The 56168-nt window shown below is 56.4% G+C and carries 56 protein-coding genes and 3 pseudogenes (1 of these 59 running past the window's edge); 14 read left to right on the top strand and 45 right to left on the bottom strand.

The genetic code is table 11. The annotated features are described in order from the left end of the window. On the top strand, window positions 1–646 hold the 3' portion of the coding sequence (locus AC6CHM_RS24385; RefSeq protein ID WP_498175802.1) for an amidohydrolase family protein. The gene continues 269 nt to the left of window position 1, outside the view; only the last 646 of its 915 coding nucleotides appear in the window; its start codon lies beyond the left edge, outside the window; the stop codon is at window positions 644–646. Here AC6CHM_RS24385 and AC6CHM_RS24380 read toward each other — a convergent pair. Further along, window positions 635–889 (bottom strand): hypothetical protein, encoded by a 255-nt coding sequence (locus AC6CHM_RS24380; RefSeq protein WP_498175800.1) that lies wholly within the window; start codon window positions 887–889, stop codon window positions 635–637. The genes AC6CHM_RS24385 and AC6CHM_RS24380 overlap by 12 nt on opposite strands. Between AC6CHM_RS24380 and AC6CHM_RS24375 the strand changes: the two genes are divergently transcribed. Then, complete coding sequence (locus tag AC6CHM_RS24375; RefSeq protein WP_498175798.1) at window positions 888–2309, top strand: aldehyde dehydrogenase family protein; 1422 nt, start codon at window positions 888–890, stop codon at window positions 2307–2309. The two genes, AC6CHM_RS24380 and AC6CHM_RS24375, sit on opposite strands and share 2 nt — an antisense overlap. A gap of 535 nt (window positions 2310–2844) precedes the next feature. Here the strand turns inward: AC6CHM_RS24375 and AC6CHM_RS24370 are convergent. The 13 genes from AC6CHM_RS24370 to AC6CHM_RS24310 all read right to left on the bottom strand — a co-directional run bounded on the left by AC6CHM_RS24370 (window position 2845) and on the right by AC6CHM_RS24310 (window position 15719). Beyond that, window positions 2845–3444 carry a biotin transporter BioY gene (locus tag AC6CHM_RS24370; protein WP_498175796.1) on the bottom strand — a complete coding sequence of 200 codons (600 nt, stop codon included), beginning with the start codon at window positions 3442–3444 and terminating at the stop codon, window positions 2845–2847. Between the two features lie 61 nt (window positions 3445–3505). Continuing rightward, a complete protein-coding gene (locus tag AC6CHM_RS24365; RefSeq protein ID WP_498175794.1) occupies window positions 3506–5860 on the bottom strand; it encodes a xanthine dehydrogenase family protein molybdopterin-binding subunit in 2355 nt (784 codons plus the stop codon). After that, entirely contained in the window at window positions 5857–6327 is a 471-nt protein-coding gene (locus tag AC6CHM_RS24360) for a (2Fe-2S)-binding protein (protein WP_498175792.1), read from the bottom strand. The genes AC6CHM_RS24365 and AC6CHM_RS24360 overlap by 4 nt, the downstream gene beginning before the upstream one ends. 16 nt (window positions 6328–6343) lie before the next feature. Then, entirely contained in the window at window positions 6344–7195 is an 852-nt protein-coding gene (locus AC6CHM_RS24355) for an FAD binding domain-containing protein (RefSeq protein ID WP_498175790.1), read from the bottom strand. Continuing rightward, a complete protein-coding gene (locus AC6CHM_RS24350; RefSeq protein WP_498175788.1) occupies window positions 7192–7707 on the bottom strand; it encodes an XdhC family protein in 516 nt (171 codons plus the stop codon). Before AC6CHM_RS24350 ends, AC6CHM_RS24355 begins: the two co-directional genes overlap by 4 nt. 24 nt (window positions 7708–7731) lie before the next feature. Further along, window positions 7732–8766 (bottom strand): ABC transporter permease, encoded by a 1035-nt coding sequence (locus AC6CHM_RS24345; RefSeq protein WP_498175786.1) that lies wholly within the window; start codon window positions 8764–8766, stop codon window positions 7732–7734. Further along, window positions 8750–10276, bottom strand: coding sequence for a sugar ABC transporter ATP-binding protein (locus AC6CHM_RS24340; protein WP_498175784.1), 1527 nt, complete (start codon window positions 10274–10276; stop codon window positions 8750–8752). The genes AC6CHM_RS24345 and AC6CHM_RS24340 overlap by 17 nt, the downstream gene beginning before the upstream one ends. Window positions 10277–10338: 62 nt before the next feature. Continuing rightward, window positions 10339–11412 (bottom strand): TMAO reductase system periplasmic protein TorT, encoded by a 1074-nt coding sequence (torT, locus tag AC6CHM_RS24335; RefSeq protein ID WP_498175782.1) that lies wholly within the window; start codon window positions 11410–11412, stop codon window positions 10339–10341. Between the two features lie 30 nt (window positions 11413–11442). Next, the gene (locus tag AC6CHM_RS24330) at window positions 11443–12414 is read right to left on the bottom strand and encodes a 5-oxoprolinase subunit C family protein (RefSeq protein ID WP_498175780.1); all 972 of its coding nucleotides are present in this window, start codon (window positions 12412–12414) and stop codon (window positions 11443–11445) included. Then, a complete protein-coding gene (locus AC6CHM_RS24325) occupies window positions 12404–13279 on the bottom strand; it encodes a 5-oxoprolinase subunit B family protein (protein ID WP_498175778.1) in 876 nt (291 codons plus the stop codon). Before AC6CHM_RS24325 ends, AC6CHM_RS24330 begins: the two co-directional genes overlap by 11 nt. After that, window positions 13279–14664, bottom strand: coding sequence for an acetyl-CoA carboxylase biotin carboxylase subunit (locus AC6CHM_RS24320; protein WP_498175776.1), 1386 nt, complete (start codon window positions 14662–14664; stop codon window positions 13279–13281). Before AC6CHM_RS24320 ends, AC6CHM_RS24325 begins: the two co-directional genes overlap by 1 nt. Continuing rightward, a complete protein-coding gene (locus AC6CHM_RS24315; protein WP_498175774.1) occupies window positions 14661–14903 on the bottom strand; it encodes an acetyl-CoA carboxylase in 243 nt (80 codons plus the stop codon). The genes AC6CHM_RS24320 and AC6CHM_RS24315 overlap by 4 nt, the downstream gene beginning before the upstream one ends. A 12-nt stretch (window positions 14904–14915) precedes the next feature. Then, window positions 14916–15719, bottom strand: coding sequence for a 5-oxoprolinase subunit PxpA (locus AC6CHM_RS24310; RefSeq protein ID WP_498175772.1), 804 nt, complete (start codon window positions 15717–15719; stop codon window positions 14916–14918). Window positions 15720–15985: 266 nt separating this feature from the next. Here AC6CHM_RS24310 and AC6CHM_RS24305 point away from each other — a divergent pair, with 266 nt between their 5' ends. Beyond that, window positions 15986–16900, top strand: coding sequence for a LysR family transcriptional regulator (locus AC6CHM_RS24305; protein WP_498175770.1), 915 nt, complete (start codon window positions 15986–15988; stop codon window positions 16898–16900). A gap of 698 nt (window positions 16901–17598) precedes the next feature. Then, a complete protein-coding gene (locus AC6CHM_RS24300; RefSeq protein ID WP_498175768.1) occupies window positions 17599–17811 on the top strand; it encodes a hypothetical protein in 213 nt (70 codons plus the stop codon). A 122-nt stretch (window positions 17812–17933) separates the two neighbouring features. Here the strand turns inward: AC6CHM_RS24300 and AC6CHM_RS24295 are convergent, their stop codons facing one another. Beyond that, window positions 17934–18338 carry a RidA family protein gene (locus AC6CHM_RS24295; RefSeq protein ID WP_498175766.1) on the bottom strand — a complete coding sequence of 135 codons (405 nt, stop codon included), beginning with the start codon at window positions 18336–18338 and terminating at the stop codon, window positions 17934–17936. A gap of 8 nt (window positions 18339–18346) precedes the next feature. Next, window positions 18347–19513, bottom strand: a complete 1167-nt coding sequence (locus AC6CHM_RS24290; protein ID WP_498175764.1) for an LLM class flavin-dependent oxidoreductase — start codon at window positions 19511–19513, stop codon at window positions 18347–18349. 339 nt (window positions 19514–19852) lie between these two features. On the opposite strand from AC6CHM_RS24290, the gene AC6CHM_RS24285 reads away from it, so the two are divergent. Continuing rightward, window positions 19853–20635 carry a TetR/AcrR family transcriptional regulator gene (locus AC6CHM_RS24285; protein WP_498175762.1) on the top strand — a complete coding sequence of 261 codons (783 nt, stop codon included), beginning with the start codon at window positions 19853–19855 and terminating at the stop codon, window positions 20633–20635. 19 nt (window positions 20636–20654) lie between these two features. Here the strand turns inward: AC6CHM_RS24285 and AC6CHM_RS24280 are convergent, their stop codons facing one another. Beyond that, the gene (locus AC6CHM_RS24280) at window positions 20655–22385 is read right to left on the bottom strand and encodes an FAD-dependent oxidoreductase (RefSeq protein ID WP_498175760.1); all 1731 of its coding nucleotides are present in this window, start codon (window positions 22383–22385) and stop codon (window positions 20655–20657) included. 216 nt (window positions 22386–22601) lie between these two features. Here AC6CHM_RS24280 and ribB point away from each other — a divergent pair, with 216 nt between their 5' ends. After that, entirely contained in the window at window positions 22602–23696 is a 1095-nt protein-coding gene (gene ribB, locus AC6CHM_RS24275) for a 3,4-dihydroxy-2-butanone-4-phosphate synthase (protein ID WP_498175758.1), read from the top strand. Window positions 23697–23915: 219 nt separating this feature from the next. Further along, the gene (locus tag AC6CHM_RS24270; RefSeq protein ID WP_498175756.1) at window positions 23916–25199 is read left to right on the top strand and encodes an NAD(P)/FAD-dependent oxidoreductase; all 1284 of its coding nucleotides are present in this window, start codon (window positions 23916–23918) and stop codon (window positions 25197–25199) included. Window positions 25200–25767: 568 nt separating this feature from the next. Here AC6CHM_RS24270 and AC6CHM_RS24265 read toward each other — a convergent pair. Beyond that, window positions 25768–25989 (bottom strand): annotated as a pseudogene (locus tag AC6CHM_RS24265) (PIN domain-containing protein); the annotation flags it as partial. 61 nt (window positions 25990–26050) lie between these two features. Next, window positions 26051–26280, bottom strand: a pseudogene (locus tag AC6CHM_RS24260) (AbrB/MazE/SpoVT family DNA-binding domain-containing protein). Window positions 26281–26881: 601 nt separating this feature from the next. Here AC6CHM_RS24260 and AC6CHM_RS24255 point away from each other — a divergent pair. Beyond that, complete coding sequence (locus AC6CHM_RS24255) at window positions 26882–27064, top strand: hypothetical protein (RefSeq protein ID WP_498175754.1); 183 nt, start codon at window positions 26882–26884, stop codon at window positions 27062–27064. Window positions 27065–27109: 45 nt separating this feature from the next. Here the strand turns inward: AC6CHM_RS24255 and AC6CHM_RS24250 are convergent, their stop codons facing one another. From AC6CHM_RS24250 to AC6CHM_RS24240, 3 genes are all read right to left on the bottom strand, one after another. Continuing rightward, on the bottom strand, window positions 27110–27244 hold the full coding sequence (locus tag AC6CHM_RS24250; RefSeq protein ID WP_498175752.1) for a hypothetical protein: 135 nt from the start codon (window positions 27242–27244) through the stop codon (window positions 27110–27112). 184 nt (window positions 27245–27428) lie between these two features. Continuing rightward, the gene (locus AC6CHM_RS24245; protein ID WP_498175750.1) at window positions 27429–27848 is read right to left on the bottom strand and encodes a hypothetical protein; all 420 of its coding nucleotides are present in this window, start codon (window positions 27846–27848) and stop codon (window positions 27429–27431) included. Window positions 27849–27930: 82 nt separating this feature from the next. Further along, on the bottom strand, window positions 27931–28548 hold the full coding sequence (locus tag AC6CHM_RS24240) for a TetR family transcriptional regulator (protein WP_498175748.1): 618 nt from the start codon (window positions 28546–28548) through the stop codon (window positions 27931–27933). 105 nt (window positions 28549–28653) lie between these two features. Between AC6CHM_RS24240 and AC6CHM_RS24235 the strand changes: the two genes are divergently transcribed. Further along, a complete protein-coding gene (locus AC6CHM_RS24235) occupies window positions 28654–30162 on the top strand; it encodes an MFS transporter (RefSeq protein WP_498175746.1) in 1509 nt (502 codons plus the stop codon). Window positions 30163–30239: 77 nt separating this feature from the next. Further along, the gene (locus AC6CHM_RS24230; protein WP_498175744.1) at window positions 30240–32042 is read left to right on the top strand and encodes an ABC transporter ATP-binding protein; all 1803 of its coding nucleotides are present in this window, start codon (window positions 30240–30242) and stop codon (window positions 32040–32042) included. 387 nt (window positions 32043–32429) lie between these two features. On the opposite strand, the gene AC6CHM_RS24225 is transcribed toward AC6CHM_RS24230, so the two are convergent. The 10 genes and pseudogenes from AC6CHM_RS24225 to AC6CHM_RS24180 all read right to left on the bottom strand — a co-directional run bounded on the left by AC6CHM_RS24225 (window position 32430) and on the right by AC6CHM_RS24180 (window position 41442). Continuing rightward, window positions 32430–32702, bottom strand: coding sequence for a recombinase family protein (locus AC6CHM_RS24225; protein ID WP_498175742.1), 273 nt, complete (start codon window positions 32700–32702; stop codon window positions 32430–32432). Between the two features lie 260 nt (window positions 32703–32962). Further along, on the bottom strand, window positions 32963–34246 hold the full coding sequence (locus AC6CHM_RS24220) for a TRAP transporter large permease (RefSeq protein ID WP_498175740.1): 1284 nt from the start codon (window positions 34244–34246) through the stop codon (window positions 32963–32965). Window position 34247: 1 nt separating this feature from the next. Continuing rightward, the gene (locus AC6CHM_RS24215; protein ID WP_498175738.1) at window positions 34248–34829 is read right to left on the bottom strand and encodes a TRAP transporter small permease; all 582 of its coding nucleotides are present in this window, start codon (window positions 34827–34829) and stop codon (window positions 34248–34250) included. A 77-nt stretch (window positions 34830–34906) separates the two neighbouring features. After that, window positions 34907–35965: a TRAP transporter substrate-binding protein gene (locus AC6CHM_RS24210; RefSeq protein ID WP_498175736.1), complete on the bottom strand. Its 1059-nt coding sequence runs from the start codon at window positions 35963–35965 to the stop codon at window positions 34907–34909. 62 nt (window positions 35966–36027) lie between these two features. Next, complete coding sequence (locus AC6CHM_RS24205; protein ID WP_498175734.1) at window positions 36028–36507, bottom strand: RidA family protein; 480 nt, start codon at window positions 36505–36507, stop codon at window positions 36028–36030. Beyond that, a complete protein-coding gene (locus tag AC6CHM_RS24200; protein WP_498175732.1) occupies window positions 36504–37571 on the bottom strand; it encodes a DUF4392 domain-containing protein in 1068 nt (355 codons plus the stop codon). Before AC6CHM_RS24200 ends, AC6CHM_RS24205 begins: the two co-directional genes overlap by 4 nt. A gap of 12 nt (window positions 37572–37583) precedes the next feature. After that, a complete protein-coding gene (locus tag AC6CHM_RS24195; protein ID WP_498175730.1) occupies window positions 37584–38573 on the bottom strand; it encodes a threonine ammonia-lyase in 990 nt (329 codons plus the stop codon). A 112-nt stretch (window positions 38574–38685) separates the two neighbouring features. Beyond that, the gene (locus tag AC6CHM_RS24190; RefSeq protein WP_498175728.1) at window positions 38686–39567 is read right to left on the bottom strand and encodes a LysR family transcriptional regulator; all 882 of its coding nucleotides are present in this window, start codon (window positions 39565–39567) and stop codon (window positions 38686–38688) included. Between the two features lie 185 nt (window positions 39568–39752). Beyond that, a pseudogene (locus tag AC6CHM_RS24185) lies at window positions 39753–39998 on the bottom strand (Tn3 family transposase); the annotation flags it as partial. 91 nt (window positions 39999–40089) lie between these two features. Then, window positions 40090–41442 (bottom strand): EAL domain-containing protein, encoded by a 1353-nt coding sequence (locus AC6CHM_RS24180; RefSeq protein ID WP_498175726.1) that lies wholly within the window; start codon window positions 41440–41442, stop codon window positions 40090–40092. Window positions 41443–41758: 316 nt separating this feature from the next. On the opposite strand from AC6CHM_RS24180, the gene AC6CHM_RS24175 reads away from it, so the two are divergent. The 3 genes from AC6CHM_RS24175 (at window position 41759) to AC6CHM_RS24165 (ending at window position 44656) form a co-directional block, all read left to right on the top strand. Beyond that, window positions 41759–42016 (top strand): hypothetical protein, encoded by a 258-nt coding sequence (locus AC6CHM_RS24175; RefSeq protein WP_498175724.1) that lies wholly within the window; start codon window positions 41759–41761, stop codon window positions 42014–42016. A 668-nt stretch (window positions 42017–42684) separates the two neighbouring features. Then, window positions 42685–43173: a hypothetical protein gene (locus tag AC6CHM_RS24170; RefSeq protein ID WP_498175722.1), complete on the top strand. Its 489-nt coding sequence runs from the start codon at window positions 42685–42687 to the stop codon at window positions 43171–43173. 619 nt (window positions 43174–43792) lie between these two features. Further along, the gene (locus tag AC6CHM_RS24165) at window positions 43793–44656 is read left to right on the top strand and encodes a hypothetical protein (RefSeq protein WP_498175720.1); all 864 of its coding nucleotides are present in this window, start codon (window positions 43793–43795) and stop codon (window positions 44654–44656) included. A 432-nt stretch (window positions 44657–45088) separates the two neighbouring features. On the opposite strand, the gene virB11 is transcribed toward AC6CHM_RS24165, so the two are convergent. Genes virB11 through AC6CHM_RS24100 form a run of 13 tightly spaced genes read right to left on the bottom strand, consistent with a single transcriptional unit; the run spans window position 45089 to window position 55240 of the window. After that, complete coding sequence (virB11, locus tag AC6CHM_RS24160) at window positions 45089–46108, bottom strand: P-type DNA transfer ATPase VirB11 (protein ID WP_498175718.1); 1020 nt, start codon at window positions 46106–46108, stop codon at window positions 45089–45091. Between the two features lie 7 nt (window positions 46109–46115). Next, window positions 46116–47288 carry a type IV secretion system protein VirB10 gene (virB10, locus tag AC6CHM_RS24155; RefSeq protein ID WP_498175716.1) on the bottom strand — a complete coding sequence of 391 codons (1173 nt, stop codon included), beginning with the start codon at window positions 47286–47288 and terminating at the stop codon, window positions 46116–46118. Between the two features lie 11 nt (window positions 47289–47299). Then, on the bottom strand, window positions 47300–48157 hold the full coding sequence (gene virB9 / locus AC6CHM_RS24150) for a P-type conjugative transfer protein VirB9 (RefSeq protein WP_498175714.1): 858 nt from the start codon (window positions 48155–48157) through the stop codon (window positions 47300–47302). Beyond that, window positions 48154–48825 (bottom strand): VirB8 family type IV secretion system protein, encoded by a 672-nt coding sequence (locus AC6CHM_RS24145; RefSeq protein WP_498175712.1) that lies wholly within the window; start codon window positions 48823–48825, stop codon window positions 48154–48156. Before AC6CHM_RS24145 ends, virB9 begins: the two co-directional genes overlap by 4 nt. 7 nt (window positions 48826–48832) lie before the next feature. Beyond that, complete coding sequence (locus AC6CHM_RS24140) at window positions 48833–49117, bottom strand: type IV secretion system protein VirB7 (protein ID WP_498175710.1); 285 nt, start codon at window positions 49115–49117, stop codon at window positions 48833–48835. Between the two features lie 38 nt (window positions 49118–49155). After that, window positions 49156–50076, bottom strand: a complete 921-nt coding sequence (locus AC6CHM_RS24135; RefSeq protein ID WP_498175708.1) for a TrbL/VirB6 family protein — start codon at window positions 50074–50076, stop codon at window positions 49156–49158. Window positions 50077–50079: 3 nt separating this feature from the next. Further along, entirely contained in the window at window positions 50080–50313 is a 234-nt protein-coding gene (locus tag AC6CHM_RS24130) for an EexN family lipoprotein (RefSeq protein WP_498175706.1), read from the bottom strand. Continuing rightward, on the bottom strand, window positions 50310–51005 hold the full coding sequence (gene virB5 / locus AC6CHM_RS24125) for a P-type DNA transfer protein VirB5 (protein WP_498175704.1): 696 nt from the start codon (window positions 51003–51005) through the stop codon (window positions 50310–50312). Before virB5 ends, AC6CHM_RS24130 begins: the two co-directional genes overlap by 4 nt. Continuing rightward, window positions 51005–53386, bottom strand: coding sequence for a VirB4 family type IV secretion/conjugal transfer ATPase (locus AC6CHM_RS24120; protein WP_498175702.1), 2382 nt, complete (start codon window positions 53384–53386; stop codon window positions 51005–51007). Before AC6CHM_RS24120 ends, virB5 begins: the two co-directional genes overlap by 1 nt. Next, a complete protein-coding gene (locus AC6CHM_RS24115; protein WP_498175847.1) occupies window positions 53379–53717 on the bottom strand; it encodes a VirB3 family type IV secretion system protein in 339 nt (112 codons plus the stop codon). Before AC6CHM_RS24115 ends, AC6CHM_RS24120 begins: the two co-directional genes overlap by 8 nt. A gap of 5 nt (window positions 53718–53722) precedes the next feature. Then, the gene (locus AC6CHM_RS24110) at window positions 53723–54019 is read right to left on the bottom strand and encodes a TrbC/VirB2 family protein (protein ID WP_498175700.1); all 297 of its coding nucleotides are present in this window, start codon (window positions 54017–54019) and stop codon (window positions 53723–53725) included. Window positions 54020–54026: 7 nt separating this feature from the next. After that, entirely contained in the window at window positions 54027–54701 is a 675-nt protein-coding gene (locus tag AC6CHM_RS24105; RefSeq protein WP_498175698.1) for a lytic transglycosylase domain-containing protein, read from the bottom strand. Window positions 54702–54703: 2 nt separating this feature from the next. Next, window positions 54704–55240, bottom strand: a complete 537-nt coding sequence (locus tag AC6CHM_RS24100) for a hypothetical protein (protein WP_498175696.1) — start codon at window positions 55238–55240, stop codon at window positions 54704–54706. A gap of 89 nt (window positions 55241–55329) precedes the next feature. Here AC6CHM_RS24100 and AC6CHM_RS24095 point away from each other — a divergent pair, with 89 nt between their 5' ends. Beyond that, window positions 55330–55683 carry a MarR family transcriptional regulator gene (locus AC6CHM_RS24095; RefSeq protein WP_498175694.1) on the top strand — a complete coding sequence of 118 codons (354 nt, stop codon included), beginning with the start codon at window positions 55330–55332 and terminating at the stop codon, window positions 55681–55683. Window positions 55684–56168: the final 485 nt, after the last annotated feature.

The following is a 56168-nucleotide window of genomic DNA, read 5'->3' as shown; positions in this document are numbered from 1 at the left end:
CGACCCTGGCAGGCGGATCGGCGTGGCCTCCATCGATCCGAACGACCCTGACGCACTGCGCAAGGCCGACGAAGCTGCTGTGATGGGCTTGAAGGGCATCAAGCTCTCGCCTCCCTATCAGGATTTTCATCCACATGCGCCTGAAGCCTGGGATTTATACCGGCGCGCTGACGAACTGGGACTGTTTCTCGTCTTCCATCAAGGCTGGGTCTTCGATCCGAGATGTCTGATCGAGAACGCGAATCCCATATTGCTTGATCGAGTAGCAGCCGCCTTCCCGAAGATGAAGATCATAATTGCCCACCTTGGACAGCCCTGGCTATGGGAAACGATCAGTGTGATGGCCCGCCGCAAGAACGTGTTTACCGATCTTTCGGCCAGACTCGGGAAACCTTGGCAAGTCTACAATTTCCTGATGTCTGCTGCCGAATACAATGTGGCCGACCGAATCTTGTTTGGGAGTGATTTCCCGATTCTTACGCCGCAAGAGTGCCTGACCAAGCTGTTTTCGATTAATGAGACGCTTTCCGGCGTCCACCCTGTTTCGATGGATCTTCTGCGTTCGATCGCTATGGAGCGCCCGCTGTCCCTTGTTCTTGGCGAAAGGCCAATGCCGCGCCCTGCTGATCAAAGATCAACCCGATGAGACAGTGTAATCCGTGTCAATCAATTCGTGGCGATTGCCCAAGTTACCCATCGCCAGCCACGGCAAGAAGGTCAACGGCCCGAGCGTGCTTTCATCGCAACCGCAGCTTTCGCCGGGTTGCGCGCGTTCTAAGCCCTGATGCAGCGCGGCAATGGCGCTGGCAGTGCCGCAAACAGCGACCGGCGGCGAGACCGATCTCTCACCATTCACCTGAACTGGAAGGGTATACTGGAGTATCAACATGAAAAACTGCACATCCTTTTACATCAACGGCAGATGGGTCAAGCCAACGCTGGCGAGGCATCTTGACGTAGTCAATCCTTCAACAGAAGAACCCTGTGGCACTGTCGCGCTTGGAAATGACGTTGATGTTGACCACGCTGTACGTGCGGCGCAAACTGCGTTTCAAGAATGGTCGACCACGTCTGTGAAAACGCGGATCAATGCTCTGAACGCCATTGTTGACGGGTTCGACCGCAGGCATAATGACTTTGTGGAGGCCGTGTCAGAGGAAATGGGCGCGCCGCTTTCGCTTGCACATAGCGCCCAGGTTCCGAACGCGCGCAAGCAATTTGCAATTGCCAGTTCGGCGCTGGCTGAGTACCAATTCGAGAGTCGCCTCGGTACGACCCGGGTGCTGCGCGAGCCCATTGGTGTTTGTGGTTTTATCACGCCGTGGAACTGGCCTTTAAACCAGATTGCCTGCAAGGTCGCACCAGCGCTGGCTACCGGCTGTACCATGGTTCTGAAGCCGTCTGAGATGGCACCTTTCTCCGCACAAGTCTTTGCCGAGGTCATTCACTCGGCTGACATTCCTGCTGGCGTATTCAATCTTGTCCATGGCGACGGTCAAGGCGTCGGTGTTGCGCTGGCGAAACATTCAGGGATCGATATGATCTCATTCACGGGTTCTACACGCGCGGGCATAGATGTGGCGAGAAACGCTGCGGAGAGCGTAAAGCGCGTCCATCAGGAACTCGGCGGCAAAAGTCCGAACATTATTTTGGACGATGAACTATTTGCAAAACATGTGACGATGGGAATTTCCCGAATCATGGTGAACAGCGGGCAGTCGTGCAATGCTCCTGCAAGAATGCTTGTTCCCTTGTCGCGGATGGACGAGGCAATAGAAATAGCACGAATTGCCGTCAGCGAAATCTCCGTTGGCAGTCCTCGATCGGACATCAGCATGGGACCCGTTGCATCGAAGTCGCAGTGGGAGAAAGTCCAAGCCTATATCGACAAGGGCATCGCTGAAGGCGCAACCCTTGTCGCCGGCGGCTCTGGCCGTCCACTTGATCTTGAGCATGGCTACTTTGTCAGACCGACCATTTTCGCTCACGTTAACAACGACATGACGATCGCTCGAGAGGAAATCTTTGGGCCTGTCCTGTCAATCATAGGTTATGACACTGTTGATGACGCCGTCCGAATTGGAAACGACACAGAATTTGGCCTTGCGGCCTATGTGAATGGCGCAGATCTGGATGCGGTCCGCGCTGTCGCAAGACGGCTTCGCGCTGGACACATCACGCTTAATGGTATGACAGACCTTGCCGCGCCCTTCGGCGGCTACAAGAGAAGCGGAAACGGGCGGGAACGTGGTGCCTACGCCTTCGACGACTTTTTGGAAATCAAAGCTGTTCTCGGTTATGATCAATAAGCGGCGTGGACGGAATCCGGATCATCAATTCTGCGACTACAGTTCACGATGACCTACGGTTTGGCGGAGAGACCGGTAACTTTAAATTCTTCATGCTCCGATGCAAGGAACTGTTGAGCAGTTCCGGCATCGCAAATGCCGCATCCAGTGGTACTCTTGATTGATTATGATGACGGAGCTAAGGAGGTTTTCGAAAAATGGCCGGGGAAATATGAGTGCCTAACCTATCACATACCGCGACAGATCCATTCTATCGGATTCACGCGAATCTCTACCTTGGTCAAGATCCAGAGACGGGAAAAGTAAAAGGACAAACCTGCATTGAGGTCTTTTCCGTCGCCCCGACGAAACGCCCGGCGCCCTCAGATTCCAATCTGATCGATCTCCCGCTGATCTGAGGATCACCACCACTTGCTATCACGGTAATTTGAAGCGCCTCCAACTAAAACGCCTACCCAAGACCAACACCGCACAATTTGTCCCGAAGATTTATTCTATGTCAGAGGCTGCCGATACTGAGTTACCCTGACCATTTTTAGTTCTTTGGTTTTCTCACTTGGCGGTGACAGCAAGCGACGATGGTCAGAACTACCTTGGCGGTTAGACAAGCCAAAACGACCTTCAACAGATCCGCCATTACGAAGGGGTAAAGTCCGTAGCTGAGGGCCTTTGAAAACCCATAAAGACTGCTCAGGTATGCCACGCCGAAAGCAAAAATGATTATGTTCCCAAGGTAGGCGACCAGTAGTCGGCCAAGCAAAGATTTTCCAGCCCCACGGTCGATCAGCAGTCCCATGACGCCCGAGGCTGCGAAGAAGCCGAACAGATAACCACCTGTTCCGCTGATGAACACTGCCGGACCGCCTGTGAAGCCAGCGAACACTGGCCAGCCCAGCGCACCTTCGATGAGATAAAGACCCACAGTCATTGTTGCCAGCCGAAAACCGAATGTCAGGCCGACGAGCATGACCCCAAGCGATTGAAGGGTCATGGGGACGGGAAAGAATGGAACTGTAATTTGCGCCAATACTGCTAGAAAGAGGCTCCCGGCAAACGCCGAAAACACGATGCGAATTGCGTTCGGGCCAACAATATCCCGTATACTGTTGGCGGTACCTTCGAAAGTAACTGTCATGAATGATATCTCCTTTATTGAACTCTATCTATCACTAACATCCACAGCGGTTGGTCGCACTTTAAGGTATCGTGTTGTCAGGCCAGTTGGTGCTGATATGTGGGTGATCAAGGTGTTGCGGATTGTTCACAATCAAGCCGAGAACCCGTGGAGGCGTGAGCGGTAACTCGTTGGCGGGCTTGCCTATTGCGCGCGAAACCGCGCAGGCAATAGTTGCTCCGACATTCAGGATCGGCACTTCTCCGGCTCCTTTCACTCCAAGTGGGCCGATCGATGGCGCGCCCTCATGAAGCTCAATCTCGACTGGAACGGCATCCAGTGCCAACGGCAATCGATAGGTTTCGAAGTTGCTCTGCAATATTCGCCCGGCGGGCCCCACGGACATTTCCTCATGCAGTGCGTAACCCAGCCCCTGGACCACACCGCCCTGAATCTGGCCATAAATCGCTCTTGGGTTAATCGCGCGCCCGACGTCTTGCACAACGCGGTAATGCAGGACGTCTACATGTCCCGTGTCCGGATCGACGGCGACCTCGCATTCGTGAACCGTGAAAATCGGAATATCAATGGCATCAATGAAGTGACCCATGGCGCACCCGGCCATCGCCTGGACGCCTGGCGCCGTAAAAGCGCCGGTGCCCGATACCGGTCCGATAGTGTTCTGGATATGCGACGCTACCGAGGCGATCGTCATGCCCGAGCCTTTCACGCCGCGGATTGAAACGCGCCCGCAGCCTAGCTCAAGGTTTTCCGCTGGCGTCTGCAAAAGCTCGCTTGCGGCGGCCAACAATTTTTTGCGCACCTCTTCCGAGGCGGCCGTGCTGGCGGCGCCAAGAGAAACAGTCGCACGTCCACCGCCGACGCCGAGGTCAAAGCCGGCGGCATCAGTATCAGCCCCTTTGACGATCACATCTTTCGGCGCAATGCCGAGTTTGGCTGCGACGAGCTGTGGCAGGGAATGCATCATCGTTCCCGACCCGATTTCAACTCCGGAGGTAATCAAGGTCGCACTGCCATCGATATTGAGATTGACGGTCGCAGCCGATGGTCCAACGAAAACGAACCATGTGCCAACGGTCGTTGCGCGTCCGAAGAGACGCCTGTCGCCATCGTGCTTGTGTGCCGGCGCCTTTGCCCTTAGCGCGTCCATCTTCTCCAGCATTGGACGCAGCACTTCGCCTTCGAATACCTGCCCCGTGGAGCCAATGTCGCCGTCACCCAGTACGTTTCGACGTCGAAACTCCATCGGATGCATGCTGATCGCCTCGCAGATTTCGTCGGTATGCCGTTCGAGCGCAAAGGTGTTGTATACTCCGTTGCAGGCGCGAAACGCTCCGTTCGGCGCTGTATTGGTATAGACAGCCCGGCTTGAAAGGCGAACAGAGCCCAGCCTGTAGTTGCCACCGAGCGTATGCGCCGTCATAGTCGTCAAGAAGATTTGCTCACCGCCATAAGCCCCGCAGTCCATCAGCACAGTGGCCTCTCTTCCGACGATTTCGCCTTCTTTCGTCACAGCCGAGCGGATTCGAATCTCGGCGTTCTCTCTGCAGAGGCAGGTCAGCATTTCCTCGTTACGCGAGTTGACGAGACCAACGGGACGACCAGTTTTGCGGGCAAGGATCGCGGCGAATGGTTCCAGCGAGCAATCGAATTTAAGGCCAAACGCGCCGCCGACCGGTGGAACCGTCACGCGGATCTGCGATGCCGGAACGCCAAGCGCCCGTGCCGTCACATTGCGCACTGTCCAGGGAACCTGGGTAGATGTCTTGATATGGAATCGCTCGTCCTCAAAGGTCGCGACGACAGCCCTGGGCTCAAACGGCACATGATTCTGCCGTCCAACCGTAAAGCAGCTATCGATGATCGTGACGTCGGGACGGGCGAAGGCCGCTGCGGTGTCACCCCGCGCGACCTTCGCCTCCCATGCAACGTTGCCGCCGCGTGCCGCACCTTCGAGCAAAACTTCGTAGGATTTCCAATCCTTGTGGATGAGCGGCGCGCCTTCTGCCAGCGCCTCGGCCATTGTCAGCAACACCGCCAAGGGTTCCAGCTCCAGCTCGATTGCCGCAACCGCCGCCTTCGCCTGTTCCAGCGTCTCGGCCGCGACAGCAGCGATCGGTTCGCCGTCATAGCGGATGATCTCCCTGGCGAAGAGCGGATGATCGGCGATGCCGATGCCGAAGAAGCCGGGCGCGTCTTCCGCTGTCGCGATAGCGCGCACGCCCGGCATCTTCTTCGCCTTCGACAGGTCCATACGCACGATGCGGGCAGAAGCAACTTCGGATCGCAGCAGAACCGCATGCAGTGTGCCAGGTTTAACGTGATCGATCGTGTATTGCGTGCGCCCCCGCAGTTTGTCGCGCGCATCGCGGCGCGCAAAGTTCATTACAGCGGGTTCTTTTACCTCAACCGTCATTGATCGATCTCCACGGCGGTCTGCATGGACTGGACAGCATCGATGATACGTTCGTATCCAGTGCAGCGACAGATATTCCCGACAAGCGCCTGCTTGATGTCGTCGCGCGTCGGATTTGGGTTGGCCTGCAGAAAGGGCGTGAGCGTCATAACCATGCCCGGGAAGCACATGCCGCATTGCACGACGTCATGATCCTCGAACACCTGCTGCAGCGGCGTGAGATCGCCCTCGATGCCGAGGCCCTCGATTGAGGTGATCTCGTAGTAGGCGGCAAGGCCGGCCGGTTTCAGACAGGACGGGGTCGGGACGCCATCTATATGGACCATGCAGGCGCCACAGAAGCCTTCGCGGCACACGGCCTTTGCGCCAGTGAGCAGCATTGCGTCGCGAAGAACATCGACCAGCGGCGTCATGGGGTCGCCATAGAATGCCCGCTCCTCGCCGTTGATCATCAGGTTCACCGTCATCGAGACCTCCAGTTGTTTAAGCGAGCAAATCGTTGAAGGCGCGCCGCACCAGCTCCGGCACGACCTTAACCCGATACCAGCCAGGCGCTTCCACGCCATCGCGGCCATGCAACTCGCCGCTGCGTTCTGCGGCAATCGCGGCAATACCCTCGGGATTTATCTGCGCCCCCCGTATCGCTTCTTCCAGGCTTTTCCAACGCCGGGCGACAGGTTCGACAGAGCCAATTGCAATTACAGCCCCCGCGATTCTGCCGGCGGCATCGAGACTTGCGGAAACACTGACGATCGCGACGGGATAGTCACCGGCTTTTTTCAGGGGTAACCGGATATGCGTCGAAGGATGCGACGACCGTGGAACAATCACACGCGATAGAATGCCTGTCTGTCCGATATCCCTGATGGCAAGGAAATCCTCGAGTGGCAATGTCCTGTTTCCGGCCTTTGTCACGATTTCGACGGAAGCCGACAGGCACAACAGCGCCGGCACGAGGTCTGCCGCGGCAAAGCGTGAACTGCAAATATTGCCGCCCACCGTCGCCATGGCGCGGATCGCCGGATTGGCTGATTTGGCGGCCGCATGCGCCAACGCGGCAAGACCCGGCGAGCCGGCAAGCGCCTCTGCGAGTTGCCGATGCGTTACGCCCGCGCCAATCCGGATCCGGTCATCCGCCATCTCGATTTTCGTCATGCCCTCCAGGCCGGCGATCGAAATGTAGTGTCTCTCGTCGGATTCGTCGCGATGATCGGCCCGCATGATCCAGGTGCCCCCTGCGAAGAATTCCGCAGCCGTCCCGAAACGCTCAAATATCTCCAGCGCGTCGGCTAGAGAGCTTGGAATATGGAGCTGGCGTTTGGCGGGAGGCTTCATGGCATGGCTCTCTGGGGTATTGATGGGATCAGGGTCGCATCAGACACGCCGGGCAAGCCAGACGATATCTGGTTCAGTCTGTGGTCATGGGCATGGGGATGGAGATCAAGCTGTACGACCTGCGTCAGGATCGACAGGGCGATGTCTGCGGCACTCTTCGAGCCACCGAAGATCCCGGCCGGGCCATGGATGCGATCGATATCCGCGCTCTTGAAGACTGCCGGCAACAGTTCCTCTTCCCAATCGTGATCATGAAACAGGAAGACGATGGCCGTTCTCGCATCAATGGCGATTTCGGGCGCGCGCCATTGATTAAACAGGCGAACGATTTCAGCACCGGCCTCCTCGCCGTCCTCGTCCACCGCCATCTGGGCTCCGAGCGTCCGGGGCGAAGCGCCATCGATCAAAACGAGCGTGACGAGAGCAAGGCGCTTGCCCGACTTTGGCGCTTCGAGGGTGTAGTCGACAATGTTATCATCGAATTTGTCCCAGGAACCGTCAGGCTTCTTCATGGCAAGCGTCTCGCTTTCATATGCTCAGCGCCGCAGCATCATCTTGTAGCGCAACTGGTCGATGATAACGGCAAGAATGAGTAGGCTGCCAAGCAGGACCATCTGCATGTAGGATCCGATCTGCATAACGTTCATGCCGTTCTGGACCAACACGATGAAGAAAGCGCCGAGGACAACATTTTCAACCCGTCCGATACCGCCACGCAGTGAAACGCCGGCAATGACACAGGCCGCGATCGACTCGAGAGCCACGGTGCCGCCAAGATTCGTTTCGCCGCTCTCGACTCGCGCCGTCAGGAGAATGCCGGCGAACGAAGCAAGCAGTGAACAGACGACATAGGCGATGAATAGCGTGAACTTCGTGTTGATACCAGACAGATGGGCCGCCTTGAGATTGCCGCCCACGGCATAGAGTTGTGTACCAATTCGCAAGCGGTTCATGACGAGCCACATAACGACGATGGTCACGAGCGCGATGAGGACGGGCACCGGAATACCGGCGATGCGGCCGAAGCCGAAGAAATCGCTGAACTCGTAGGGTAAGTTGCCGATCGGTACGCCACCTGTAAGAAACAGAGCCGTGCCTGCGCCGACGGACTGGACGCCGAGCGTCATGATGAACGGCGAAACTCCGAACACCGAAATGCCGACGCCATTGAGCAGGCCTATGACGAGCGCAGCGGCGAAACCGGCGAGCAGGCCGAGCGAAATGACCAGCCATACGGAGTCAGGAAACATCGTCGCGACTGCCACCATGGTCGAGGCGGAGACGACAGATGTCAGGGCGATCACCGTTCCGACGGAAAGGTCGAAGCCGCCGGTGATCAGCACCAGCATCTGCCCCAGTGAGACCAGAACGAGATAGACCGACTGACGGGCGACGTTCGTAAGGTTCTGCACCGTCAGAAACTGCGCCGAAGCGAAGGCGAAAACGATCACCGCGATCACCAGGAAGAAGGGCAGGACGCCTGCACGCAGGAAAAGTTGCCTGACGAAACGGAGCGGAGAAAATATCGAGCGGGCCTCGGGTTCCGAAATGGTTTCAGTTCTGCCGGTCATGCGGCTTCCCTTCTTTCTTGAAGAATGCTTTGAGCACGTTATTTTCATCGATGTCCGCGCCCGACAGTTCGGCCGTGATCCTGCCGCCGGCAAAGACGATCAGCCGATGAGCAAGATTCATGGCCTCGGGCAAGTCGGAGGAGATCACCACGACGGCCTTGCCGGCCTCGGCCAGTTCCTGAATTAGCCGGTAGAGTGCCGCCCGGGTACCCATATCGACGCCAACAGTCGGTTCGTCGAAGATATAGACCTGATAATCCCGCCCGAATCCCTTGCCGAACAGGGCCTTTTGCTGGTTTCCGCCCGAAAGATTTGCGATCGGCCGTGCCATATAGGCATCGCTCAGATCGACCTTGCGGCCGATGCCTGTCGACAACACATTCTGGCGGCGGTTCGAAATGCCCGTCGGCGTGGCGATGTCGTCACGGAACAGCAGGCCGAGATTGATGTTGCTGCGAGCCGTGGCACTCAGCATCAGGCCTTCGTTTTTGCGATCCGGCGGCAGGTAGAATACCCCCTTGCGAAGGAACCGGCGCGTCGGTGCGCCTGTCATTTCATACCCGTCGAGATGCACCTTACCGGCATGGATCGGAGCCAGCCCAAGGGCTGCACGGAACGCACGGGACTTGCCGCTTCCCACGAGACCGGCAACGCCAAGCACCTCGCCTGCCCTGACATCAATATCGACGCCGTCGACGCCGGTTGCCCGAAGCGACCGGATGGCCATCCGTGGCGTCGGTTCGGCCGCACGCGCGATCGTCGGATAGATCTGGCCGATGGCGCGACCGGTCATCATCTCGACGAGGTTCTCGGAGGTCGTATCACCGATATTGACCGTCCCGATCAGCCTGCCGTCGCGCAGGACGGTTATGCGATCGGCGATGATAGAAAACTCCTGGATGCGGTGGGAAATGTAGACGATCCCGACCCCCCTCGCCGTCGCCTCTTTGACGATGCGGAACAGTGTTTCCGTCTCGCGTTCCGTCAGCGATGCCGTCGGTTCGTCCAGGATGAGGACGCGGGCATTTGACTGGATCGCCTTGGCGATCTCGGTCATCTGCTGCTCCGCCCGTGATAGCGAGACGACGGAGGCGCGCACGTCTATGTCGAAGCCGAGATCATCGAAGAGAGCGCGCGCTTCCCGCTCCATTCTGGCGCGGTCGATGAAGGGTCCGATCATGGGCTCGGCGCCGAGGAAAATGTTCTTGGCGACGCTCAGCGTCGGTACCAGCGAGAACTCCTGAAAAACCGCAGAAATGCCCTTTCGCTTGGCATTCGCCACAGATGCAAAGGCAACCTCCTCGCCATCGAGCTTCACGCTTCCCGACGTCTGCGGATAGACGCCGGACAGAATGGAGATCAAGGTCGACTTCCCGGCTCCGTTTTCTCCAAAGAGCACATGCACTTCGCCCGGCATGAGCTGGAAATTGACCCCATCAAGCGCCATCACGCCAGGAAAGGTGCGGCCCACATGGGTCATCTCGACGAGCGGCGTTGTCGCGCTCTGCATGACAAACTCTCCTTTTCAAGCTCCGGCAGGATTTGTCGGAGCGCCCTCTGGGAATGGCAACCTCAGTTCACGGAGAACGCGGGCTTAAAACCATCGGGTGGGAGGATGCTATCCTTGTTGACCGACCCGACATTTTCGGAGTCGAGAACGAAGATCTTCGGTCCGACATGCTTGATAAGGTTCTTCTTCTCCAGAGCGCGAACCGCCTGATCGACGGCGACACGGCCCTGGATGACCATCGAGTCAGCCGGTGATGCGGCAATGAACCCGCGCTTGATGCCTTCATAAACGCCGGGCGTCATGTAGAAGGAGAGAAGTTCTACCTCACCCTTCAACCCGCGCTCGCGGATCAGACCCTGGGCGGCTTCCGCAGTGACCGCCGTTCCGGCGATGTACTTGATGTCCGGTTCCGCCTGCAGCACGTCCTCGACCAGCTTGAGCTGCGCTTCCTTGCCCGTATCGCCGAATTTTGGATCGAGGATCTGCAGCGACGATCCCTTGACCGCTTCGAGGAAGCCCTTGTTGGCGGCTTCGACCCAGCCGGCGCCGGCCGGACCTGGGAACCAGCCTACCTTCGCCGGCTCGCCACCGGCCGGATGCTTCTTGGCAAGATATGTCCCCGTCTCGAACCCCATCGTATAGAAGGAGACGAGCGACTTGGCCGTGACGTTCGGCGACGAGATGCCGTTGATGACGTCGATGACCGGAATGCCCCTGGCGGTGATTTCCTTGACGAGATTGTTGAGACCGTCGAAGGAAATCGCGCCGATGATCACAGCTTGCGCGCCGCTCGACACGCAGTCCTCTATTTGTGAGATCTGCTTGGCAAGCTCGGTATAGCCGCCGGCCTCGACGACGTTCAACTTGACGCCCAGGTCCTTGGCCTGCTGGACGACGCCGTAATCGACGCCGAGCCAGTAGGCATCCTTCATGTGCGGGAAGGAGACGCAGACTTTCCAGGGCTTCTCGGCCTTTTCCAGCGGGGTGTAGTCGACATCGACGGACTTGCCGTCGGCCGCAAACGGCGGCTCGATCTTCTGGGCGGGAAAGGGATACCAGTTGTCTGCATGTGCATTGGCCGACAGGCCCGTCATGATGGCGGTACAGGCGGCAAGATAAAGTCCCAGTTTACGCATTATTCATTCCCCTTTTTTCTTGGCGTTGGTTTAGTTAAGGCTTGATCGAAGTCTCTCGATGAGAGCGCTCCTTTCCTTTCGAGCTGCCAGTGCCTCATCCATTGTCACTTCGACGAAGCGTGTCGGCGTATGCGGCTGCAGCTGTGCGATGAGGTCCATGTCCGCGGAGATGACCGTTCCGACCATGAAGTAACCACCGCCGGAGACGGCGTCCCGATGCAGGATGATCGGCTCGGTCCCGCTCGGGACCTGGATCGATCCGTAGGGGTAGCAACTATCGACGATGTTCGAGGGATCCGATCCCGCGCCGAAGGATTGCTTGCGCTCGATGAATTCGATTTTCCGGCCGCCGCGGAAGCGATACCCCATGCGATCTGCTTCGGGCGCAACCTTCCATGTGTCGGCAAAAAAGTTCTCTTTGGCTGCATCTGTGAGCCTGTCCCAGTAAAGGCCTGGAAGGACGCGCAGCTCTGCCGGCATGCCTGGCATGCGACGCAGACTTTCCGCAACCGTCCGCCCCTCGGTCGCCAGGGATCCCTGCCCGACGGGCAGTTCATCGCCGGGCGCAAGCGCCCGTCCATTGTAACCGCCGAGTGCGCCGATCGGATAGGTCGAGCGACTCCCGAGTGCCAAGGGAACATCAATGCCGCCGGATACGGCGATACAGATGCGTGCTCCCCCCTTGAGAAAGTCGAAAGAGAGAACCTGGCCAGCCCTAACCTTGAAGGCCGTCCAGCCCGGCACTGGCTCGCCGTCGATTTTGGCTGGCATATCCGCGCCGGTGACCGCGACGAGCGCATCCGCCGCGAACTCCAGCTTCGGCCCCATGAAGACTGCTTCGAGGCCCGCCGCGCCTTCGTCGTTACCGACGACCAGATTGGCGGCGCGCATCGCATAGCGGTCCATCGCCCCGCCCATGGGGATGCCCAGATGAAAATAACCTGGCCGGCCAAGATCCTGAACGCTCGTGGCCACGCCGTGATGAAGAACCTTAATGGCCATAGAGAGTGTCCTCCAGCGTCTTGTTATAGCCGTCGATATCTTTCTGGAACTCGCGCAGATCGAAATCAACCGCGCGGATCAGCGGCGCGAACCGCCCCTTGTCGACATCCTCGACCGCCTGATCGTAAGCTTCGCGATCGATCGGCTTGAACTTCACGATGTCGCCAGGCCGAAAGAAGACCATGAAATCGCGAAGGTAGCTCGTCGTCTGTGTCGCGTCGAAGATCGGCATCGGCGTTATGCCGAACATCTGGTAGCCGCCGGCACCGCGCACCGAATAGATGCAGCCAAAGCAACCGCCATGGCCGACCGTCAGTCGCGGCGTGTCGGTGCGCGGCCGCAGGTACTTCGGCACCTCGATCTGTCGCTGGCGTTCGACCATCTGGTACATAAACGGCAGACCGGCGACGAAGCCTACCATCGACACGAACCAGGGCGAACCGTGATGGGCTTTGATAAAGCTCTCGACGTTCTGATAGCCGTTGATCTTGGCTCCGTAATCCATATCTGTGCCGCCAGGCTCTTGATGGCGCTCGCGAAAGCGCATTAGCGTCTCATGCGTCCACGGGTCGTTGTAGAAGACCGGGATTTCCACGATCCGGGTGTTGATGACCGGCTCGGCTTTATCCGCCGCTCCCTCGATCAGTTGGACCTCCTTGAGAAGGTCGTCCGGCTTGATGATGTCGGGATTGAACTTGACCTGCAGCGAGGCATTGGCCGGGCAGATCTCCGTCACGCCCTTGATCTCGCTCTCGCGCACGCCCGTCGCCATCGAAAGGCTTTTGAAGAAGGCTTCGAGCGACATCTCGTCGCTGCATTCGACGAACAGGTGTTCGTCACCGCCGAATGTATAGCGTGCGGGCATCAGGCAACCTCCGGCTTTGCATTGTCCTGGGGAGAAAAATACGTTTCGAGCCAGCCTTCGAGAAAGCGCGTGTGGAAAGCGCCGGATCTCACAGCGGGTGCTGCAGCCAGCGCCTGATGCAGCGGGATAGTTGTGGCAACGCCCTCGATCTTGAGCTCGCCCAACGTCTTGCGCAGACGCTCCAGGCACTCCGTGCGGGTCTCACCCCAAACGACGAGCTTGCCGAGAAGCGAATCATAGAATGGTGGGATCGTGTAACCTTCATAAAGCATGGTGTCGAAGCGGACATTCTCACCAGTGGGCACCGAAAAGCGCTCGATCCGGCCCGGCGCGGGCGCAAATCCCTTGAAAGGGTCTTCGGCGTTAATGCGGCATTCAATGGCATGGCCGCGGGGCTGGATGTCGTCCTGGGCGACCGACAGCGCCGCGCCGCCCGCGACCTTCAGCATCTCCTGCACCAGATCAAAACCGGTGATCATCTCGGTAACCGGGTGCTCGACCTGGATGCGGGTGTTCACTTCTATGAAGTAGAATTCGCAGGCGTCTTCGTCGTAGAGATATTCGACAGTGCCTGCACCCTTGTAGCCGACTTCGCGGGCGAGTGCGACGGCGCTTTCGCACAGATTCTGGCGCACGACCTGCGGCAGGAGGAAAGCCGGGGCCTCTTCCCAGACCTTCTGCCGCCGACGCTGCAGCGAGCATTCGCGCTCGTAAAAATGGACGAAGTTTTCTCCGTCACCGAATATCTGCACCTCCACATGGCGCGCTTTGGTGATGACCTTCTCGATATAAAGCCCGCCGTCTCCGAAGGCGGCCGCCGCCTCGGCCGAGGCCAGCGGAAACTGTTTTTCGAGTTCGGTGATGGTATCGACGATGCGAATGCCACGACCACCGCCGCCGGCAGCAGCCTTGATCATCAGCGGAAAGCCGGTGCGCTCGGCGATGCCGCGCGCCGCAGCGATATCGGTCACGCGGCCCCCGCTGCCCGGAACGGTCGGCACACCGGCGCGCGCCGCTACCTCGCGTGCGGCGACCTTATCGCCAAGCAAGCGGATCGCATCGCCGCTCGGGCCGACGAAGATCATGCCGGCCGCCGCCACTGCGTCGGCGAAATCGCCGTTCTCGGACAGAAAGCCGTAGCCGGGATGCACAGCATCCACCTTTGCAGCTTTCGCAGCCGCAATCAGGGCCTCGATGTTAAGATAGGATCTCTTCGGCGCCGGCGGTCCGATATCGATCGCCTCATCTGCGAGCTTGACGGCCAGCATGTCGGCGTCGGCAGCGCTGTGGACCTGTACGGTGCGGATGCCGAGCGCCTTGGCCGCTTTGATGATGCGAACCGCGATTTCGCCGCGGTTCGCGATCAGGACGGACCGGATCGTCATTGTTCCACCTGCGCGATGACTTGGCCGGCCATGATCGGCTCCTCGTTCTCGGTGAGGAACTCGATGTTTTTTCCAGAAACACCGGCGGGAATTTCGTGAAACGACTTCATGACCTCTATTACGCCAATAATGTCACTCTCTCTGACAGTTGCACCGTCTGCCTGGAATGGCGGGACATCAGGTGACGAAGCGCGATAGAATGTACCGGGCAGTGGCGATCGGATTTCTAATTTGGTCATTTCTTGCCTTCCTTATTGACGTTCCAGCACACCGGCAGCCTGCTGCTCGAGAACCTGTGAGACTGGCGCAATCCGGATGCCTTCGGAATGCAGTGCGCTGCGCATCTCGCCAACGATTTCCAGTGCTCCAAGAGTATCTGAATGAAAGCAGATCGATTCAAACTCGATCAAAATATCGCTGCCACTAACGGTACGAACTTTACTTTCCAAACAAGCGCGGACGACTTTCTTGGCGATTTTCTTTGGGTCAGGCCTTCCGGCATCACGCGTGAAGACGATGGATCCTGTGTCGTCATAGTCGCGATCAGCATAAAGCTCCCGAATAACCGGATGCCCAAGCAGTTTTGCTGCGCGAAAAGTTTCAGATACATGCATGCAAAATATCGGAACGTTAGGCGCTGCCGTACGCATATAACTTACGAACGCATGCGAGAGCTCTGCATTGCTCGCCAATTCCATGTACAAGGCACCATGGGGTTTCACATGCTGGATGGTTGTGCCGTAACGTCTGCAAAACTCGCGTAACGCGCCAACTTGATAAATTATGTCGTTGACGATCTCGCGGTTGCTCCCCGAAATCTTTCTGCGACCGAACCCCTGCAAGTCATTAAATCCGGGATGCGCCCCAACCGACACGCCGTGCTCGGTCGATAGCCTGACGGTATCGTCGATGAGATTTGGGTCACCGGCATGAAACCCAGCTGCTATGTTTGCTGAACTGACATGCGGGAGAAGATGTTCGTCTTTTGTATCACCGATACGCCACCGGCCAAAGGCCTCCCCCATGTCACAGTTTATGTCGACAACTTCTTTCAACTAATCATCCTTTTGATAGATCGAAAACCTCAAGGCCATTGCTACTCACGACGTTACTGCGAAAATTTTGACTTGAAAAATAGGTTATTTTGACAGGCATTATCTGATAAACTAATAATACCAGCTTTAGCGAGTGCCGATAAAAGTGTATTAGAACAGCTATTTACAATTACTGACCAATTTTTGACCGGAAGTTTGATGAAAGTTGATCAGCGATATCGGTTGTTGCAGTGCCGAATTCAGTTTTTCAGGGAAATGGAAAAAACATGTCACTTAGTATTCGCCAACTTCGCTATTTCGTTGCAACCGCAGAATACGGGCAAGTTTCGCAAGCTGCGGTGAACCAAAACATCTCGCAATCGGCCATTACTGCTGCAATCAAAGATTTAGAGCAAATAGTCGGGGTGCAACTCTTTAGTCGGACATCCCAAGGCATGGAGCTGACGAATTCGGGGCGCCTGTTTTTGTCTCATGCCTATGACATCCTTTCGAAAATTGATGAGGCCATGCAACTGAATGTCGTCAACAGCGACGTTGAGGGGGAATTGGTGGTCGCAGCGACCTATACAGTTATTGGTTATTTCTTGCCAATGCACATCGAGAAGATGCGCCGTTTGTTTCCAAGATTGAAAGTGCAGCTTTACGAAGTTAACCGAGAGTCAATTGAAGAGGGGTTGTTGAGGAACCGCTATGACATTTCCGTCCTTCTGACCTCGAATATTGTGAATCCAATGCTGACAACAGAAACACTGTTAAGTTCGGTGCGGCGCCTTTGGGTTTCCGCTCAGCATCCACTTCTAAAAACGGATGGTGTCGGCCTAAGGCACGTGGCTCAGGAGCCATACATTATGCTCACAGTAGACGAGGCAGCACAGTCATCCTTGAAGTATTGGAGCAAGTCCCAGCACCAACCAAATGTGACATTGAGGACCTCCTCAGTGGAAGCCGTGCGTTCTATGGTTGCAAACAATCAGGGGGTGGCAATTCTGTCCGATATGGTCCACCGGCCTTGGTCGCTCGAAGGCCGACGGATAGACACGATCAATATTCAAGATCCGGTCCCCCCAATGGATGTGGGGCTCGCATGGCGAAATGGAACAACCTTGACCCCCGCGATGGTGGCCTTCCGCACATACTTCCAGCAAGCCTTTGGACTGCCGGGGTTAACAACAGACGCATAAGATGTACTGCATCATTGAGCAAATTCAATCCCAATGAGCGCGGTGATCTGGCTGCAATATTGAAGTTCCCTTGAGCAATTAATGGGCCGGGTCGACGCAAATGGTGCCCCGAAAACGCAACCATCTCAACTTGCGCAACAATCTCGAGTTTCTCACGTTACTCGCATCTATGGCCCGGCGTTGAACTGCGGGCTGTTTCGCGCAGCAGCATTGACCCACGCCGTCGCTGATGCCCCCACTCAATTATATCCTGAACAATAAGCCATTGATCTTTCAAAAAGAATGTTCTCGCGAACTGCTGCACCGTCAAGCGCGTCATCAGAAACAGCGTTCCTGGAAACATTGGGTTTGGCAGATGTCGGAAAAACACCTTCCGCCATTTATCGCCAAGTCCGGCCAGGAAGCCCGCGCGAACCGTGCCCAAATCGGAACAGCTGGTTGCTGTGAACGATCAACCCATCGCGAACGTTGGCTTGCAGTGCCGCGTTTGCATCGTTGGCGGAGAGATCGGTGGGCAGCAGTTGGAGCGCGTAAAGTGTCGCGAGGGATAGCCTTTTTCCAGTTCTCCGATACCTCACGATCGTCTATTCCATATCCCGGTGCCCGCGCCACCATGCGAGGCCGGTGTGGATGAAGTCATTACTTCTATAGAATCGCTGCCCTAATCCACCCATGTGTCTGAAGGACCCGTCTGGCCCGTGTCGTTGGTACATGATATTGGCTTTCTTTCCCGAGAAACGCCTGGCCTCCTGCAAGGTTCCGTCGAACCAGCGGCCTGCGACAAGCATCCGGGCTCAACACGGGAAAATTTTCGTGAGCGCGGCCGGACAACAGTCATGGCAATGACGCTTCCGGCGTCGCGCAAATGGTGCGCATCCACCTTTTCAGGCCAGCGCATGCAAGCAGGCTGACAAGCATAAATACGGGCTTTTGACCGAGCTTGCGCTGCCACAGGCTACGTCGTGCGGCGGCACAATTTGGCTTCCCAGACATCCAGCGCCGCGATTGCTATGCGCCGATACGCTCGTTCTGTTTATGCCATTGTTGTACGGGGCTTTACGGCGATAGCGTCCAGTTCGACGCGGCAGTCAAGCGCCAGACCGACAACCAGTGTCAGGCGGACCGGATGGTTGCCTTCCTCCCAATACGAATTGTAAACCTCACGAAACTCGGCATTGTGCGTCTTGTCAGAAAGATAGCAGGTCATCTTGACAACATCTTGGAGCGTGCAACCGGCCACCTTCAGGCGAGCCTCAAGACGCTCCATGGCGATTCGGGTTTCCTCTGCAACCGTGCCGGCCGCCGGATCTTTGCGACGGGGCAAGTCGAACGACAAAGCCATACTGGCAGCAAAGACATAATCATCTGTCTCAACCGCATGGGAAAGCCCTGCCTTTCTCAAATCGGGAAGGGTATCAAGGTGAATGATCTTACGCATTTTGGATCCTATGTGCTAGCTCGTGGAGAATTAGGTTGCATTTCTGGAATGATCTTTTCACCGTACAGCGATATTGCCGCCAGAAGGTCGCGGTGGGAGACGCCGTAGGGATTCAGCCAGCAAATGAAATGTTGGATGCCGTGCCGCTCTTCGTAGTGCTTCATTTGCGCCATGACGTCGTCGGGGGTTCCCGAAAAGAACTGATTTTTCTCTCTGAAAAAGTCGTAGGCATCGCCACCGTCAGGCAGAACCTCCTGTTCGCCAGCGTCACAGAACGCTGCCAGGCCCCGGCCGCCACCAACGTCACTGCCCATTGAGCCAGCCATATTGACTGCAGACACGCCGAGGACGCGTCTTACCTCGTCAACAGTTTTCGCCACATAGCCAGGCCGCATGAGAGCGACCTTCTCGCCTCTTTTCAGTTCGACACCACGGCTTTTGCGCGCCGATGCCTGGTAGGCATCAAGCAGTTTGTCGAGCTTGCTGCCATTTGGAAACCAGGTGATCGCGCTCATATCGCGCTGTGCCGCAAATTCAAAACCGGCGACGGATTCAGAGACATTGAAGAGTGAAGGCGTTTCCTGCAATGGGCGCGGAAGGACGTGCAATGCCTGTACTTCCCGGTTAGGTCCGATCCGGCGAGGATCATCATCGTACCAAGGCGTTGGCCGCAGCTTCAGATTAGGACGGGGAAACTGATAGTGCTTCCCATCGAATTTAAAACAGTCGTCACGCCAGGCACCGATAAAAACATCTACGCTCTCTTGGAAAATTTCGAAGGATTGCTCGGCATTTGCTCTGTCCGCAGCCGGATTGAGATTGACGATATCAATCGGTGAGATACCTCGGCTGAAGCCCATATCAAGGCGGCCATTTGAAATGTTGTCCACAATTGCAGCGTCCTCGGCAGCTCGAATTGGGTGCCACAGCGGAATACTGACAGCTCCAACCCCCAGTCGAATGCGAGAGGTATTGCCCGCAAGGTGCGCTGCGATCATAAGAGGATTGGGAGAAATATCGAAACCGGCGGACTGGAAATGATGCTCGCTGAGCCAGAGGCCTTTGAATCCAGCCTGCTCAGCAAGCTGGGCAGCTTCGACTGCATCTTTCATGAGGTCACGGTAAGGCCGCCGGCTGCCCGGGTCCCAGATCATCATAGCCATATCAATACGCATTTCGAAAGCTTTCATAGTCCAAAGGTATTTGAATTCCTTTGGACTATATACAAGTTCTCGCGAAGGACAATAGGGCGATTGCCGCTACGATTGCATTCTGCGTGAAACTCGATGAAAAATTAGCTTCAAATGAGCTTCGCAGGCTGATCCCGGTTCCGAACTCGAGCGATATTTCGCGATAATGCCCGATGATTCCTTGAAACGGCGGCGAGCAGACACATTTCTGCACACCGAGCTTTTTCGTTACATCTGGCGTATTCCGGTGTATACCGGGCATTCGATATGCGGTAACTGAATTGGAATCGATGCCGGCACAGGATGAATATTTTGGAGGGAAGATTGCCACCAGTTCAGAACAAACGGAAGAAAGCAGAATCAGTTACTGTTGATAAGGATCAGCGCATCTCTGCAGACGTCATCCCTGCCAATCCGAAAACGTCCGGCAAGAGCAAAGAACCCAAAAACGTCAATGCACAGCTCGTATATGAGGTCGAGACCAATGGATTTAAGCCCCGGCGCCGCTTGAGCCGGACAGAACGACAGGCCGAAACGCGCCGCTTGATCCTTCAGAGCGCGATTGTTGTTTTCCAGTCGCGCGGTTTTCATCCTGCCACGCTTGAAGAGATCGCTGAATCGGCAGGATATAGCAAAGGCGCCGTTTATTCGAATTTTTCAAGTAAGGATGACCTCTTCCTCGCACTTCTTGATGAAGTTACCAACGCCCGCATCGAAGCCCTGACAAAGGTTTTTTCGGATGTGTCTGATTTGGATGCCAACCTCAAGCGATTGTCTGCGCGCTGGCAGAAAATCCTGGATGCCGAGCGGCCCTGGAGCCATGTAGAATATGAATTCGTGCTGCACGCTTTGCGGTTTCCCGAACTTGCTGACAGGCTGAGGACAATTCACAACCGCTTTCGCGAAGGCATTGCCGGGATGTTCCGGCCACACGTTGAAGCAGGAATGGCCAAAGATGTTGGCGACCTCCAGCAAATCACTTCGGCGGCCATGGCCATTATCCGCGGAGTAACCATGACAAATCTGCAGGATCCAAAACTCTATCGCCCGTCGTTGCATACCCTCCTGATCAACAGGCTCTTTTTACGAGACAAGGTGCATCGATAATCATCCGGCTGCTTGGTCATCATGCCCTGGTCCGGCCTGGCCTCCTGCGAGCTTTCCGGGTGTTTTCCACATCGCATTCACCCAGTCGCTTTCCTACCAGATAGCCGAAGGTCATTGCCGGACCCAGCGTGATGCCACCGCCCGGTGAATGGCCACCGAAAATGTTCGCCATATCTGCACCGACAGCGAAAAGTCCCGGAATAGATTTTCCGCTGCTGTCCAGAACACATGCTTGCGCGTCTGTCTTCAATCCGACAAATGTGCCGACATCTGCAGGCAGGACCTGCACTCCATAGAAAGGCCCCGTTTCAAGCGGACCCAGGTTGGGATGGGGCCGATGAAGGGAATCGCCCATGGCGCGCTGGTAGGCATTATGCCCCTTGTTGAAATCAGGATCGACCCCGCGTCTCGCGTTCGTATTGAAATTGGCGACAGTCGTCTTCAGGACGTTCGGATCGATGCCGAGCTTTCTGGCCAGGCCGGCCAGGCTGTCGTCCCGAATGAGATAACCGGATCTGATATAGGGAAAGAGCGGAAACGGAAAAGGTTTGGCGTAGCCCAGGCCGTACTTTCTGAGAGCCCGATGGTCGCAGATGATAAAAGCAGTGTTGTCATTGCCCGGTTTGAACATGGCCCTGACGAAATCATGGTAAACCTCAGCCTCGCTGACAAAGCGCTTCCCGGATTTGTTCACAACGATAAAGCCGGGCTTTCCGCGGTCTGTGCCACTGTGGGGAAAGAGGCCAACCGTACCGTCAGCACGTGGAATGTTCGATACGGGCATCCAGTAAGCTGGCTCTGCACAATAGCCGGCGACGCTGCCACCGGCCGCTTCTCCCATATTTATCCCGTCACCGGTATTGGATTTTGGTGAAAGTGACAAGTACGCCTGGCCATCACGCACGTAACGAAATTCCAGTGCCTGCCGCTTGGGGTCATGGGCGAACCCACCGCACGCAAGCACCACGCCTTTTAGTGCGGAAAGCCTGACGGTCTGGCCGTTTTTGACCACGGCAGCGCCGCGAGCGCCTTCACGAGATATAATAAGACTTTCGGCCTTGGTTGAAGGCCAGAGGATTACACCCGCATCGACAGCTGACCTGACCATCCTTCCGACCAGGGCAGCGCCGTTGAACAGGCGAACCGACTCACCATAGCGCACGAGATCGCCGGCATGCCGCATCAGATGGCCGGCCACAATTTTTGCCGATGCGAGCGAGCGTCCCGCGGTTTGGAAATACTTTAACTGCATCAGGGGAATCGGCATGCCCCAGAGACATTGCTCATCACAAACCCTCACGATCTTGCCGCGCAAGTCCCCGAGTTCACGGGCATCATATGGCCTTGCCATCAACGAACGCCCTTGAGACCTGCCCCCTGGCACCTGGGAATGATGGTCCGGTGTAAGCGAGACGTCAAATTTGATGTTCGTGTTGGCCTCGAAGTATGCGATCGCAGCCGGTCCCTCCTTCAGATAAACGTCGATCAAGTCGGAGTGGGGGGAATTGCCTGCCTGCGAGCGCACATAAGTCATCACGTCGTCGAGGCTGTCTTCCATACCAGAGGCTATCGCATGATCGTTCAAGGGCAGCCAAAGGCCGCCGCCCGAAATCCCTGAAGTGCCTCCAAAACAGTCTTCTTTCTCGATCAAGAGCACGCGGCAACCATGTTTACGGGCGCTTATGGCGGCGGCCAATCCGCCGGCACCGGAACCAATGACAAGCACATCGCATTCAATCTCGAACGTCACGTTGAAACCCCGCAGAAAATGGCATATTCCACAGATACTGGCAGTATTGCAATACCAAAAGTTAAAACCAGCCGTTCTATGGTTGCGGCTTGGCTGGGCAGCAATCCGGCCGCTTCGCTGAAAACAGAATACTGCTGGTATTGACATTCCATTCGTATCATACTTTCAATGCGCCACACGGGCGCTGTTTGCCGCATAACATTGAAGTGAGCTCGCATGGCATACGAACACAAGTACATCGTCGACCTGCTGCAGGCGTTTGAGCGTGGAGAGATGATAGTTGTCACCGACGATGGTTCCCGCGAGAACGAGGGCGATCTAGTCATTGCGGCTGTCCATTGTACTCCTGAAAAAATGGCATTTATGGTCCGTCACACCTCCGGAATAATATGTGCTCCGATGACCGGTGCGGATGCATGTCGCCTCAACCTTCCGCCGATGGTTGCGGAAAACGACTCTGCGCATCAAACGGCTTTTACCGTGAGCGTCGATTTCAAGCACGGCACCACAACGGGCATATCGGCTGATGACCGGACGCTGACCGTTCGCAACCTCGCAAACGGAAATGTCGGCGCCTCCGACTTCGTAAGACCAGGCCATATCTTCCCTCTCATTGCACGAGAGGGAGGGCTCCTGGTGCGGTCGGGCCACACCGAGGCAGCCGTAGACCTGTGCAGAATGGCAAACCTACCGTCTGTTGGCGTGATCTGTGAGCTGGTCAACGACAATGGAACCGTTATGCAGGGAAAACAGGTCCAGGAATTTGCTGAGCTTCATGGACTGAAGCAAGTGTCGGTCGCCGATCTGATCTCCTATCGTCAACGCCAGGAGACACTCATTGAGAAAGTAGAATCGTGCAACGTGATCACGCCAGGCGGTGCGGCGGTCGCACATACATACATGCTTCCGTGGGATGCGACGCAACATCTGGCTGTCGTATTCGGAGACATCCAGGATGGCGAAAATATTCCAGTTCGCCTGCATCCGGAAAACGTCATGGCAGATGTCTTCGGCACGGGCCATCAACTCGAACAAATCATGAAAGCGATGGGCGATAATCAGCGTGGCGTTATCGTCTATCTGCGCGGGAACCCAGTCGACGCCGGCCGTGTCAATCGCCGCCGACTGGCCCATGGAGAAAACCACGATGAAGCCAGAGAGAGAGAGAACGAATGGCGGGAGATTGGTCTTGGGGCCCAGATACTTAAGCACCTGAGAATATCATCAATACAGCTGCTGACAACGCGAGAGCACCAGTGCGCAGGCCTCGAAAGGTTTGGCATCAGTATCGTAGGGACGCAGATACTGTGATGCCCCTCAATCGGAGTCGTTCATACGATGTCTTCACCAGTGCGATTGCTGCAAATCACGGATCGTCGCAAAACCAAGCCCGACAATCCGTTATATGTTAGTGCCAGGGCCCCTACGGCGCTGCGTTCTTTTGAAATCATCCCGATTCTGCTCAGCAACCAGATGCTGCTGGTCTTGCTATTTTCCCAATTGCTATTCTAACGCGCATGAGGTTGCATTATGGAAGAGCGTCCAATACCGACTCCCTACTGGCATGTTGCCGCCCCCCCTGCTGCACCCTTTGACAGATCATTGCCAAACAGGACGGACGTTGCGGTAATTGGCGGAGGCTATACCGGTCTTAGTGCTGCGATCACGCTGACGAGGGGTGGTCGGAGCGCGATCGTGTTTGACGCCGGCACCGATGGCTGGAATGCATCCAGCCGAAATGCCGGGCACTTCGGTCACAACCGCGCTGTTTTCTCAGTCATTAAAAAGAAGTTTGGGGTAGAGCGCGCACTAGAATTCTTTCGCGAAGATCTTGAGGCACTCCAATTCACTTCCAACTTGATTGCAACTGAAGGAATCCAATGCAACTTCGAGCGACGCGGCAGGTTTATCGCCGCCTGGAAACACTGCCATTATGATGACCTGGCGCGAGATGTTGAGTTACTGACGCGCGAGACGAACTTCGAAAGCCATATCGTCAGCCGTCAGGACGCGCTCAGAGAACTTGCAGTCGATGAATATGTCGGCGGGGAGATCAGACCAAACGAGGGCAGCCTCCATCCAGCACTATTTAAGCACGGACTTCAACGACGTGCCTGTGAGGCCGGCGCACTTATAGCCTCCGACACGAGAGTTAACAACATTTCTCGGGAGGGCACAAATTTTATCCTGGCAACAAATCGGGGAACCGTCTTGGCAAGAGAAGTTTTAATTGCGACCAACGCCCTGATTGGAGATCTTGTTCCCTACCTCAGGCGCAGGATCGTTCCGATCCATGCCAATGTGATCGTCACCGAGCAGATCAGTCCCGAACTCATCCGGTCCGTTATCCCTAACATGAGGCCCTGCATAGATACACGCGTGCTCGTGCGGCATATTCGGCCAACACCTGATGGCACCCGTCTGCTGTTTGGCGCACGCCCTATGGTAGCGCTGTCTGAAACCGATCCTGGCATAATGGCGAAAATCCTAGGTAAAACACTTATTAAAATGTTCCCGCAGCTGAAAGATGTGAAAATTGAATACAGCTGGCTGGGCCCGCTTGGATCAAATTTCAACAAACTGCCAATAATTGGTGTTCATAATGGCATGCATCATGCGGTTGCCCATGGCTACGGCGTCGCCACTGCCGCTTTTTATGGGCACAAGGCCGCTCTTAAGATACTGCGGGCCAACAGCGCGCAAACGCACCTGGATAACATGCCATCGGAAACACGATGGTATTACCATAAGAGACCTTGGTTTCTCCCTGCTGCTTTGATCTATTTACGCATGAAGGAAATGTTCGAGCGATAATGGAGACAGCAACGCCAAAGGGTCCTTGCTGTCTCGCATCTGACGGCGTGTTTGATCCTCGGTCCCAGACACGCGAACGGCTTTTGGAAAATGGCGTATCTTGGCTGGCCTCACGTTGGCGTGAAGGAAGTTGCAGCAGGTTGACGGAGGGCGTCCGGCGAGAGGCCATCTGGGGTGCTGTGGAGTATCACGGTAACATCGCCGCGTGCCTCATGGCCATGGTCCCGCATGCCCGGGAGGACGCCGGGTATGGACCCGCGGCTGCCCATCTTCACTTGTAGGCAGCGGTTAACATGCCGAACAGCTGCAGCGCGAGGGGCAGAAGCCGTACGGAAAGCCGGCACCCTGAGCGGCATCAGGCCAAATATGCCGCCTCGGTACAGCATGGGGGAATCTAGATCGCCCATCCAAACGCTCGCGTCTAGCCACCGGCAGTGCAATACCCAAGGGGCCCGTCAAGGTTTCTGAAAGGGGTTGACGATGCACAGGCCATCTTCCAGCATCATGCCGTCCTGCATGTCTTCAGACAGCAGCGTGTCGCAATCAGCGAGAAGGGCGGCGGCAGCGATCATATAGCGCCGCAGGTCGACATACCGTATCGCTGCGACAGCCGCAGGCCGGCCTCATGTGTTTGGATCGTGATGGGGACAACCGACACCAGGCCGCGGATCATGGCCAGGAACTCGTGCGTTTCTGAAAATGACATCAGCAGTTTTCGACGAGCGACATTGGCTAGTTCGTTAAGGACCTGCACGCTGATCGTGCCGCCTTTGGCAATCTCCGCCTCTGCTTGATCGGCCTTTATAATGTCTTCAGAGGCAAGGTAGATCAGGATGTTGGTGTCGAGAAATCTAGCGGCCATTCGCCTCCTCCCGGTCGAACTTGAAGTCCGCCGGCAACCGCCCCCGGAGACACGTAACCGTTTCAGGAGGTCATCACGGGCAGGCTTGCGCGCAACGTCCAACTCGCGCCAATCTGCCGCGCGAATCTCGATATCATCACCCTCTTTCAGCCCCAACGCCTCGACAACAGCAGCGGGCAGCCGAACCGCAAGTCTATTGCCCCATTTAGAAACCTGCATGGTAATCTCTTTTGATATACATTGTAAAAATGAACTGGCGGTTCAAGTGATGGGTTCGCGAAATTTCCTTATTTGCATTTTCGAGATCTTCGCGCACGCCAAGCGTGCCCGCGCGAGGGCTCAATACGCATCGCTTCGTCGGGCCAGGCACCTGCGGAACCGGCCTGGCATAGCCGAATGTCCGGCTGAGGACGTTTCTGGAATTGATTGTCCACGGAAGAATAAGAAGGGTACGTCGCCGTTGTACGCGAGCTTAAAGCTCGTTCAGCCTTGAAGCCTGCCGCCGTGTTTGTGGTACAGGACGACGGCGTCATTGCCAGTTGGGGCGATGTAGCCTGCAAGGTGAACATCGCTTCCGTCCGCAAGTTTTGGCGCGGGAGGACAGTTCTTTTCTCGAAAAGTCGCCTGTCCATCAGCTTACTCTTTAACCATGAGCGCCCGCGACACTGCGCGTTTCGGACGCTTTTCCTGAACGGCAGGCAGGCGGCTGTGTGCAGCAATCCACCGCAGTACTTCGTAGCCATCCGGCCACAACAGCGGCTATGCTATGGTGGACACGGCGCACCGATCAGGAGCAAGGCAGCACATTCCTACGTCGACTATGGCGACTAAGTCGCTGCCTATACCCGGCGATGTCGTTATCCGTCTCTTCACCAATCTAGGGGATGTGGTATTCCACATCTTCACAACCGGTCCAGTGCTCATGCAGCGTCAGCTTCTTGTCAGGATGGAGATCCTTTACGGTCTGCAGCGTCTTGATGACATTGTCTATGTCATCGAATAGGATGAGCACTGTCGAATGCAACAGTGTCCTCAATCATTTTCTTGGTCATGAATTTTCCAGTTGAAATGGTTGCCAGTGGGTGGGTTCACCGCCTTCGGCTTGGGCATATTTTGAACGTTCATTGGTTCCGCTGTAATACCAGCGCTTGATTTCTGGATAGCAGCGACCATGCGGATCCATTTACTCTCGGTATGCCCACAGAAGATATGTTGCACCTAGATGAACTTGTCGGCCGAATGATAGGTTTTGATCGGGAGCCAACGCTGGGCAAGAATTTTGGTCAATTTCAGGTTCTGTTCGTGCCTACGAAATTTGAGCGGCCTCGAATGCCAGCATGTCATTCAGGCGCAGCTTCTCAGCGGATTCAAGTCGAAGTTGGAGCGACTGCATCTCCTGTTGCCACACATTCATGGCTTCGTCCTTCTTGAAGGGTTTTGTTCACCACGCTGGCGATCAAGCGAATGCTGTGCCCTGTGAGCTGATTAATGCCCAGTGGTCTGCGAAGTTCCTCGCAAATCACTCCAGCCTGCTCATCGGTGATAGCGGGAGCCATAGGAGGTTGTGGTGCACTGTAAAGAGGTGTATTGGCAGGAACCTTGGATGCTTCAAATACAACCATTGTAAAGTCCCTGGTTCCAGGCATTTCTCCAGCATGACCTACTGGTTTTTGGGAAACCTCCTTGACGGCCCTGAGTGCCGCCATGATACCGTCCCAGTTATAGTCCTTCTCGAACCGCTGGTAGGCAGCAACGGCTGCTTCAAATTCTTCATCAGTGACGGTCATACTTTTCTCCGGTCAGGCGTGGATTTCTTCAATATGGCTCCGGGGTATTTCTTCTGGAGCTCTGCAGCAGCTTGAACGGTCATCAGCCCCGGCAAGAAGGATCACCGGCAGAGTCATCCAACTCGGCCAGCTCACGATCAATCGCAACCCTCATGATACGATTGAGGTCCTCTTGGGAGAGGCCGAATGCGCCCAACGGTGTCAGTTCGTCAAAACCACAGCTCAGTCCGATCAAGCACCAGGCTTTGTCGGACACCCGTTGAACCAAAGCGTCCGTATCGCGTGGCCTTTCTGTGAGAATTGCCATGATGGCCTCATGCCAATCCTTCATCGCCGCGATATAGGCCGCCTTCATCGGCTCTTCGCGTTCAGCCAGGATGACGGCCTCGTGCCAGAGGTTCTTCTCCGACACGCCGGTGGCGTGATCCGAATAATCCAGCGCCAGCTCAAGACGTTCGCGGCGGCCAAGACCTTTGCCTTTCTTTAACTGGGACGCGAGAGATCTTTGCGCCAACAACCCCAACGCCTCGGCGCGAAGATGCGCGGCGGAGGCAAAGTGATGATGTATCTGACCCGTCGCCGCTCCCAGTCCTTGGGCGACACGTCTGACAGTTGCTGCCGACAGACCGTCCTTGATTACGACTCCCACAGCAGCCTCGAGGATCGTCATGCGACGATCTTGGCGATTCAAATAGCTCAATGCGCGGCTCCATCTTCAACCCCGGTGTTTCTTCGCCTTGCTTTATCCGCAATTTGAACTTATGTCCAATTTCAATCTTGAACACATGTCCAAAAGAAGCTCCCCATGCTGACTCACAACAACAGATGGCTCATTCTCGCCGTCGTGGTCCTGATCTGCCTTCCGGTCACGATCGACGCCACCGTCCTTCACGTCGCAGCACCCTCCCTCAGTCTGGCGCTTGAGGCGAGCAGTAGCGAACTGTTGTGGATCATCGATATCTATTCGCTGACGATGGCCGGCCTGCTCCTGCCGATGGGTGCGCTGAGCGATCGCATCGGTTTCAAGCGGCTTGCTATGGTCGGCTCCATCCTGTTCGGGGCGGCATCGCTTGCCGCAGCGCTGGCGCCGACAGCTGCAGCTCTCATCGCAGCACGCGCTTTGCTGGCGGTCGGCGCGGCCATGCTCCTGCCGGCCAGCCTCGCCGCCCTGCGCCAGACGTTTCACGACGAAGGCGAACGCAGCATCGCACTCGGCGTGTGGTCAGCGGTCGGTACAGGCGGCGCGGCCTTTGGGCCGCTGGTCGGCGGGTTTCTGCTCGAGCACTTCTATTGGGGGTCGGTGTTTCTGATCAATCTGCCCATCATTGCCGTCGTGCTCATCGTCACGGGACTGGCCGTGCCAAGACAGGAGATGCGGCCTGGCCAGCCATGGAACGTCCGGCAGGCGCTCGTGCTCGTGACCGCGATGCTCCTGCTCGTCTATGCTGCCAAGAGTGGCTTGCGTAGCGGCTCCAACCCATGGGTGACGGCGGGTATCGCGCTCGCGGGCGCCGGTCTGCTGTGGATGTTCGCGCGTCAGCAGCTTCTCGCGGCTGTGCCGATGATCGATCTGCAGCTTCTCGCGAAGCGACCGATCGCGGTTGGCATAGCCATGGCGCTTGCCGCGATGATCGCACTTGTCGGCTTTGAGCTGCTGATGGCGCAGGAACTCCAATTTGTTCACGGCAAAACCCCGCTGGAAGCAGGCCTGTTCATGATGCCCTTGATGATCGCTGCCGGTATCTCCGGCCCGATCGCCGGGTGGCTTGTCGCCAAGCTCGGACTGCGCCTCGTCGCGACCATGGGTATGGCACAGAGCGCGGTCAGCCTGTTTGCTCTCGCCGGGATGAATATGGCGGCCACGCCCGTAATCTCTGGGATCTGGATCGTCCTGCTTGGCTTCAGTGTCGCCACGGCGCTGCTGGCGTCCACGGCGGCGATCATGTCTGCGACACCGGTCGAGAAGGCGGGCGCGGCTGGTTCGATCGAAAGCATGGCCTATGAACTTGGCAGCGGGCTCGGTGTCGCACTGTTCGGCGTTATGCTGGCGAGCATTTATACCGCTCATGTCTCCCTGCCCGCGGGACTGTCGCCGCCCTTGACCAGCCAGGCCTCGGCCTCGATCGGCGAAGCAATGCAAGTTGCCAACGGGATCGGCGGAATAGTCGAACAGGAATTGGTCGCCTCGGCGCGAGCCGCTTTCGGCACCGCACACGGTTTCGTCCTGCGCATCGCCGGTGGCATTTTCGCCGGCCTGACCGTGCTTGTCTGGTCCGCCATGCCGCGAAGCGGGCAAGTGACTTCGACGCACTGATCAACGCGGAACCGACCTCAGCGAGTTTCGCAAAACCCCAAACTGGTCGAGGTGCCTCTCGGCCTCCGGAGATCGGCATGTTCAAAGACGAACCCGAACACATTACAAACGATTTAGATGGCGATTATCATGTATTAGCCACCGCCCATGTATCGGCCCGGCGTGTCCTTGCACTGTTCAAGCCTTACACCGGCCGCGTGCTGGTGGTACTCTTCCTGATCCTTCTCGCCTCGGTAGCAGGGGTCGCCGCGCCGTTCCTGTTGCGGGCGATTATCGACAATGCACTGCCACAGCGCGACATGGGTCTGCTGGCGCTTCTCGCGTCCGGTTTGATGGCGCTTGCAGCCCTGGGTGCTGCGATAACCGTGCTGCAGGCCCTGGTTACATCCAAGGTCGGTCAGGCGATCATGCATGACCTGCGGGTCAAGGTTTACGCACACCTGCAGTCTCTCTCGCTCGGGTTTTTCACCACGACGCGGACCGGTGAGGTCCAGTCTCGCATCGCAAGCGATATCGGTGGCCTGCAGGCTCTGGTCACCCACACCGCCTCTGATCTCACGCGCAATGTCAGCACGGTGGTGACGACCATGGTTGCCATGTTGGTGCTCGAATGGAGGCTGGCGCTGTTCTCCTTCCTTGTGCTGCCCATGGCGATCTGGATCAGCCATCGTGTCGGGCGCATGCGCGAGGCAATCACCTACGAGCAGCAACTGCGGATCGCAGACATGTCCTCGGCCGTGCAGGAATCCCTGTCGGTCTCCGGCATCATTCTCGCGCGCACGATGGGCCGCACCCATCACCTGACCAGCCGATTTACGCGCACATCGCAACGCGTCGCGGCGCTTGAGGTGCGTTCGCACACCACCGGGCAATGGGAATGGTCGGTAATCGATCTGGTACTTCAGGCGCTGCCGGCGCTCACCTTGCTGCTCGGCGGCTGGTTGATGGGCGAGGGTGCGGCAGTGACCATCGGCACCTTGGTCGCCATGATCGCGCTGCAGGAGCAGCTCCTGTGGCCACTGGAGGAGGTTCTGCAGTCGGGGGTCGAGGTCAGGAAGACGCGGGCGCTGTTCGCTCGCATCTTCGACTACCTTGACCGACCGGTTGAGATTGCCGAGCGGACGCATCCCATCACGCTCGAACGCGATGGGATTCGCGGCTCCGTACGACTCCACGATGTCACCTTCGGCTATGACAAGACGCAGCCGCCAACCATTTCCGGAGTCACGATCGACATCCCCGCAGGATCCCATGTAGCGATCGTCGGCGCCACCGGATCAGGCAAGACAACGCTTGGCTATCTGCTGGCGCGGCTCTACGACGTTGATGACGGAGTGATCAGCTATGACGGCGTCGATGTGCGCGACCTGAGCTTCGAGTCCCTGACCGATATGCTCGGGGTTGTCACACAGGAGCCTTACCTGTTTCACGCCACCGTAGCGGATAATCTACGCTTCGCCAGGCCGGATGCGACGGATGATGAGGTGATTGGCGCCGCCAGCGCCGCCCAGCTCCACGACATGCTCACTGCCCTGCCTGACGGTTACGCTACGCTTGTCGGCGAACGCGGTTATCGCTTCTCCGGCGGGGAGAAGCAGCGTCTAGCCCTGGCACGGACGATCCTGCGCAATCCGCGTGTGCTATTGATGGACGAAGCAACGAGTGCTCTCGATACTGCTACCGAGCGGGCCATGTCAGAGGCGCTGGCAGGTCTCGCCAAGGGACGCACGACGATTACCATCGCCCACCGCCTGTCGACCGTGCGGCATGCGGACCAGATCATCGTCATGGACAAGGGCCGCGTGGTGGAACGCGGCAACCATGAGCAGTTGCTCGCCCATGATGGTGTCTATGCTGGTCTCGTGCGCTCAACGCTTTGAAAGTTTGATCATGACGCATTTCATGCTGCTCACTGCAATCGACCACTTCATCCACCCACGATCAGGGCATTCAGTTAAGACATCCGTCGCATCAACTACGGATGAGAAAGATAGTGTCCAAGATTCCAACTCCCGGTCGATTGTGCTTGTATTCGCCGCCAATGGTAAGATCGGGCCGGGATCACAAAACGCCTCGGCAATCTCAAGTACACGATGCTTTGCGGCTCACGCAAAGCCACACCGCGTTCACCGACTCATGAGAAGTGGCGCTCGACAGTGCCAGCCTGGTCCACCTCAACCACCCCAATTTCATCGGCAGTGGGTCCGTGGAGTAGTTCAAGAGCTTCGTTCGCCTGGCGGCAAGATAGGGTTCTCCTGGAGATCAGGTCAGCACGGAGTGACGCACCCCTTCATCAAGCTCACGAACAAGATTGAGAGCTTCGCGGGTGGATCACCCGGGCCGCTCAATCCGCAGCACAACCAGTTCGTCACCCTCTTGCAAAATTGCATCATGGTCTCCACCTCGGATCGCCTCTTCCACGACGCTCCTGGTCCGGTTTCTGATCGGATGATTTCATAGCCAGCAGCCTTCAGCCGCTCGTTTTGAATATCGAGGGCCTGATCTGTGGTGCTGACGCGAGCGTATCCGATGCGAGCCATGGCGAAACTGTCACATCAGGGCGGTTCCGATTGTGTCATGTCACTTTTATCGGAACTCAACCTTTTGTTACATTCATTGCGCGTCACATTTGATTGTCGCTCATGGGTGTACTCAAAATTTACACCCGCAGTCCTTGTAAGCACTAAAAGGTGACGTGGAGCGCGGCTGAGCTTCCATGCCTAAAGCAACGCCAAAATCTAGCGGCTGATTCGGACGCCATTGGCAGTTCTCACTTGTTTCAAAAGTCCTTTGAAGACGATCACCCTTGCGCTTGCGGTAATGCCAACACAATTTGCGGCATGGCATAAAGCAGGAACGCAAAGACAATCATGACCAGCACAAACGGCAACGCTCCTAGCACCACATCCGCCATAGCCCCCCGCTCTCGCACGCTTTGCACGACAAACAAATTGAGACCAACCGGTGGTGTTATAAGTGCGATCTCCATCAACAGAACTATGATTATTCCGGTCCACAAAGGATCAAAGCCCGCAGCAGCCATGATTGGAGCCACAATGGGAACGGTCGCGACCATCATCGAGAGCGTTTCCATGAACATTCCGAGGACGAAGTAGAACAGGACAATAAGGCAGAACAAGCCAAAGGGGGCAAGCTCCATGCCGGTAATCCACGTGCTGACCTTCGCAGGCAATCCGATCGCACCAAATACCAGATTCAGGAAATAGGCTCCGAACATGACAGCCATGATCATCGCCGAGGTGCGCATTGTACCTTCGAATGCCTGCAAAAGCACCGGAAGACTAAGCCGTCCGTACAAAAATGCGATCAATAACGTGGCGACGACACCAAGTGCTGCCGCTTCTGTTGCCGTTGCCCATCCCGTGTATATCGAGCCGATCACCGAGAAAAAGATCACCAATGGCGGTAGCAAGTCCGGGATTGCCGTCATCCGTTCACTCCATTTGGCGCTTTGGCGTATTCCGCCCCATTCGGGTCGTAAAACGCAGGCTACAACGACAACGACTGAAAATAGTACGGCCAGTACGAGCCCCGGTACCAAGCCGGCGAGATAAAGTTTCGGAATCGACGTTTCGGTCAGAACGCCATAGAGGATCAAGTTGACAGATGGTGGGATAAGAATACCCAGCGTGCCACCCGCAGCGATGGTGCCGAGAAAAAGTCTTTCGTTGTATGAATTCTTTTTCACTTCCTTGAGCGCTACAGTGCCGATAGTCGCAGCGGTTGCAACGCTTGAACCAGAAGTAGCTGCGAACATTGCACAGGCCGCCACATTTGAATGCATCAACCCGCCCGGAAGCCACGGCATCCACAGGACCAGTGCAGAATACATACGCGAGGCAAGTCCCGAACGCAGCAACAACTCTCCCAACAGAACAAAGAGCGGAATAGCGATTAGCAGAAAATTGTTTGAGACGGTCCAAGCAATTTCGGCAATCGCGAAGTGCAATGGCAAGGGCGAAAAGACCTGTGACAGGATAAGCCCGACAACCGCCAGTGTCGCTGCAACGGGAATTCCGATGAATAGAAGTCCGAGGAGACTTCCCAAGGAAGCAAATATCATTTCAGGTCTCCTTCAGTGAGCTTGCGGCCAACTCTTCTTGAACCTCTTCCTCTGCGGTTTTCATGCCTATGAGGTCGGAGGCTTCAGATAGGTTGCCGCGCAGAACGCAGGCAGAGGCCACGACGAGAAGAGCCATATTTGTCAGCAGAAACACCACGATACCGAGTATCCAAATCACTTGGGGTATCACCATCGGGACCTGCAAGGCCGAGTCCGACATTGCTCCGGAGACCCAGCTTTGACGGATCATTCCGACGCCGTAGACGAGGATCAGGCCGAAAAATACCAAAAAGGCGAGCAGGGCGGCAAAGTCGCAAACGAGTTGTATGTTGCCAGGGAAGCGGGCGTAAGCTGTATCTACTCGTATATGGGCGCGATCCAGCAGGGCACCACCCAGAGCCCATGTCGTGGAGATGGCAAGGGTGAAGCGTGCCAACTCGTCGGTGCCGTCGATGGCTTGATTGAACAAGGCTCGAAGCGCGACGTCGGTGCAGATCAACAGGGCGCAAAGCAGAATGATTATGCCGCCGAACCATAGTCCGCCACGCGCTATGATCCTCGCCGGCATGAGAATTTTTCTCATCGGGAAATTTCCTATAGCTGGAAGGTGTTCGGGCGGCCGGGCAGTGGACAACTGAACACCTCTTGTTATGGCCAATTTTACTTCATGCCGATCGTGTAGCCAGCAACGGCTCCGATTTTGGCATTCCATTCTTCAGTGCATCCAGCACCGCAACGTGCTGCCCAGTTCGGCAGAACACTGTCCGTTACGATCCGACGAGCAATGTCCATGTCGGCCTCGGACGGTACGGTGATTTTTATAGAGGCGGGCTTTCCTAGCGTGCAGCCGGCGGCGCCTGCATTGCACAGTTCAGCCTGTTTCAGGCTATCATTCAGCGTCACCCACATCTTATCTTCGTAAGCGGCGAATTCCTTGAGGAGGAATTCCTTGGTTTCAGCGGGTAGCTTTTCCCAGCGCACCTTATTGACGGCCACGGCATTAAAGCTCCAACCCAGCGGCAACATGTAGATCGACTTAGTAACTTCAGGCCAGCCAGCCGTATTACCAGACAGCGTGCCAGTTACCGCGCAATCGACGACCCCGTTGTTCAAAGCGGGGACGACTTCCGAAAATGCAATCGATACCGAAGTAGCACCGAGCGCGGTCACGAAGTCACGCAGTGTGTTGTTGAAAACACGGATCTTTTTACCCTTCAGATCCTCGATTGACTTGATTTCTTGCTTGCACCACAAAACCTGTGGCGTGCTGGCACCGATAGCCAGAAGTTTCGTGCCCCAATTTTGATCCATCCGCTTGCTGAGGACATCCTTGTAGGCAGAGCACGCGGCGCGTGCTTTGCTGACATCTGGCAGGACACCGGCCAGGTCGCAGGCCTCGAAACGCGGATCGTCACCAGCCATCTTGGTAATGTCTATACCCGCAAAATCCATGACACCCACGCTCATCATGCGGAGCATTGATTTATCATCGATGCCCATCTGTTCGACAGGTGTCAAATCGGCAGTCAGCGCACCATTGGAACGAGCCGGCAGCGTCTTGGTCCAGAACGGTTTTTCGTCAAAGATCGCCACCGGAATAGTCGATGTGATGCCGACGACTTTGAAGTTATCCTTGGGCAGTTCCTGTGCCGCTGCAGGCATTGACACGCCGGGCAGGATGGCAATCCCGGCAACGATGCAGCTAATCAATTGTCCCATAGTCAGTTCCACTCCTTGATTATGCTATTATTGGCGGCGGGTGCCCCCGCCGAGGGTTTTGGTCACATGATTTCGGCTACGGCCTCGATTTCAACTGCCATGCCAGAGGGCAGCGCGTGGGTACCGGATGCGATGCGGGCGTGCGGCCCGGCATCGCCGAGAATGGCACAGATCAGGTCCGAAGCCGCATTGAGGACTTTTGCCTGGTCTTCGAAATCTGCGCTGCAGCGCACCAATCCGGCGACGCGGATAATCCGATTTACGCGGCCAAGTTCTCCGTCGCATGCGTTTCGCAGCTGCGCCAAGATATTGAGCGCACACAGCTGGGCGGCCTTCTGCCCTTCCTCAAGGCTGAGGTCGCCTCCAACGATTCCCTTGTAAACCAGCTGCCCGTCTACGCGTGGCCCTTGGCCGGCGACAAAGACAAGATTTCCGGTTCGGGTAAAGGACAGGTAATTGCCCTGTGGCCGATTGACCGGCGGCAGCGCCAGACCAAGTCCCGCCAGACGCTTTTCAATCGCGTTCGTCACTGTCGAAGTCATTTCAACTGCCTCCAGTCTCCGCTATCGCCCCTCCAGCCGGTTACGCGACCCGCCAGGCGTTCGAGTGTGTTGCGAAGCGTGTTGACCAATCCTTCCCACTCGACTGCGGAAATGCCGTCTACGGCAGGTTCGGGCCCCATGAACATACCGTCCACACCGCCAAAGGAAACGCATTGTTCAATGCAACGGCGCTCCAGAGCACCATCGTGAAAGACCGTCGGTTTGTCCAAATAAGCGGAAAGAGCAGCAATCAGCCCCGTAGCTCCCCAGTTCGACACGTTCGAAACGATCAGGTGATCGGCGGCGGTGGCCGCCGCTACTCCGCCGCGGCCGGGCGTGCCGCAGTCGAGAGCCTTGGGTGAGAAGGTCTTCAGCTTGTCCGCGACGACCCCCATCCCAAGTTCATTTCCGCCATCGCCAATCGCAATAAAGGGCACTCCTTCCGCCTTTGCGCGGAGAAAGAACTGATCGTAATCAGCGACCATTCCGTCTAGCGGACGACCTCCCAGACCGTGGTAAAGGCCGCGTTCATTCGCTCCCGGCCGCTCGATCGAGATCACCAGGGACGGCTTTGTAACGTCTAGGATCGAGTCCGTAACTTTGCGGCAGCCGGCATCGTCCTTCGGCGTAGCCCTAATATAGACCGGGCGAATGAAGTCAATTGGGCGAATAACCCTGTCCTGAGGGAATGGCAACGGCGCCAGACCAGCACCGCGGCACGTGCCCTCCATCATCGTTACCCAATCTTCATCCGTCAGAATGACGGTCTCGATACCGAGTGCGAGAAACAGCGCACGGGCCATCAAAGCCGCCCCGACCGGGCCATCGGTTTCCGGCACACCTGCGCCTTCAGGGAAACCCGTTGCGATCACTACCGGGCCGCCACGGCTCCTCACCCGATCTACGATAAGCTCGGCAGCCGACATGCATGCAGGGCCAGCCTGTTTCTCTTGCAGAGCATCATAGATTTTGGAGATGAGACCGACTCCGGTCAGATCCAGTGTCATGAAGTTTTCAATGGTTTGGGCGACCACTTGGCCCTTGCCGCTCTTGTAATCCAGCATATCACTCCCTACTCAAACAGTTTCGATGATGTATTGGGCGAATTTCGCAGCGTCGACATTTCCACCGCTCAGCACGATTCCGACGGTCTTGCCTGCCGCATCCATGCGCCCTGCCAGCAGCGCGGCCAAAGGCGCTACACCGCCAGGCTCGACTACAAGCTTTAACTGCGTGTAGGCAAAACGAATGGCCTCCCGGATCTCCGCATCGGTAACGATTAGGCCGCCCTTGAGATGCTTGGCGCAAACTGGAAAAGTCAGCTTGCCCGGTATCGACACCAGCAGGGCATCGCATATCGATGAGCCGTCAGCCGGAGCCTTGGTCGGGACACCGTGCGCGAGCGACAGCGCCATGCCGTCAAAACCTTCCGGTTCCACACTGAAGACGTCGGCGTCGGGCGTGACACTGTGGATGCCGCATGCAGCCCCGGAGGCAAGGCCACCGCCCGAGCAAGCCAGCAACACGGCGTCGAGCGGCAGCCCCATCTCTTCGACCTGTTCGGCAAATTCGGCTCCGAGCGTTGCCTGTCCCGTCATCACATATGGATCGTCATAAGGGGGAACAATCACGGCGCCGGTTGCGGCCGCAATCTGAGCGCCGATCTCCTCGCGCACTTCTTTGGTCTTGTCGTAGAGACGAACGGTCGCGCCATTTGAGCGAACCCCTTCAATCTTGGTCTTGGGAGCCTCTTGCGGCATCAAGATCGTTGCCTTGATCCCCAACTGGCGGGCCACATGGGACAGCGCCAGACCATGATTGCCGGACGACCAAGCGACCATACCGCCTGCTTTTTCTGCTTCAGACAGCTGCAAGGCACGATTTAGGGCTCCGCGGAACTTAAAAGAGCCCGCGTGCTGCAGGGTTTCGGGTTTGAACAGGATACGAGCGCCGAGCCGCGCATTTAGGGCGGGAGATTCCAGTACCGGGGTCTTTACCGCAAAAGGCGCTATCCGTTCCCGCGCCTGACAAATCGCTTCCGAATTTGGGCCTTGGTAGTCAGTCATTTCGATCTCCATATCGTTGAACCAATATGGGACCGGAAAAGCCTTTCAGTAAAATTATATTACTGGATACATAATCATTCAAAAATCCAATGATTGAGCGGAGCGCCTCACCTCAAAGCTGCCCTGCAACCCGGACGGCGATATTGGTCAGGTCATCGAGGGTCTGGGCACCGTAACCCAACATATAAAAAGAAAAGAACCGCAGCGGCGGTAGTTCGATCTCGCTTGTCAGGGCTGAAAGTTTGTTCTGCTCAAGCGACGGAGAGAAAGCACCCTGCGCGACCAGCGCAATACCGATCCTGTCGATCGTCATACGTTCGATGGTCGACAAAGAGGAGTTCGTGAAAATTCTCGGGCGCGCTCCCGTCATGTCCAGGAGCAGCTCACGGAGATGGTTGTAGGGATAAGCTTGCCGCGGATAGGTCAAAATCGGGAAATTGCCGATATTGTCCGCGCTGAGACGATTGTCCGGAACAAGACCGGGGGCCGAATAAAAACGCAGGGGATAATTGATCAGGTGGCGGCAGGCCAATCCATCTATCGTTGCAGGGCCAAGCATGAAGGCCATGTCGAGTTCCCCATCCAAGATGGATTTCATCATCGAGGCGGTGATATCAACGGAGATGTCGAAGTCGATATTGGGATAGAACTGGTGGGTCTCTTCCAGGAAGCGGTTGAGCCATGTCTGTACAATCGTTTCAGACACACCCAGCCGAATATTCCCGTGCGATCGATGAGGCACGTCAAACTCACGTTTCAGCTTATTGACCTGACGTAAGATCAACTCCGCATGCAGAAATGCTGCGCGACCATCCGCAGTCACGGAAATCGGCTTCGTGGTGCGGCTGATCAGTCGCCGACCCAATTCGACCTCAAGTGCCGAAATGCGCTGTGATACCGTGGGTTGTGTGGTGTTAAGCTTCTCGGCTGCTCGTGAAAAGCTGCTGAGCGTTATCGCCCAATAGAAAATCTCAAGACTTTTCAAGTTTACCATTATGACTTCTTTATTGGTTATAAAAGCAGATCGTCCCATTCTCATGAGAACGATCACGTCAACTCACACAAATATCAATCCAACTGTGCTCAAAAAGTAAATATCGGGCTTGCGACACAAAAGACGCACCGCCAGAAATCGGACTTCTACACCTGTGTTTCGCAATGAGCGTTAGGCGCCGGTTCTCATGCAGCGATTTTGCCGAAATCAATCCGGCTGTCCAGATCAAGGTCGAACCGGCCATAGGGATTGACGTGGGCGTAGATCAGCGGCGTGAGGCCGCGATAATTTTCCGGTGCCATGCGACCTTACCAGGCTGGTTCGGCGAGCATTTGCAACATGCGCGTGTTCACATAAACGAGCGAAGCTTGAAGGAGGTGTAGCGACAGCGCCAAAACTTCCTGCTCATCAATGCGATTGGTCGCCGCATCAATATCTGCATTGGAGAATGACTTGAACCTTCGTTTCGGGCAAGATTCCGGTATGACTCATCGTCCCGCCTTTTTGCAGGTATTTTTAAGATTATCGCAGCAGGAGTATGAAAAGTGCCGCAATGATCAAGGTCCCCGTGACCGCTGTGATCATTGCCCTCCAATGTGACCAGTGAAGTTTTCCAAAAACGCTCTCGGTGCCTTGCATGCCCGGGCGGAGGGAAAGATGGGGCGGCTTCTTCACAACAACGGCGGAGGCGAGATCAGCGGATGCCGACACATTTGACAATTCAAAAAAAGGACCCTGTTGCCAACAACATCCCAAATTTGACACAACCTCACTGTCCTGCGCCGTCCTGATCCCTTGGACAACCATCAAACCAGATGAAAGGGCGGCCTGGTCGATCAATGAACGCAGCCGAACATGAGCGTACTCAGATGCTCTTGCAAATCGAACGAGCGACGGATCGGTCTTTACAATGTCGGGTGAAAATGTAGCGTCGATCCAAAATGAAACAGTCTCGAGCCCGACGTCATCAAGAGCCATCTGGCAGCCGTACCGTTTGATCTGGGTCATGAAATTGACTGCTTGGCGTGGGGGAGGCAGTCGTCCTGTCGCGTTCAACTCAAAAACCAGCCGCTCGGCGATGCTCGGTGATGACTCAAGCTTTTCACAGATATTGAACCACCAAGGGTCCAAGGCTGCACTTTCCATTGAGATGTTGACGCCGAGACGTATTGCAGGTTTCGCCGTCACCTCATCGATGGCATGCTGAACGCAATACTCGTCAAGTGCTCGCAGCAGCCCCAGCCGCTTTAGAGAACCCACTGCATAGTTCCAGCGACGGGTGCCTGTGGACCCCTTCGCTTTGGCAATCAGCTCATGGTAAAGAACGATATCGCAACCGTTTGCGTACCGAACCGGCCGACCTTCGAACTCGACGTCACCCTTGTCGATTGCCTCAAACAAAGTGACAGCAGCAACCATGTCCCCACGATAACCTTCGACCCATCGCGCATTTTCTGCGCATGGGATGCCGCAAAAGGCTCTATCGAGCGGGGACGCCTCGTGTCGAACAGCATGACCCGTTCCGCCGTCAGGACATTTGATAGAGACCACTATATGAAACACTTGTCCGCCACTCCTAATGGGATGACGGGTTACGGTGTGGAGAAACTTGTATATGGTTTGCTTCGGCAAATGCGAAGCAACCACATGAAATTGTCCATAGGTGGAGCGTTTAACCCTGGCAAGGCTACCCAGGGCATCCACGGCAAAGTGGTAGACGACATTTTCAGCGGTCACCGCTGCCAGTCCACTATAAGCCGCCGCGATATGGGGCAGGTTGTCAATTTGAAACGCAAATTCGCCTGTCAGATGCCGGTGATGCGGTTGGCCTGTCGCAAATCGGTTCGGCTTCGAAACGGTGCTACCCCGTTTCATTTAAAGACTCACAGACGAAAATTCCGGCTTGGCAAAGCAAGCAATTGGACGTGGCTCCCCCTGACAATCGTGCTTCAGCATCAACAGCCCCTTGAAATCTGACGCGCGCTGCGACGGAGCCTCTAAACAAGCTCTTGATCTTCATTGTTGCTCTCCATGGTCGCAGCCGGATTAGACAGTCCCTTATGACAAATTCACCCGGGACCGGCCTGAAAAGGACAGGGACTGACGCCAATTCCACTCTGCTCCCTTCCCGTCGAGAACTGATCAAGATTATGTGCATACGCTGTGTAGGTTGGATGTTTGGAGATTGGCCATGGCCCGCCTGGATTGGCCATTCACTCGGAAGGCGGCCATTGAGGTAGCCTTGTCCACAGGGCAACAGGCGCTTGGCATCCCGTTGAGCGTTGCCAAAACAGCGGCAACATCCATCTTGCAGGCTGATCTGGATCCGCTCTCTTTGCCTGAGTTATGCCACCGCATTTATGGGTACTTCGGCGAGCAGGCTGCCTGCTGTTCTTCAAAGTCGTCCAAGCAAGTTGGAGACGTCATCGTTAAATTGTGCGACGACTGAGCATCTAAATTCACGCCTTGCTGACAAAGCATTCACGCAATCTGGCTCAATGGGTAACATTGAATTCTGTGAAACGGCGACGTTGCGACGAGCCAGAATTCCGGCATGAGTAGCAGGACGCAAGGAAAATTGCCGGTGAAATTCGAAAGGGCTCAACGTGCGGAAATGGAATTTTCATTTAGGCGATTGCCTTTTTATTATGATCATAATTGGTATTTTGGCGGGCCTTTGGTGGGTTTTTGAAATTATTGACAAGTATGGACAGTAAAAGAGCGTTCATACCGCTGAACTTGAGCCCTACCGTGTCTGCGCCTTTCCTCGCGCTTCGTTGCATTGGCGTAGACAACCCTTTTGAACTTTCTTGGCATAGTCCGTGACCAGCCAGATCACACGCTTAAACTTGATACTGGGCGACTCGCCTCTTTGAAAAGCAATCTTTATCCGTGAGCGTCGTCCGCTGGACGAGATAAACGAATTTGGCATTCCAGTGGTATGCCGGAGCAGATGCGCGGCCGGATATTCGTTGCTGCTCTGGCGGCAAGTGCACGTCTTCCGTACCGGCAGCGCTGGCAGCAAGAACCTGTAAAGCAGCGCCAACAATAACCACATTAGCTTCATTTTCCATAGATGGCGAACGAATACGCAGCCTTACGGCCGAATAGAAGCAAATGGTTTTCATTCGCAATGACCGCAACTCGCTGGCACGCACACAGTTCCGGTCCACCGGCGTTCCATCAGTCTATGATCGCGCTCTCGATTTTATTTTGTGGCGCGAACAGAGCCGCTTCAATCTTGATCACACCGTGACAGCACGTTCTCCGCATCAAGTTTCAGAACAATGGCAGCCACAGCTAACCGAATATAGGCTGGCGCATTTGGACGATCAAAATACCTCAGGCTCACAACAGAAATACCCAATTGTCGCGCAAGTTGCACCTCACTCCGATCCAACTTTCGACACACATCCGCTAACAATGTCCTGTTGTCCTTTAAGAAAGGCTGCTTCATGTTTATTCGACCTTTTCGACAGGTTGCTGCGCGTAGAAACGGCGTACCTCGCCGGGGCAAATCAGCTATTTATAACGTTATTACCCGTTTCCGGAAAGACGTTCGCGCCCAATCGGACAGGAGAGGATAACGAGTGTCGGCGTTTCTGAGGCAACACGTCTCAATACCATTTTCACGTTCGCGAGGTGGTTCGTCAACCAATGCGCATGGGTGATCTTCATCGTCTCATTGAACATCACTGCAGATTGTTCGCGTCGCTATGCCCACAAGCCTCGAAGCCAGGGCATCAATGGCGGTGTCCACCTCGTTGCTGCCGGTCACCTGTGCAACAATGTCCGGAACGCGCCGTCGGTGAAGCCAGATCCCGACGCCCTTATCCTTCAGGCTTGCAGTTAAAATAGGTAGCACCATGGAACCCGACTGTGAAAAGCGGTAGCGTGTCGCCGAATCATTAAAACGCCTGTATCAGCCTGACCTCTCGTCTCAGCCTGTTGTGGCGGAGCGAAACGACCCATGTGGTGGTAACAGGTGCTCCTTGGCGTTCAGCGATACGTCACTCGCCCCAGTCCTTGGCCTCCTGGATTGCAGAAACTGCAAATCCGAGCTATCTTTGATTTGCTGATTCACTCAGCTGGGAAACGGCCCAACGCGGCACCCCCCGATTCGGGGACGGTAAACACGTTAAATTTAACAGCCATCAAATTCCGGAACAAGCGTTCGGGCAAAAAACGGTGCCTACTGCCAGTCGCGATTGTTCAGGAGTCGGACATGGATTTTTTACGCTCAGAATCTGGATTCAAGGCTGCATCGCTTAGGATCGAACAGTATCTATCAACAGTTTCGTCCATTGATGTCGTAAGGACGGCAGATCTCGTTGAGATATTGCTGCCGTTGGCGAAAATTGAGGATGGTAACCGTCTTTTGAGAAATTCACAAAAACTTGCAGAAGCGCTGAATGGGACGAATCACTGGGAATTGGGCCGCAGTCAAATTCTGCAGAAACTCGCTTGGGCTTTTGGACGGCAGACGTATCAAAGCCTTCGACAATCTTTCGGGCCCCTCGTTGATTTCCGACAGCTGTTTCCAGACGCCGCACTTCCGTCTTGCAGTCTGGAAGTTGGCAGAACGCAACTCCACCCCTTTCCGCGGCAATTACACAAGCTCAGCGAGTTGATCCAGTGGCGCACCACTTGGGAGCAGAACGCTGTCTCGACGAGAGATCAGCCCTTTTTCCCGCCGATGCTCCCCGGGTCTTATTTCTCCGGGTTCAAACCGAGCTACGAGCTGCGCAGAGACTGGTGCAGTGTTTCAAGAAATCGACGCCAGCATCTCTCGCACCATTTCGAAAACGGTTGGAGTTGCGTTCTTGTGAGAGATGATCGCAAGCATCTAATTGGAGCAGCCAGCTGGAAGTGGTGGGGATGTTTAGGAGAGATTAATGGCGTGGGTTTCAGTCTCTTCATGCTGACAAAATCAGGATGGTTGAAGATCTTCTTTGATATTCGCCCTTATTGTGCGGAGCCTACCTGCGGGCCTTGCATCTATCGAGAAGGCATTGGCGATGACTCCGACCATATTCAGGCTTCCCTTTATGAGCTGATCCAATTGCCACTCCATCGGTATGAGGACTAAGCCGATACAAAATAAATGCTTCGTTGAAGCCGAGGCGGCGCGAAATCAAGAACGTTTGAAGTAGCTTGGCGCGTTGACACTTCGAGTTCAGTCGGCAAGCCGTCTGCATGTGCGGCTTGGCGATTACGCTCGTGCTGGGAACCCTAACACCGGACTGTTAGGTCTACGCTCGGCGGCATCGACCCAATGGCATATTCCCACAACGACTTGACGCACATCATCGAAATTGTCGGCGACATGGGAAACCGAGGCACCTGTCTCTCATCCTTTGCCCTTCCTACCACCTCAAGAAAATTTCGAAATTTCCAGGCGGAAGGCTACTGATATCGCTTCCTCGACACGCGCGGAAGACACCTCATCTGTCCTGAATCCGGCTGAACTGGTGCGCGAATTTACCAGGAGATAGCATATATCCTGGTGCTTCTGTTAATATCATGGTTTAGAGTCGGCAGTTTCTGCGCGGGCATGATCTGCGAAATAGATCTCGGTTACCCGAAACCGTCCACCAACCCGCTTGCACTGGACGATCACATCGATCGAGATCTTCAAGAGATTGCGGATGTCGTTGCGGTCAAGATCCTGCCCGCCATCTGATTCCTTGACAAGCAGGGTAAGCTGCTCGAGGGCCAGACTTGGTGAGTCGGCATGCACCGTTGTGATCGATCCGGGATGTCCGGAGTTGATGTTGCGGATGTAGTAGAAGGCCGTGCCATCCCGCAGCTCCTGCAGCAGCACCCGGTCCGGCCGCATGCGCAGGCAGGATTCCAACAGATCCTTGGCCCCAAGTTTTGCCAGCCCCTGCCCGCCTTTTGAATAGAACAGTCGCACGTGGTTCGGCTGCGGAATGGAAAGTTCCGGCGTATCCTCAATGCTGATCAATCTCTCGTCCTCCGGAATGTGCTGGATCAGGGCTTTCGACAGCGTCGTCTTGCCGGAGCCGGTAGCCCCGGAGATAATGATGTTCTTGCGCGCCAGTACCGCCCCCTCGAGAAACGCTCGGTACTGGCGCTTGCGATAGGCAACAAGCAGCGCATCGTCTTCGCGCGTCTTGTCTGTGCTGGCAACGACGTCATCGAACAGGCCGGCTGCTTCCATATCCTGCATCGACAATGACACAGAGGACGGCTTGCGGATCGTGATCGAGACGGTGTTGCCGATCGTCGCCGGCGGGATCACGATCTGAATGCGCTCTTCATCGGGAAGGGACGCAGAAAGAAGCGGGCGGGTCTCATCAATGCCCTGATTGGAAAAACTGGCCACAGCCCGCGCCAGCCGCATCAGCTTGTCGAACGATAAATTCGGCAGTTCGTGTCGCTGCCAACCACCATTTCCTTCCGTAAGCACCTCGCCTGGGCGGTTGATCACAATCTCATAAAGGCTCTTGTCACTGAGGAACGGTGCCAGCGGGACGAGCAGTTGGCGGACGACGCCGGCGTCTGGGTTTTCAGTCATCCTCTAACTACTTCGTGACCAGCTCGGATTTCGGGTAAAAATCCCCCATCACCGCGCGATCGTAGATCGTGTTGCGCGGTTCGGTGACGCGCAGCCCATAGATGCTGGAGAAATCAAGATCGCGCGCGACGAAGATCGAAACAAGCGAGCCCTGGTGCTTTATCAGCGTCGGCGGAATATTGATCGATTGCTCGACCGCGATCGCCGCCGCTTCCTTGCCGGCGCTTGTCATGCCCTGCGCCTGCACATCGCTGCGCTGCAATTCTCGACCGGCATAAGTTGCAATATCACCGACCACTGACAGAAGCAGGGCGCTGCCGAAGCGCTCCCACCAATGGGTATCGACGTAACCGTCAAAGCCGGCGCGGCCGATCGCGTCGGTCGCCGGTGATGCCAATGTGATGATGACGCCTGTGGGCGTTTTGGCACGGTTCCAAAGCACGAACAGGCGGCTCTGGCCCCGTCGCAAGCCGCCGCGATATTCGCCGATGACCTGGGTGCCTTTCTCCATCAACACGACGCGGCCATTGTCAGAGAGGACGTCCCGGGTAATCACGCAGCTGGTGAAACCCGGCTGATCCGATGACAGCGCGGTTTCAAGCGCGCAAGGGATCGAGGTTCCCATGGCGACGATGAAGTTGCGGTTGCCGAGATGTCCCGCCTTCGATCCCTCCAGGACGGTTGGCTTCAGCATCCGGTTGAAACGCTGGCCCTCATTCTCACCCTGCCCCCCTCCCCCCAGGAGGCTGTCGACCGGAAGGAAGTTCGAATCCGCTGTCGCGTCGGTCGTGTTGGATGGTCTGGCGCTGTTGGCGGTCTGGCCGCTGCCGAAGGCCATTACCGGCGCGCGCCGGGCCGCATCGAGCAGTTCATCGACGGCCGGCGTTTCCGGCGTCGCGACCGTTGGCGTCGGTAGCTTGATTTCCGGCACGGGAAGGACCTCGGGTTCCGGTTCGGACCTGGCCGGCTCGAATTTTGTCGTCTGCCGGATCACGCTAGAACCCGGTTGCCCGACATCCTCCTTTGGGCCCTGCCGCATCGACCACATCGCCAAACCCATGAAGGCGACGACGGCCAGCACAACCGCCCCGCGCTTGAGCAAGGGGTTGTTGTCGACTTGGCGCGCTGTCGTGGTCTGCGCGCGTTCGCCGGGGATCGTCGTTTCCGTAGGCTCTGACATGTGTCCCCTCCCTACCGGCCCGCGACCGGAGCCTTGACCACCCGTTCGACCGAGGGCGACGTGGTATTGGTTCCTGGATCGACGCCGACCGGCGAATAGGCCTCGTTGAAAATGCACAGCGTGTCCGAGCCGCGCCGCAGGATAAATTTGTGGCTGATTGCATGGATGAGAACGAGATCGCCCTGGACGGTCTTGGCCACCAGGCTTTCCGTGCCGTCGGAGTTCTCGATGTAAATCGCCGGTATTTCCTGGTTACCGCTGAAGGCAAAGGTCGTCACCTTGCCATTGTCATAGACCGCCTGTGGTTCGATCAATACAGAACCTTGCGCCGAATAACGCCAGTTGCGTGGTCCGTATTGCTCATGAATACCGAGGACCTGATCGGCATAGCCGGCCTCGGCAGCGCGTTTACGGGCTTCGTCCTCAAGGCGCCGTCGCTTGGCTTCGTCAGCCGGATACCGGTACTTCACGTAGAAATACGTATTCTGCCCGGCATCGACGGACCCGTCGCGCACCACCAGTTCCATCTGATAGCTGCGCTTGGAGCCGTCGCGCCGCGTCGTGACAACCGAGATGTTGGTCGCAGGCTGGTTTTCACGTGGCTTCAGAAACAGGATCGCGCCGGCGGGGGCGACTTCCCAGGCAACGGTGTTGCCAAGAGCAACATGGGCGATTTCTTCGTCGGGCGCGAACTCCACCTGAACTGACGAACGGATCGTTCCCACGATGCGGGTGATATTATAGGGTTGGTAATTGACGAAGCGGACGCGATTGTCCTGCTGCGAGCTAGCCGGAATCTCAAGCGCAAGAGCGGGCAAGGCTGCGAGCAGAACGAGGATCGTCGTGGTGAGGATCTTTGCCTGGTTCAATTAAACGCCTCCGGATCGACCCGGTACTCGCTCACGACGAACCCGAGCGGATTCACCAACCGGTCGCTGGAGGAAATCGGGGCATTGGCATAAGAATAGGTGATCGTTGCCACCAAGTGGGTGGTGTGGACGTCATCGCCGCGCGTGATCGTCCGCATATGGCGGACCGACACGACATTTTTGTTGATCAGCGAGATCGACTTGATGGCAATGCGCGACGTCGATGAGTGCCCATAGATGTTCTGTGGCGACTCCGGATTGCTACCTCGATACCAGGAGGCGAAGCGCTGCTGTTCGGCGGCGTTTGACATGAGGGTGACGGTGCGAAAATTCTCCTTGGCCTCCGACCACACATAGCCTTCCCGCGCCCGAACATAACGCGCGGCAAAATATTTGGTGACTTCCTCATCGTAACTGCCGGCCGTCGAGGACAGCGCTGACACCACATCGACGATGCCGGTCGAATTGTCCACACGAATGACGAACGGCTCTACCGTCTTGAGCGGCGTGAGCGCCACCACGGCCACGATCGAGGCACAGGCCAGCACACTGGCGATCGCGGCGACAAACCAGGCGAGACGCTTTGAACGTTCGGCCGAGATCATCCGATCCTGATCGAAGCGGCGCGCCTTATCAAAATAGTCCTTGAGATTGTACGCGATCACCATAGCACCCCTACCCTGCCTGGCAGGCGCGGTATGATCCGGCTGCGTCGAAACTGGCAAAAACCGCCTGTACATCGGAGGCGAGCGCAATTTCAGCGAATGCCAGCGCCGCACCATCTTCATTCTTTCCAGATGAATGTCGTTGGCTCGCAGACCCTTTGCCGTCCTCCCATTCCCACATTGAACGATTGAGCGGCCGTTTGGCATAGCCATTGCACTTGGGTAGCGGATAGCTCAGCCTGGCGCAGCCAGCCAGCACGCTCCCGATCAAAATCAATACCAATAAACGACACATCGCGATGCGGGGCCCCTTCAACGCTTCAATACTGATTATCAGGACAGGCCTGACGGTCGGAGTTTTCGGTAGACCGAGTTGATACCGCTGCCGGTCTTCCTGACGCCCCGGGCCAGCGCGCTTTCATGCGCATCACGCGCAGCGCCATAGCCGTAAGTCAGCGATGCGCCGCCTGCGGCAAGCGCTGATGCAATGCCGGGGAGTTGATAAAACACATAAAGAGCGGCAAGGCAGATGGCGCAGAGCGCGATCGGGCGCATGAGAACATCCGAATAGCCTTCGATGGCGAGGAATATGGAATCGATGGTGTCGATCAGCAGTGAGCCGATGGCCACCACCAGGACCTGCAGGATAACGAAATTGACCAACTGGCCAATCCACGCCTCGGTAAAGCGGCGTGTCGCCTGGAACATGGCCAGCGCAACGAAGATCGGTCCGATTGCAAGGACGATGGCCAGGGCCAATCGCGCATAGAGCGAGATGATATAGCCGATGGCCGCGACCGCGAAGCTGGCCACAATCACCAGCAATCCCCCGAAACCGGTGACGATATCGACAGGCCACGAGGCGCGGGCCCAAACTTCGTGAGCTGATTTCTGTCCCTTGTCGAGAAGCGCATCGAAAGTGCTGGCGGTTGGCGCGGTCCCGACATTAAGCGCCTGCGACATCTCTCGCGGCAACGTTTCGAAAAACAGGTTGGCGACATAGGTCTGATATTCACTGGCGTTCCCTACCAGCATCAGGATGATGGCAAGCTTGATTGCCCGAAAGGCAAATTCCATGATCGGCTCCTGGATCGAGCCGCGCAGGATGAGAAACCCATAGAGGATGACATAGAGCGTCAATGCCACTGTCAGAGGGCCAACCACCCAGTTGGCGATGTTTGACGTGCCGGTCGAGATAAAATCCTGGAGCGGCGTCTGAAACTGGCCATCGACAAAGGCAAAGATGTCGTACATTTCCTAATCAGCCCTCAATGCTTTGTTCATGCGCTCAAGCCGCGCCTTGCCATCGGCAGCAGCTGCGTTGACGCAATTGGGGGTCTGTCCAAGGTCACCCGGGTTGTTCCGGCACCTTTCTGTATGCTCCTCCAAAAGAGCCTCATCGGAGAGAAAATCCTCGACCGAATAGGTCTTCCCCGATTTTGAGCAGGCCGCCACGGCGACGAGGCCAATCAGTAAAACCGTCCTCCTCATTGCAAGGCCGCTCCCATCGTATCCATACGCTTTTTCCAGTCTTCGGCCTGACGCTGCTGTTCGACCTGAGCCTGCGCCTGCTGCACCATTTGCAAACCTTGCATACGCAGTAGGTCGGTCTGCAGAAACGCGCTCTCCGCCTGGATGCGCGCCTGCAGGTCGGCGATGTCCTTGGCGTCGCTGGCAGACGATATTTGCTGGCGCAACTGGTCGATGCCGTCGATACGCTTTGTTGCCGTGTCGTAGATTTGCTGGCCGAGAGACATCTGTCCCGCGTTGCGCTGCTGGATCCGCGCCAGTTCCTGCCCGTAAAAATTATTGGCCGAGCTTTTGTAGGTCGAATTGGTTTCGAGGAACTTTGACGCCGCGTCTCCCAAGATGCCCGAGCCTTTACCACTGAGCAGGCTTTCGATTGCTGCGAAATCTTGCGGCAACGCCTTGCGGATTTCCGGCTGGTTTAAAACGGAGGCCACGTCGGCCATGTTTGTGAGCTTGTTCAGTGAGCCGAACAATTGTTCGGCCTGGGTGATCTGCTGATTGAGCACGTCAAACTGCTTCTTCATAGCCTCAAGCTGGCTCGCCCACCGCATGATGGCGGTCTTGTCGATCACCGGAATGCCTTGCGCAGCGGCTCCCCCCGCCGACAAGGCGAGGACGGCGACAGCCGCCATCATGGAATTACGTATACACATCAGCCTGCACTCCTTTGCTGCTGGAAGAGAGGGAGCCACACCTGCGGATCGTCGCCCGCCTGAGATCGAATGCTGTCGGCAAGTTCGACATTGGCGGTGCGGCCGGAGAGCACTGCGACTTCATCATCGAAGCCGCCGAGATTGAGTTCGGCGACGACGCTGTTGTGGCCCTGCTTGACAATGAAGCGGCGGCTTTCTGTGGAGAGCTCGCGCGCGATCAGCTCATACTCGCGATCCGTGAGTTTGAAGCCGTCGACGTAATCCGCGCGACTGCCACGGGAGTTCGGCATGAACACCTGGGTCGGGCACTGCTCGATGATGGTGTGTGCGATTGGGGAGTTGATCGCGTCACGCGGACTTTGCGTGGCAAACAACATGAGCCCGTTCTGCTTGCGGATGGTCTTGAGCTTGTTCTGGGCCAGATCGCGAAAGCCCTCGTCGGCAAGCGCCTTCCAGAACTCATCGATGACAATGATGATGCGGCGGCCGTCGATCAGTTGCTCGACCCGATGGAACAGATAGGCCATCAGCGGCGTGCGGATTTCCTCATTGTCGAGAAAGTCGGTCATGTCATAGCCCACGAACTTGCCACCGACACCAAAGTCGCCGAGCCCAATGTCCTCGATAACGTTATCGAACACCCAGCCCAGCGGCCCTCCCCTCTCCCAGCGGCGCAGTCGTGAAGCGGTGCCTTCGGGATCGGTGTTGTTGAGAAAGGTGCGCAGCGCGCCGATCGTGCGTCGCTCGACCGGGAGATCGACGAGCCCATCGATGGCATTGGCGATGTCGCGGGTCTCCGCGACGGAGAGTTCGCGCGTTTTCGAGCCGACAAGCTTGGTCACCCATTGCGCCAGAAAAACCTTGTTCTCCGGTGTCAGCTCCATGCCCTTCAGAGGAGCGCAGCCGGTCGGCCGGCCATTTTTCAACGGCAGATACGTGCCGCCGGCCGCGCGCACGAAGAGGTCTGCGCCGCGGTCCTTGTCGAAGAAGACGATATGCGCGTCGAACTTCTCGCCCTGCGACAGGATGAAGTTGAGCAGCACCGTCTTGCCTGAGCCTGAAGGTCCGCCGATGAAGGTGTTGCCGAGATCGCCATAGTGCAGATTGAAGTAAAGCGGCGACCCCGACGCCGTCTTCAGCATGGCGGCGGCCGGGCCCCATTCGTTGCCGTCACGCTGTCCAACCGGATAGGAGTGAAAGGGCGAGAACGCGGCGAAGTTCTTTGAGGTAATCGCGCCGGAGCGGACGCGATAGCGAAAGTTGCCGGGTAGCTGCGACCACCATGCCGCTTCCAGGCCGAGATCCTCCCGAGCAACCACCGCGCCGCCATTGGTCAGATGCGTCCGGCTTTTCGCCAAATTGTCCGTAAGTTCCTTCACCGAATTGGCGAACACCGTCAGTGTGAGGTGATGGTCGCCCAGCACGAAGCGGTTCGATTCCAGGTCGTCCAGCGCGTCATCGAGCTCTTCCACTTGCGATCCAGCCTTGTCGCCGGCGCTGACCATTTGGTTCTGCTTGCGCGCCATCACCGTCTTGGCGTCGGCCTTCGACAGGAAAGACAAGCTCTGCGTCAGGATCAATTCATAGGGTACGGTCAACAAACCATCGAACATTCCGGGCCGCGTCCGGGCCGGATATTCCTTGAAACCGAACATACCGGCATAGCGGCTCGATCCTTCGTGGCGGATCTCGACCGTCTCGCGTCCGACGATCACCCGATCGGAATATATTGCGGATGAAACACGACCCTCGGTCAGCGGCACTGGCTCACGCCGGCCGCCGACGAGTTGGTGCAGCATTTCGCTCGGCTCAGAGAAGATCAGGCCATCGCGTTCCTGCAGGGTGAGGACGCGCGGGCCGAAGCGCTTCAGGCCAGCCGTGACATCGACGACCGCATCATCAAGATGCTTGAGGGCATCCTCATCAAGCTCGGTCCCGCATCGCCGCGCCTTACGCAGTTTCGACAGGACCGTTGCTACCCGCTCGGCAGGATCCTTGCCCGGGTGCCAGACGAGGCTGAGATAGAGATCGTTGCGAAACAGGTCCTCACCGATCATGCGGTTGCGGTACTTGTCGTTCAGGATCCGCGAGAAGGCGTTGGCGAATTCGCCATCGGGGTACTCATTGTCCCGTCGGCGGATGACATGCGTCCACAGTGCCAACCGCTCGTCGGCGATGTTGCGATACAGCGTGTTAAGGTCACGATGTAATGCGTTCAGATCAAGCGTATCAGCCGTCTCGAATGACACGCCTTCAATCGCGATGACCGCCATCAGAGCGCGGGAATCGAGCGCGATCACCCGCTCGTCGACGTGGCGTAAGTACGGGATGAAGGTCTCGGGTTCGAGCTCGCGGCTCCTGACGGTTGCGGTACTAGGCAAAGCCGAGATCCCTTTCATCATAGCGCCGAACGAGCTTCATTGGAGTGAGGCTCGATCCGCCCCAGAACCCGGCGTTGCGGGTCCTACCCCGCGTCTCAATCCAGCCGAGCAGCACGCGGAACATGTTGTGGTCATGCTTGAGGAGAGCCCTGAAGATCACGTGGAAGACCACGCCCACCAAAGCGTAAACAATCGAGCCGGCGACGATGAAGAGAATTGTCGTCAGCATGACGTTGACCGCCATGGCCTCCATCGTGACGCCCGCCACCATGGCCGGGCGTGTGCAGGCGAGGAACAGCGTGTCTTCTTCGAGGGGCGCGGCGCTCTGCATCATGTTCACCCCGTGATCGTATTGACAAGTTCGGTGGCGCCGAAAATGCCGCCGATGCCTATGATCCAGAATCCGGCCCTGCGCAGATCCATGTAGCCGAACATCCAGGCGATGCAGATCACGATGACGGCGATGACCGCGAGCAGTTTCGCGATATTGCCGGTCAGCATCGTCACGATGTTCTGCAGCACCGATTCGATGCCGGCGGCCTGGGCGAGGCTTGGCTCGACCAAAGTCAGGGAAAATACCGCTGCCATCGTCACGGTCGCCGCGAACGGTCTGATGCGAGCCGACTGGTTCATGGGCTCATCACTCCTCTTGCTCTTTGGAAAAGACGAGGACGGAGGATTGCCGCCCCAAATTATAGACATCCCATCGCGGCACCAAAGCCTGCGACCGCTGCTGGCTTTTCTCGGTTGAAACGTCGTCGACCGTGGCGGCCGACGGCTCCCCTGCGCTTTCGCGCGCCGGCAACGCCTGCGCCTGCATCTCGACAATCTCGATGCTGCCGATACGGCTGGACAATCGCTCGCGCTCCGCAAGAACTTTTTTGCCGTAGCCAACCATCTCGCCCACCGAGATATCCTCATGGTCGTAATAGGATTGCAGCATTACAGTCTCGGCCTGCGTCGTCGTGACACCGCGTTGCAGCGCTACTCTATAATAGCCATCGAGCAGCGAAGCGGTCGCCTTCAGGTTCAGGCAGAAATCAAAGCTATCGCTGACCGACAGGCCAAGTCGGCCGAGATCAGCGGAATTGATGCCGCCGAGCCCGAGATCGATTTCGTGGCCCTCGGCAATCAGGACTGTCGCGGTCTCGATTGCCTCGGCTCTCGTTTTCGGAGGCTCGGCGAGCGGATGATCTGAGTTAATGCGGATGGCAAAAGGCTGAAACCCACTCTCGACACTGACTACAGCGGCAAGAGTTTCCGTGGTGATCTGCGGAGCGCATTGCTGAGCGAGAGCGAGGAAGGCTACCGGCATGACTAGAACCACACGCGCTGCCGGCTGCCGCCGTCAATCGTTACGTCGACATATCGCGGTTGCTTACGGATGTGAGGGCGAGCGGTTATAAAGGCCATGCATAGCCGCTTTCCCTCGTCGAAATGCCAACGGCCAGAACCGTGCGCGCCTGCTCCGCCTCCGCTTTCGCCAGTCCTGCACATTTCATTGCTGACCATTTTGGGCTCTGTCGATACGCATCCGACTTCATTACGCCCGCGATGGCCGAACCTGCTGATCAAGCGGAAGCCTTTATCGCAATAATAGGGTTCATAGCGCGGCCTGGTTGCCGCGAAGCCAACGCCGCTGCAATTTGGGAAAGACCGTCCTTTGGCGAGGTGTGACCAAAGCCGTTCAATGGGCGGACGGCATTCTGCGTACTGTGTTGCGCCCCCCGGGCTTGAAAGGCACAAAATAACCTCACAACCCCAGTTATCTGCCCGCGCCATAACAGAAGAAACCGTGTATAGTGAAAAGAACAGTAAAAAGGCAGAACTTGTCCTTATGAAAGTATTCACCATGCATATTACCCCGCACAACCCACCGGATTTCCGCTATCAATGCGGATTTTGTGTTTCATCATACTATTATATAACGCATAGTTAAAGAAATGCCAAGTGAATTAAACAGCCGCTGGCACAACACGATTTTTGCGACTTTGGTCACCCACGAAATCATGTCAAAACCCTTGCCCGGAGAAACGCCGAATTCGCGTCTGCGCCAATTGGGCATGATGAACCTGCTGTACAGCCTGCAAAAGGCTGATACTGCTTTGACAATTACCAACGTTACGGAAGTCACTGGAATGACAAGGAAAGCGGCGCAGGAAGCGATTGATCCTCTTGTTATGCGGGGGCTCTTGATGGAATCCTGGGGCCGAACTTCGATCGGCCGTGGCAAGGCCCGGCAATACCAGATCGCACTGGAGATCTTCGACAAGCTTAAAGGTGTCTATGGGGCCTGATTACATGAGATGCATCGTGGGGGCTGGCCTGCGCACCGGTCTTACATCTCGAAAACACATACTATGGCTTGTTTGGATAGAAACATGTACCTCGACTGGGTCGCCTCGCAGGAGGGCGATTCGCTTGGCAAGAACAAGTTCATGGACAATGAACTTGAATGTCGTCAGCAGGTGTTTCCAGCTTCCTTCGTTGGATCGGAATTGTCTGCGTGCTCCCCGAAAAATATTGCTGGGCAGTTTAAGAAGGAAACCGGTCTTGTCGTGCACCATAACATGATTTTTAGAACGCCGGAATTTGTCCAACGATGGGCTGGCGTGTCATGATTGCAAAGTAAAGCCGTATACACAGCTGAGCGGAGTCCGGCCCGTCTCTCCGAAGGGCCAGTAATCGCTATCGAGGAATTTATAATGAGCAGACTAACGGCGCTTGCAACCGGGCGATGCTTGATCGGGAGCAATAAACATGACAGACCGAAGATCTGTCC

This window comes from Phyllobacterium sp. GQ127, assembly GCF_059758635.1.
Note: the sequence above shows the minus strand (reverse complement) of the source record. Positions and strands in the feature narration are given on the sequence as shown.

What these genes read in the sequence shown, in the direction of transcription:
- ribB (WP_498175758.1), top strand. Translation starts at nt 22,602, where the DNA reads ATGGCATACGAACACAAGTACATCGTCGACCTGCTGCAGGCGTTTGAG.
- AC6CHM_RS24195 (WP_498175730.1), bottom strand. Translation starts at nt 38,573, where the DNA reads ATGACTGACTACCAAGGCCCAAATTCGGAAGCGATTTGTCAGGCGCGG.
- AC6CHM_RS24305 (WP_498175770.1), top strand. Translation starts at nt 15,986, where the DNA reads ATGTCACTTAGTATTCGCCAACTTCGCTATTTCGTTGCAACCGCAGAA.
- AC6CHM_RS24200 (WP_498175732.1), bottom strand. Translation starts at nt 37,571, where the DNA reads ATGCTGGATTACAAGAGCGGCAAGGGCCAAGTGGTCGCCCAAACCATT.
- AC6CHM_RS24235 (WP_498175746.1), top strand. Translation starts at nt 28,654, where the DNA reads ATGCTGACTCACAACAACAGATGGCTCATTCTCGCCGTCGTGGTCCTG.
- AC6CHM_RS24380 (WP_498175800.1), bottom strand. Translation starts at nt 889, where the DNA reads ATGTTGATACTCCAGTATACCCTTCCAGTTCAGGTGAATGGTGAGAGA.
- AC6CHM_RS24140 (WP_498175710.1), bottom strand. Translation starts at nt 49,117, where the DNA reads ATGTGTCGTTTATTGGTATTGATTTTGATCGGGAGCGTGCTGGCTGGC.
- AC6CHM_RS24230 (WP_498175744.1), top strand. Translation starts at nt 30,240, where the DNA reads ATGTTCAAAGACGAACCCGAACACATTACAAACGATTTAGATGGCGAT.
- AC6CHM_RS24105 (WP_498175698.1), bottom strand. Translation starts at nt 54,701, where the DNA reads ATGCCGGTAGCCTTCCTCGCTCTCGCTCAGCAATGCGCTCCGCAGATC.
- virB10 (WP_498175716.1), bottom strand. Translation starts at nt 47,288, where the DNA reads ATGTCAGAGCCTACGGAAACGACGATCCCCGGCGAACGCGCGCAGACC.
- AC6CHM_RS24095 (WP_498175694.1), top strand. Translation starts at nt 55,330, where the DNA reads ATGCCAAGTGAATTAAACAGCCGCTGGCACAACACGATTTTTGCGACT.
- AC6CHM_RS24245 (WP_498175750.1), bottom strand. Translation starts at nt 27,848, where the DNA reads ATGACCGTCACTGATGAAGAATTTGAAGCAGCCGTTGCTGCCTACCAG.
- AC6CHM_RS24250 (WP_498175752.1), bottom strand. Translation starts at nt 27,244, where the DNA reads ATGGATCCGCATGGTCGCTGCTATCCAGAAATCAAGCGCTGGTATTAC.
- AC6CHM_RS24215 (WP_498175738.1), bottom strand. Translation starts at nt 34,829, where the DNA reads ATGAGAAAAATTCTCATGCCGGCGAGGATCATAGCGCGTGGCGGACTA.
- AC6CHM_RS24350 (WP_498175788.1), bottom strand. Translation starts at nt 7,707, where the DNA reads ATGAAGAAGCCTGACGGTTCCTGGGACAAATTCGATGATAACATTGTC.
- virB11 (WP_498175718.1), bottom strand. Translation starts at nt 46,108, where the DNA reads ATGACTGAAAACCCAGACGCCGGCGTCGTCCGCCAACTGCTCGTCCCG.
- AC6CHM_RS24145 (WP_498175712.1), bottom strand. Translation starts at nt 48,825, where the DNA reads ATGGTGATCGCGTACAATCTCAAGGACTATTTTGATAAGGCGCGCCGC.
- AC6CHM_RS24180 (WP_498175726.1), bottom strand. Translation starts at nt 41,442, where the DNA reads ATGAAACGGGGTAGCACCGTTTCGAAGCCGAACCGATTTGCGACAGGC.
- AC6CHM_RS24135 (WP_498175708.1), bottom strand. Translation starts at nt 50,076, where the DNA reads ATGTACGACATCTTTGCCTTTGTCGATGGCCAGTTTCAGACGCCGCTC.
- AC6CHM_RS24315 (WP_498175774.1), bottom strand. Translation starts at nt 14,903, where the DNA reads ATGACCAAATTAGAAATCCGATCGCCACTGCCCGGTACATTCTATCGC.
- AC6CHM_RS24355 (WP_498175790.1), bottom strand. Translation starts at nt 7,195, where the DNA reads ATGAAGCCTCCCGCCAAACGCCAGCTCCATATTCCAAGCTCTCTAGCC.
- AC6CHM_RS24360 (WP_498175792.1), bottom strand. Translation starts at nt 6,327, where the DNA reads ATGACGGTGAACCTGATGATCAACGGCGAGGAGCGGGCATTCTATGGC.
- AC6CHM_RS24205 (WP_498175734.1), bottom strand. Translation starts at nt 36,507, where the DNA reads ATGACTTCGACAGTGACGAACGCGATTGAAAAGCGTCTGGCGGGACTT.
- AC6CHM_RS24320 (WP_498175776.1), bottom strand. Translation starts at nt 14,664, where the DNA reads ATGACGATCCGGTCCGTCCTGATCGCGAACCGCGGCGAAATCGCGGTT.
- AC6CHM_RS24270 (WP_498175756.1), top strand. Translation starts at nt 23,916, where the DNA reads ATGGAAGAGCGTCCAATACCGACTCCCTACTGGCATGTTGCCGCCCCC.
- AC6CHM_RS24255 (WP_498175754.1), top strand. Translation starts at nt 26,882, where the DNA reads ATGGCGACTAAGTCGCTGCCTATACCCGGCGATGTCGTTATCCGTCTC.
- AC6CHM_RS24225 (WP_498175742.1), bottom strand. Translation starts at nt 32,702, where the DNA reads ATGGCTCGCATCGGATACGCTCGCGTCAGCACCACAGATCAGGCCCTC.
- AC6CHM_RS24370 (WP_498175796.1), bottom strand. Translation starts at nt 3,444, where the DNA reads ATGACAGTTACTTTCGAAGGTACCGCCAACAGTATACGGGATATTGTT.
- AC6CHM_RS24220 (WP_498175740.1), bottom strand. Translation starts at nt 34,246, where the DNA reads ATGATATTTGCTTCCTTGGGAAGTCTCCTCGGACTTCTATTCATCGGA.
- virB5 (WP_498175704.1), bottom strand. Translation starts at nt 51,005, where the DNA reads ATGTGTATACGTAATTCCATGATGGCGGCTGTCGCCGTCCTCGCCTTG.
- AC6CHM_RS24110 (WP_498175700.1), bottom strand. Translation starts at nt 54,019, where the DNA reads ATGAACCAGTCGGCTCGCATCAGACCGTTCGCGGCGACCGTGACGATG.
- AC6CHM_RS24290 (WP_498175764.1), bottom strand. Translation starts at nt 19,513, where the DNA reads ATGCGTATTGATATGGCTATGATGATCTGGGACCCGGGCAGCCGGCGG.
- AC6CHM_RS24325 (WP_498175778.1), bottom strand. Translation starts at nt 13,279, where the DNA reads ATGCCCGCACGCTATACATTCGGCGGTGACGAACACCTGTTCGTCGAA.
- AC6CHM_RS24100 (WP_498175696.1), bottom strand. Translation starts at nt 55,240, where the DNA reads ATGGTGAATACTTTCATAAGGACAAGTTCTGCCTTTTTACTGTTCTTT.
- AC6CHM_RS24340 (WP_498175784.1), bottom strand. Translation starts at nt 10,276, where the DNA reads ATGCAGAGCGCGACAACGCCGCTCGTCGAGATGACCCATGTGGGCCGC.
- AC6CHM_RS24345 (WP_498175786.1), bottom strand. Translation starts at nt 8,766, where the DNA reads ATGACCGGCAGAACTGAAACCATTTCGGAACCCGAGGCCCGCTCGATA.
- AC6CHM_RS24330 (WP_498175780.1), bottom strand. Translation starts at nt 12,414, where the DNA reads ATGGCCATTAAGGTTCTTCATCACGGCGTGGCCACGAGCGTTCAGGAT.
- AC6CHM_RS24295 (WP_498175766.1), bottom strand. Translation starts at nt 18,338, where the DNA reads ATGCGTAAGATCATTCACCTTGATACCCTTCCCGATTTGAGAAAGGCA.
- AC6CHM_RS24115 (WP_498175847.1), bottom strand. Translation starts at nt 53,717, where the DNA reads ATGCAGAGCGCCGCGCCCCTCGAAGAAGACACGCTGTTCCTCGCCTGC.
- AC6CHM_RS24165 (WP_498175720.1), top strand. Translation starts at nt 43,793, where the DNA reads ATGGATTTTTTACGCTCAGAATCTGGATTCAAGGCTGCATCGCTTAGG.
- torT (WP_498175782.1), bottom strand. Translation starts at nt 11,412, where the DNA reads ATGCGTAAACTGGGACTTTATCTTGCCGCCTGTACCGCCATCATGACG.
- AC6CHM_RS24375 (WP_498175798.1), top strand. Translation starts at nt 888, where the DNA reads ATGAAAAACTGCACATCCTTTTACATCAACGGCAGATGGGTCAAGCCA.
- AC6CHM_RS24190 (WP_498175728.1), bottom strand. Translation starts at nt 39,567, where the DNA reads ATGGTAAACTTGAAAAGTCTTGAGATTTTCTATTGGGCGATAACGCTC.
- AC6CHM_RS24130 (WP_498175706.1), bottom strand. Translation starts at nt 50,313, where the DNA reads ATGAGGAGGACGGTTTTACTGATTGGCCTCGTCGCCGTGGCGGCCTGC.
- AC6CHM_RS24175 (WP_498175724.1), top strand. Translation starts at nt 41,759, where the DNA reads ATGGCCCGCCTGGATTGGCCATTCACTCGGAAGGCGGCCATTGAGGTA.
- AC6CHM_RS24365 (WP_498175794.1), bottom strand. Translation starts at nt 5,860, where the DNA reads ATGACGGTTGAGGTAAAAGAACCCGCTGTAATGAACTTTGCGCGCCGC.
- AC6CHM_RS24210 (WP_498175736.1), bottom strand. Translation starts at nt 35,965, where the DNA reads ATGGGACAATTGATTAGCTGCATCGTTGCCGGGATTGCCATCCTGCCC.
- AC6CHM_RS24170 (WP_498175722.1), top strand. Translation starts at nt 42,685, where the DNA reads ATGGTTTTCATTCGCAATGACCGCAACTCGCTGGCACGCACACAGTTC.